The sequence below is a fragment of the Pirellulales bacterium genome, from assembly GCA_035546535.1.
Lineage (GTDB): Bacteria > Planctomycetota > Planctomycetia > Pirellulales > JACPPG01 > JACPPG01.
The window spans coordinates 1-57,671 of sequence record DASZWQ010000155.1 but is presented as its reverse complement, the minus strand read 5'-3'; the positions used below and the strand labels follow the sequence as shown (position 1 = coordinate 57,671).

43 protein-coding genes (1 of these 43 running past the window's edge) are annotated in these 57,671 nt (G+C 62.9%); 22 read left to right on the top strand and 21 right to left on the bottom strand.

From position 1 onward, the window contains the following. On the bottom strand, positions 1-1,584 hold the 5' portion of the coding sequence (locus tag VHD36_18830) for a BBP7 family outer membrane beta-barrel protein (GenBank protein HVU89390.1). The gene continues 240 nt to the left of window position 1, outside the view; only the first 1,584 of its 1,824 coding nucleotides appear in the window; its start codon is at positions 1,582-1,584; its stop codon lies beyond the left edge, outside the window. Between the two features lie 500 nt (positions 1,585-2,084). Here VHD36_18830 and VHD36_18825 point away from each other — a divergent pair, with 500 nt between their 5' ends. The 5 genes from VHD36_18825 to VHD36_18805 all read left to right on the top strand — a co-directional run bounded on the left by VHD36_18825 (position 2,085) and on the right by VHD36_18805 (position 10,887). Continuing rightward, complete coding sequence (locus VHD36_18825) at positions 2,085-4,874, top strand: PSD1 and planctomycete cytochrome C domain-containing protein (protein HVU89389.1); 2,790 nt, start codon at positions 2,085-2,087, stop codon at positions 4,872-4,874. A 16-nt stretch (positions 4,875-4,890) separates the two neighbouring features. Then, on the top strand, positions 4,891-6,381 hold the full coding sequence (locus VHD36_18820; GenBank protein ID HVU89388.1) for a DUF1501 domain-containing protein: 1,491 nt from the start codon (positions 4,891-4,893) through the stop codon (positions 6,379-6,381). A gap of 239 nt (positions 6,382-6,620) precedes the next feature. Continuing rightward, positions 6,621-7,703 carry a PEP-CTERM sorting domain-containing protein gene (locus VHD36_18815; protein HVU89387.1) on the top strand — a complete coding sequence of 361 codons (1,083 nt, stop codon included), beginning with the start codon at positions 6,621-6,623 and terminating at the stop codon, positions 7,701-7,703. A gap of 355 nt (positions 7,704-8,058) precedes the next feature. Then, entirely contained in the window at positions 8,059-9,372 is a 1,314-nt protein-coding gene (locus tag VHD36_18810; protein ID HVU89386.1) for a glycosyltransferase, read from the top strand. A gap of 15 nt (positions 9,373-9,387) precedes the next feature. Further along, positions 9,388-10,887 carry a radical SAM protein gene (locus VHD36_18805; protein ID HVU89385.1) on the top strand — a complete coding sequence of 500 codons (1,500 nt, stop codon included), beginning with the start codon at positions 9,388-9,390 and terminating at the stop codon, positions 10,885-10,887. Between the two features lie 132 nt (positions 10,888-11,019). On the opposite strand, the gene VHD36_18800 is transcribed toward VHD36_18805, so the two are convergent. The 3 genes from VHD36_18800 to VHD36_18790 all read right to left on the bottom strand — a co-directional run bounded on the left by VHD36_18800 (position 11,020) and on the right by VHD36_18790 (position 12,969). Next, on the bottom strand, positions 11,020-11,745 hold the full coding sequence (locus tag VHD36_18800) for a biopolymer transporter ExbD (GenBank protein HVU89384.1): 726 nt from the start codon (positions 11,743-11,745) through the stop codon (positions 11,020-11,022). 87 nt (positions 11,746-11,832) lie between these two features. Continuing rightward, positions 11,833-12,315 carry a biopolymer transporter ExbD gene (locus VHD36_18795; GenBank protein ID HVU89383.1) on the bottom strand — a complete coding sequence of 161 codons (483 nt, stop codon included), beginning with the start codon at positions 12,313-12,315 and terminating at the stop codon, positions 11,833-11,835. Between the two features lie 24 nt (positions 12,316-12,339). Next, positions 12,340-12,969: a MotA/TolQ/ExbB proton channel family protein gene (locus VHD36_18790; protein HVU89382.1), complete on the bottom strand. Its 630-nt coding sequence runs from the start codon at positions 12,967-12,969 to the stop codon at positions 12,340-12,342. A gap of 184 nt (positions 12,970-13,153) precedes the next feature. Here VHD36_18790 and pelA point away from each other — a divergent pair, with 184 nt between their 5' ends. The 5 genes from pelA (at position 13,154) to VHD36_18765 (ending at position 20,608) form a co-directional block, all read left to right on the top strand. Next, positions 13,154-14,269, top strand: a complete 1,116-nt coding sequence (gene pelA, locus VHD36_18785) for a pectate lyase (protein HVU89381.1) — start codon at positions 13,154-13,156, stop codon at positions 14,267-14,269. Between the two features lie 217 nt (positions 14,270-14,486). Continuing rightward, positions 14,487-16,250, top strand: a complete 1,764-nt coding sequence (locus tag VHD36_18780) for a redoxin domain-containing protein (GenBank protein HVU89380.1) — start codon at positions 14,487-14,489, stop codon at positions 16,248-16,250. A 6-nt stretch (positions 16,251-16,256) separates the two neighbouring features. Then, positions 16,257-16,658, top strand: coding sequence for a hypothetical protein (locus VHD36_18775; protein ID HVU89379.1), 402 nt, complete (start codon positions 16,257-16,259; stop codon positions 16,656-16,658). A 117-nt stretch (positions 16,659-16,775) separates the two neighbouring features. After that, entirely contained in the window at positions 16,776-18,605 is a 1,830-nt protein-coding gene (locus tag VHD36_18770; GenBank protein HVU89378.1) for a sulfatase-like hydrolase/transferase, read from the top strand. 116 nt (positions 18,606-18,721) lie between these two features. Next, complete coding sequence (locus tag VHD36_18765; protein HVU89377.1) at positions 18,722-20,608, top strand: LamG-like jellyroll fold domain-containing protein; 1,887 nt, start codon at positions 18,722-18,724, stop codon at positions 20,606-20,608. Between the two features lie 159 nt (positions 20,609-20,767). Here the strand turns inward: VHD36_18765 and VHD36_18760 are convergent, their stop codons facing one another. The 5 genes from VHD36_18760 to ilvN form a co-directional block, all read right to left on the bottom strand. Beyond that, on the bottom strand, positions 20,768-21,046 hold the full coding sequence (locus tag VHD36_18760) for a DUF5076 domain-containing protein (GenBank protein ID HVU89376.1): 279 nt from the start codon (positions 21,044-21,046) through the stop codon (positions 20,768-20,770). Positions 21,047-21,125: 79 nt separating this feature from the next. Continuing rightward, positions 21,126-22,034, bottom strand: coding sequence for a radical SAM protein (locus VHD36_18755; protein ID HVU89375.1), 909 nt, complete (start codon positions 22,032-22,034; stop codon positions 21,126-21,128). A gap of 126 nt (positions 22,035-22,160) precedes the next feature. Beyond that, positions 22,161-22,472 carry a hypothetical protein gene (locus VHD36_18750; protein ID HVU89374.1) on the bottom strand — a complete coding sequence of 104 codons (312 nt, stop codon included), beginning with the start codon at positions 22,470-22,472 and terminating at the stop codon, positions 22,161-22,163. Between the two features lie 180 nt (positions 22,473-22,652). Further along, complete coding sequence (gene ilvC, locus VHD36_18745) at positions 22,653-23,657, bottom strand: ketol-acid reductoisomerase (GenBank protein HVU89373.1); 1,005 nt, start codon at positions 23,655-23,657, stop codon at positions 22,653-22,655. Between the two features lie 230 nt (positions 23,658-23,887). Further along, complete coding sequence (gene ilvN / locus VHD36_18740; protein HVU89372.1) at positions 23,888-24,436, bottom strand: acetolactate synthase small subunit; 549 nt, start codon at positions 24,434-24,436, stop codon at positions 23,888-23,890. Positions 24,437-24,661: 225 nt separating this feature from the next. On the opposite strand from ilvN, the gene uvrA reads away from it, so the two are divergent. The 3 genes from uvrA (at position 24,662) to VHD36_18725 (ending at position 30,230) form a co-directional block, all read left to right on the top strand. Further along, positions 24,662-27,595, top strand: a complete 2,934-nt coding sequence (gene uvrA, locus VHD36_18735) for an excinuclease ABC subunit UvrA (protein HVU89371.1) — start codon at positions 24,662-24,664, stop codon at positions 27,593-27,595. Between the two features lie 64 nt (positions 27,596-27,659). After that, positions 27,660-29,789 carry a tetratricopeptide repeat protein gene (locus tag VHD36_18730; GenBank protein ID HVU89370.1) on the top strand — a complete coding sequence of 710 codons (2,130 nt, stop codon included), beginning with the start codon at positions 27,660-27,662 and terminating at the stop codon, positions 29,787-29,789. 84 nt (positions 29,790-29,873) lie between these two features. Then, positions 29,874-30,230, top strand: coding sequence for a (2Fe-2S) ferredoxin domain-containing protein (locus VHD36_18725; GenBank protein ID HVU89369.1), 357 nt, complete (start codon positions 29,874-29,876; stop codon positions 30,228-30,230). A 47-nt stretch (positions 30,231-30,277) separates the two neighbouring features. On the opposite strand, the gene VHD36_18720 is transcribed toward VHD36_18725, so the two are convergent. The 3 genes from VHD36_18720 to dgoD form a co-directional block, all read right to left on the bottom strand. Further along, complete coding sequence (locus VHD36_18720) at positions 30,278-32,938, bottom strand: hypothetical protein (protein ID HVU89368.1); 2,661 nt, start codon at positions 32,936-32,938, stop codon at positions 30,278-30,280. A 127-nt stretch (positions 32,939-33,065) separates the two neighbouring features. Next, entirely contained in the window at positions 33,066-33,629 is a 564-nt protein-coding gene (locus VHD36_18715; GenBank protein ID HVU89367.1) for a hypothetical protein, read from the bottom strand. 42 nt (positions 33,630-33,671) lie between these two features. After that, positions 33,672-34,850 carry a galactonate dehydratase gene (gene dgoD / locus VHD36_18710; GenBank protein HVU89366.1) on the bottom strand — a complete coding sequence of 393 codons (1,179 nt, stop codon included), beginning with the start codon at positions 34,848-34,850 and terminating at the stop codon, positions 33,672-33,674. 322 nt (positions 34,851-35,172) lie between these two features. On the opposite strand from dgoD, the gene VHD36_18705 reads away from it, so the two are divergent. The 4 genes from VHD36_18705 to VHD36_18690 are packed head-to-tail and all read left to right on the top strand — an operon-like array spanning position 35,173 to position 39,092. Then, positions 35,173-36,510, top strand: coding sequence for an MFS transporter (locus VHD36_18705; protein ID HVU89365.1), 1,338 nt, complete (start codon positions 35,173-35,175; stop codon positions 36,508-36,510). Between the two features lie 58 nt (positions 36,511-36,568). Beyond that, positions 36,569-36,943 (top strand): hypothetical protein, encoded by a 375-nt coding sequence (locus VHD36_18700; GenBank protein HVU89364.1) that lies wholly within the window; start codon positions 36,569-36,571, stop codon positions 36,941-36,943. A gap of 29 nt (positions 36,944-36,972) precedes the next feature. Then, positions 36,973-38,412, top strand: coding sequence for a LutB/LldF family L-lactate oxidation iron-sulfur protein (locus VHD36_18695; protein ID HVU89363.1), 1,440 nt, complete (start codon positions 36,973-36,975; stop codon positions 38,410-38,412). Continuing rightward, on the top strand, positions 38,409-39,092 hold the full coding sequence (locus tag VHD36_18690) for a lactate utilization protein C (protein ID HVU89362.1): 684 nt from the start codon (positions 38,409-38,411) through the stop codon (positions 39,090-39,092). Before VHD36_18695 ends, VHD36_18690 begins: the two co-directional genes overlap by 4 nt. Positions 39,093-39,378: 286 nt before the next feature. On the opposite strand, the gene VHD36_18685 is transcribed toward VHD36_18690, so the two are convergent. Further along, the gene (locus VHD36_18685; GenBank protein HVU89361.1) at positions 39,379-40,368 is read right to left on the bottom strand and encodes a Gfo/Idh/MocA family oxidoreductase; all 990 of its coding nucleotides are present in this window, start codon (positions 40,366-40,368) and stop codon (positions 39,379-39,381) included. A 335-nt stretch (positions 40,369-40,703) separates the two neighbouring features. On the opposite strand from VHD36_18685, the gene VHD36_18680 reads away from it, so the two are divergent. From VHD36_18680 to VHD36_18665, 4 genes are all read left to right on the top strand, one after another. Then, a complete protein-coding gene (locus VHD36_18680; GenBank protein ID HVU89360.1) occupies positions 40,704-42,305 on the top strand; it encodes a DUF1549 domain-containing protein in 1,602 nt (533 codons plus the stop codon). A 70-nt stretch (positions 42,306-42,375) separates the two neighbouring features. Beyond that, positions 42,376-43,671, top strand: coding sequence for a DUF1501 domain-containing protein (locus tag VHD36_18675; protein ID HVU89359.1), 1,296 nt, complete (start codon positions 42,376-42,378; stop codon positions 43,669-43,671). Positions 43,672-43,884: 213 nt separating this feature from the next. Further along, positions 43,885-44,904 (top strand): MBL fold metallo-hydrolase, encoded by a 1,020-nt coding sequence (locus VHD36_18670; protein ID HVU89358.1) that lies wholly within the window; start codon positions 43,885-43,887, stop codon positions 44,902-44,904. Between the two features lie 87 nt (positions 44,905-44,991). Then, complete coding sequence (locus VHD36_18665) at positions 44,992-46,056, top strand: DNA polymerase III subunit delta' (protein HVU89357.1); 1,065 nt, start codon at positions 44,992-44,994, stop codon at positions 46,054-46,056. Between the two features lie 7 nt (positions 46,057-46,063). Here the strand turns inward: VHD36_18665 and VHD36_18660 are convergent, their stop codons facing one another. Further along, on the bottom strand, positions 46,064-46,489 hold the full coding sequence (locus VHD36_18660; protein HVU89356.1) for a secondary thiamine-phosphate synthase enzyme YjbQ: 426 nt from the start codon (positions 46,487-46,489) through the stop codon (positions 46,064-46,066). A 510-nt stretch (positions 46,490-46,999) separates the two neighbouring features. Here VHD36_18660 and VHD36_18655 point away from each other — a divergent pair. Further along, positions 47,000-47,215 carry a hypothetical protein gene (locus VHD36_18655; GenBank protein HVU89355.1) on the top strand — a complete coding sequence of 72 codons (216 nt, stop codon included), beginning with the start codon at positions 47,000-47,002 and terminating at the stop codon, positions 47,213-47,215. A gap of 79 nt (positions 47,216-47,294) precedes the next feature. Here VHD36_18655 and VHD36_18650 read toward each other — a convergent pair whose 3' ends face one another. The 7 genes from VHD36_18650 to VHD36_18620 all read right to left on the bottom strand — a co-directional run. Next, positions 47,295-49,064, bottom strand: coding sequence for a c-type cytochrome domain-containing protein (locus tag VHD36_18650; protein HVU89354.1), 1,770 nt, complete (start codon positions 49,062-49,064; stop codon positions 47,295-47,297). 166 nt (positions 49,065-49,230) lie between these two features. Next, positions 49,231-51,672 (bottom strand): DUF1549 domain-containing protein, encoded by a 2,442-nt coding sequence (locus VHD36_18645; protein ID HVU89353.1) that lies wholly within the window; start codon positions 51,670-51,672, stop codon positions 49,231-49,233. A gap of 112 nt (positions 51,673-51,784) precedes the next feature. Then, complete coding sequence (locus VHD36_18640) at positions 51,785-54,322, bottom strand: PPC domain-containing protein (GenBank protein ID HVU89352.1); 2,538 nt, start codon at positions 54,320-54,322, stop codon at positions 51,785-51,787. A 105-nt stretch (positions 54,323-54,427) separates the two neighbouring features. Beyond that, the gene (locus VHD36_18635) at positions 54,428-55,726 is read right to left on the bottom strand and encodes a DUF1501 domain-containing protein (GenBank protein ID HVU89351.1); all 1,299 of its coding nucleotides are present in this window, start codon (positions 55,724-55,726) and stop codon (positions 54,428-54,430) included. 670 nt (positions 55,727-56,396) lie between these two features. Further along, positions 56,397-56,600: a carbon storage regulator gene (locus VHD36_18630; protein ID HVU89350.1), complete on the bottom strand. Its 204-nt coding sequence runs from the start codon at positions 56,598-56,600 to the stop codon at positions 56,397-56,399. A gap of 194 nt (positions 56,601-56,794) precedes the next feature. Next, positions 56,795-57,091 carry a hypothetical protein gene (locus VHD36_18625; protein ID HVU89349.1) on the bottom strand — a complete coding sequence of 99 codons (297 nt, stop codon included), beginning with the start codon at positions 57,089-57,091 and terminating at the stop codon, positions 56,795-56,797. 451 nt (positions 57,092-57,542) lie between these two features. Further along, the coding region (locus VHD36_18620; GenBank protein HVU89348.1) for a DUF1501 domain-containing protein at positions 57,543-57,671 on the bottom strand (129 nt) is incomplete at its 5' end.

The following is a 57,671-nucleotide window of genomic DNA, read 5'->3' as shown; positions in this document are numbered from 1 at the left end:
CACGTTGCGATCATAGCGGCCAATGTTGCTCCGCTGCGTGAGCACGTTACCCACGAAGTTTGTCGACCCTACTCCGGGAACCGCGGTGGTCGAGTAACCGTTGATGAACACGGTCTCGTGCATATTCCCGAGGCCAAGTTTGCCGATCGTGGTCAGCGACCAGATGCCGCGGCGGCGCTCGGTTTGAAAGCCGATCATGCCACCTTGGAACTTGTTGGTCGCCCGGAAAATGTCGCTGCCGGTGAACGTCGTGCCGAGCGGAACCTGAGGGTTGTTCGGATCGATCGAGACCGAACTGTCGCCGATGCTCACCGAATCGCTGAGCTGTAGATAGCGCCATCCGTAGATCAGGTCGATGCGGCCGCGCGGCGCCAGCCACAAGTTGCTTCGCAGGTAGGCGTCGCCGCCGACGAAACTGTCGGTCGTCCGCGCCTGCACGCCGCCCGACAACAAGCCGCTTTGCGCGATCACGGCCGAATCGGGGGCGTGTGTCAGGGTATTGAAGAACGGTTGAGCGAGGATCGTCGACCCGTCGGAAACGGCGCTAAAATTCGTGGCCATGTTCTGCAATTGCAGAAACGTGGCTCCGACGCCAAAGGTCTGTCGGGCGTTGAACCAGGTGCCGATATTCAGCCGGCCGCCAGAACGAATGCCGTTGTCGACGCGATCGTCGCCGAAGAGGATCTTCAGATTCGGAGAATCCAGCGCACCCCCGGTCGGACTCGACGTGACCAAGGCCGGCAGCGAAGCGCCGCGGCTCCACCACATCAGGTAATCCATGTTGACCCACGAGCCGGGCGGGATGCGCAAGTGCAACGGAGGCGGGCAATAGCTGTCCCACAAGTTGCCGCAGCCCGATTCCACGCACGACATGCAGCCATCGACGAAATCGTCTTCGCCGAACGGCATGCCGAAGCCGTCGAACGATCCTTGGTCGTAACCCGACTCCGGTTCCGGTTCGGGAGCAGGAACAAATTCAGGCGGCTGCTCCGCAGCGCCGCGCGGCGCAGCGGAACGCGCCGGAGGACGGGCCGCAGGCGCGCGCTGGCTGGGCGGCTCGCCGTAGTAGGGCCTCTCCTGCCGAGGCGCTTCTCGTCGTGGCGCTTCTCGAAGGGGCGCTGTGTCGCGCGGTGCTACGCCCGGTGTCTCTTCCGCAGGCGGCATTTCAAAGACGTCCGCCGGGGGTTCGCTCGGCGCAGCTGCCCCGGGAGCCGATTCCATCGGTGGTTCGGCAGACGGCTCCGTGGGTTGGACTTCCGTCGGCGCCGGCTCCGCGAATGGATCGGCAAGGGGCTCCTGGCTGTCCTGGGGAGCTTGTGGCCGTTCCTGACGCGCCACTTGAAATGGCAGCGACTCGCTGTCGGCGTAAGCCATCATGTCCGTTCGCTTGCCCGGCTTCTGCTGCCAAGTCGCGACTGGCTGCTTCGCCGAGAACGGAGCGCTCTTGGCACGCTGGGATGACGCCACAAGCGCGCTATGAACATACGGACGGCGAACCTGCGCCTCGTCGGGCGATGGTTCAGCGGCCACGCACAGACTAGCGACCAAGGTCGCTGCCAGGCTTGCGAGATACCGTCCGTTCATTCGGCCCTTGTTCCCGTCCCAGCGGGTCATTGCAACAACGATGTTGTCCGTATCGCATTGCGCGGCTTAGCCACTGTCAGGCAGCGAAAGCGCGCGAAACCTTGCCGGTTGTATCTGCTGTATCGGTTGCGTTGGCTGTAGGGCCTTAGTCCGCTTAGCGAAAACAACGGGGTCAATTACTGCCAGCACCCCGCTTGGCGGCCTCCACCCGGAGGGCGGTGTCGGCAAGACGTCTCGCTACAGGGTGTGGCGACGAGACGGCCTAAGTGGTTGCCACGTCGAACTCTGCGGCCCATCGACTTAGGGCCTGTTGAGACGTGATTTTCGTGACTTCCCGGCCTGGTTCTGTTAAAAACGAGAGCTAGCGGCACGTGTCTGTTATCGCGACGGACATCGACGCTCCGCATAACCCGCCGATGCACCCACCACGACCTGCTCGAAACCCACTGCGTTCTGCTGGCGCTGCTGGCAGACGTTCCCAAACGCGATCTGGGATCTCGATGTCCTGGCCTCACCTGTTCATCTTCATCGCTGGATGGCTCATTTGCTGCTGCACGCGTGCGCAGGCCGCGGATGTCGCGGCGCCGCTTGACTACACCCGGCAGATCAAACCGCTTCTGCTGCGGCATTGCACGATGTGCCATGGCGCGCTGAAGCAAGAAGCCGGCCTGCGACTCGACACGGGTGATTTAATTCGACAAGGCACGGATGACGGACCGGTCGTTGTGCCCGGAAAAAGCGCCGACAGCCTGCTCATCGTGGCGGTCACTCGGGCTGAGAACCGCATGCCCGCCGAATCCGAACCGCTCACCGAGGACGAGATTACCCTGCTGCGCCGCTGGATCGACAGCGGCGCGGACGCTCCGGCGGGCGAGCCGATTCCGCCCGACCCGCGCAAACATTGGGCCTTTCAACGTCCAGAGCGCCCGGCCGTGCCCAACGCCGGCGCCGCAGCCACGATGACCAATCCGATTGACGCGTTTCTGGCCAAAGCGCGCGACGAGCGTGGGCTGAGCGCAAGCCGGCCGGCCGATAAAGCGGTCCTCCTGCGGCGCGTCTATTTAGATTTGATCGGGCTACCGCCGACGCGCACCGAGTTGCACGCCTTTCTGGCCGACGAGTCGCCCGAGGCGTTCGAGCGCGTCGTCGAGGGCTTGCTCGCGCGTCCGCAGCATGGCGAGCGCTGGGCCCGGCACTGGATGGACGTGTGGCGCTACGCCGATTGGGCCGGCTATGGAAAAGAGGTACGCGATAGCCAACAGCATATCTGGCGGTGGCGCGATTGGATCGTCGAGTCGCTCAATGCCGACCGCGGTTACGACCGGATGATCGTCGACATGCTGGCCGGCGATGAATTGTCGCCCGAGGATCCCGGAACCCTGCGGGCGACCGGATACCTGGCCCGCAACTGGTATCGCTTCAATCGCAATGTGTGGCTCGATAATACCGTCGAGCACATGGGCAAGGCGTTCCTGGGAATGACGTTCAACTGCGCCCGCTGCCACGACCACATGTATGATCCGATCGCGCAGCGCGACTATTATCGATTGCGCGCCTTCTTCGAGCCGTACGATGTTCGTATCGATCGTTTGGCGGCACAGCCTAACGTGGAACTCGACGGCATCGCCAGGGTCTACGACGCGCATCATGACCGCCAGACGTTCCTGTTCGTGCGTGGACAGGAGAGCGAACCGCAAAAGGACGATCCGCTCGGGCCGGGCGTGCCAGTCGCGCTGGGGAACGCGGAATTCAAGATCGAGCCGGTGCACCTGCCGGCAAGCGCTTTCAACCCGGGCTTGCGAGGATTCCTGCGCGACGAGCTGCGCACGGCAGCGCGGGCGGCCGTTGAGAAAGCAAAGAGTGCGGCCGCGGAGGCCGCCACCAAGCTGGCAGCGGCCCAAGCGCATTGGGAAAAGTGTACGGCACCGATCGATGCCAACGGGGCCGTCGCCGTCACGAACTTTGCGGCTGCGGTCGAAACGCAGCGTGAAGCCGAAAAGGCTCTCGCCGCGGCCAAGGTCGCGGCCGGGCTGGCCGATAAACATTTGGCGACGACGACCGCGGAGCTGGCCAGCCTCGAGGCGCGCATCGTCGCTGATAACGCACGCTATGCACGGCCGACAACGGCCGATGCGCCCGCGCGCGCCGCCGAGGCGGTTACGGCAGTGAATTGCGCCACGATCTGCGCTGCCGAGGAGGCGATGCTCGTTGCCGAAGCGGCGGTGGATGCGCTGCCGCCAGCCGAGACGGCCGACGAGAAGCAAAAACAGGACCGCAAGAAGGCTGAAGAAGCACTGGCTGCCGCCAACCAGAAGCTCAAGACCGTGCGCGCCGAGGCGGAGAAACGCTCCGACTATCCACCGCTCGACAAGTTGTACCCCGCCACGAGCACGGGCCGCCGTCTGGCGCTAGCGCGATGGATCGCGGATCGCAACAACCCTCTCACAGCCCGCGTGGCCGTGAACCACTTGTGGATGCGGCATTTTGGCGAACCCTTGGTGGCCACGGTATTTAATTTCGGCGTCAGCGGCGCGTCCCCGGTAAACGCCGAATTGCTGGACTGGTTGGCCGTCGAACTCATGGATCGCGGCTGGAGCATGAAGTCGCTGCACCGGTTGATCGTCACTTCGCAGGCCTATTGCATGGTGTCGACGGCCATGCGGGATGACTCGCGACGCACGATCGATCCCGACAATCGGTTTCTATGGCGCGCCAATCCGCGGCGCATGGAGGCCGAAACCGTGCGCGACAGCGTGCTGTGCGTGGCCGGTCAGCTCGATATGACGATCGGCGGTGCCGACCTCGCATATGCCCAAGGGCTGACCGTGCCGCGGCGCAGCTTGTACTTCCAGCACGCCAACGAAAAACAGATGACGTTCTTGAAGCTTTTCGACCTGGCCAGCGTCAACGAATGTTATCGTCGCAGCGAGAGTATCGTGCCGCAGCAGGCTTTGGCTCTCGCCAACAGTCCTTTGGCGCTTGAGCAATCGCGGCGGCTGGCGGCATCCATATGGCAGGAATCAAACACGCGGCCCGACGGGGCGGACGAGCGATTCGTGGGCGCGGCGTTCGAGCAGGTGCTGTCGCGGTCACCGAGTGCGGAAGAGTGTTCGCTGTCACTTGAGTTTCTCGCGCGCCAGGCAGCGCGGCTGGCGGATAAAACCCAATTAACGGCGTTTGCCGGCGGTGAGACCGCGGCTGTCAAGCCGGCAGATGATCCGGCCATGCGGGCCCGCGAAGATTTCGTACACGTACTTTTGAATCACAACGATTTCGTCACGATTCGCTGAACGAGCGATTGAAGCCATGAAACCCCACAAGAGAAACGGTTGCTCAGGCCTGCACCGGCGTACGTTCCTGGCTGATGTCGGAATGGGCTTCACCGGTCTGGCGCTGGGAGCAATGCTGGCACGCGATCCGCTCGCGCGGGCGGCCGACGCCGTGACGGCCGGCTGGGCGCCCCCCGATGGCCGGCCCCACTTCGCGCCGCGGGTGAAAAACGTGATCTGGCTCTTCATGATCGGCGGCACCAGCCACATGGAGAGCTTCGATCCAAAGCCGGCGCTCAACAAATATGCCGGCAAAACGATTGCCGAAACGCCGTTTCCCGATCCCGATGCGTCCCCGTTTTCGAAGAAGAACCTGCGCGAGATCGTGCCGGGATTGCACCATTCCCACCCGCAGATCTTTCCGCTCCAGGTCGGTTATCAGAAGCGCGGGCAAAGCGGCATCGACATTAGCGATTGGTGGCCGCACCTGGGCGATTGCGTCGACGATATGGCGATCGTCCGCTCGATGTGGACCACCGACAACAATCACGGCGCCCAATTGCAGTTCCATACAGGCCGGCATTCGCTCGAGGGGTTCTTTCCCACGATCGGTTCCTGGGTGCATTACGGACTGGGCTCGTTGAACGACGACCTGCCGCAATTCGTGGTGATGGGTACGCCCATCGCCGATTGCTGTGGCGGCGTGGGCGGTCATGGTGCGAGCTACCTGGGCCCTGAGCACAACGCGGTACATCTGGCCGTGGATCCGAAGAATCCGCTGCCCTTCGCGGCGCCGGGGCCTGATGTCTATCGTGAAGAACAGGACGGGGAATTTGAGTTACTCGCGCGTTTGAATCGTTTATCAGCTGTTGAATATCCGGACGATGCCGCACTGCGGGCGCGGATCAAATCGTACGAACTTGCCTTCCGCATGCAGATGGCGGTGCCGGACGTGTTGCGCCTCGAGGACGAGACCCAGGCCACCGAGCGGCTCTACGGACTTGATCAAAAGGAGACCGCCACGTTTGGTCAGCAATGCCTCGCGGCGCGGCGATTGGTCGAACGCGGCGTTCGCTTCGTGCAGATTTTCCATGGCAGTAATGGCGGAGCTGGAGCCTGGGACGCGCACGGCAAGCTCAAGGAGGGGCACACGCAGCTGTGCAAGCAGGTCGATCAACCAATCGCCGGTTTGCTCAAGGACCTGAAGCAGCGCGGCATGCTGGACGAAACGCTGGTCGTGTGGGGAACCGAGTTCGGCCGCACTCCCGGCGCCCAGAATGCCGACGGCCGGGACCATCATCCGTTCGGTTTTTCGGTGTGGCTGGCCGGCGGAGGAATCAAACGGGGCGTGGTACACGGGGCGACCGACGAGTTGGGTTATCACGCGGTCGAAAATCGGCACTACGTGACCGATCTGCACGCCACGGTGCTCGATCAGCTCGGCCTGGATCCTCGCCGGCTCGAGGTCCCTGGCCGCAAGCGGTTGGAGATCGACTTTGGCTCGCCAATACGGCAGATTATCGCGTAAGTGGCTTGTCAGACGCGTGTTACGGCGATCTTTTCGTCCTCAGCTCCTTGGGCCCGGCGCTACGGGCCACGAAACGCCTGACAAAAAGTCGGACTTTCTTTTGGCTTTTTACTGTGCATTGACGGATGCAGTGATTATTCTGATTACCAGCTCGATGGGGGGAGACTCAGTCCCGCCTTACGTTGTAGCGCGTTAGGGATTCAACCGGTTACTAGAACCTTAGATATAGGGGAACGCTCATGATTCGGAAGACCATCGTCGCCACAATGGCGGCGACCCTCGTTTTCTCTCTCATCGCTGCGACTGCGCAGCGCGCGGCCGCATTGCCCGTCACGTTAACAGACACCAACATCGCTGGCGGCACACAGAGCAGGATCGATATCTCGGCCTCCGCATCTCTTGGCGGCACCGCCTTGAGCAGTGCTCCGCAGGTAACTCAGGGCAACGGAAGCGCGACCACCAGTTACGCCCAGACGTCGAGCAACACGCCGAGCACCATGGGTGTGAACGTGGGCCCCTACAGTATCGGTTTTTCGAACAATAGCTTCTCGCAAGCGGCAAATGCCACCGGGCTTCTGGGCCTTACCGCACAAATCGCGCCAGGCGTTGGCGGCACGACCGGCACGGCTCCCGCCGACTACGGCTTGGTCTTCACGTCGCCCCAGAATGTGGTCATTCCGCCGATTGACATCAGCTCGCTGAACCTGGGTATTTCGACGTTGAATCTTGGCACCCTGACGGGCATCAATCTGAACGTTGCCCTACGGAATGTCGTGCTGAATTTGTCGAGCCCGATCCTGCCCACGACGGGTGGCGGAAGCTATCCTCAGCACTTTGATTCGAGCCAGGTTGGCATCTCGGTAACGGGCACCTCGGACATGTCGCTGACCGCGACCTTGCAGCAGGACAATATCGTCGACTGGCTGGCCACTGGCGTGGCGCTCACCACCCTGGTGCAGTATCTGGGCACGCAAGGCATCACGCTTACCGAAACGGGTAATATAGGATCGCTAAGCTACCAGCTCGGCTTTGGTTTCAGCACGGCGCTGCCGACGATCAGCTCGCCCGACAACAATGCCGGCGATGGATTGATCGAGCACGTCGGATCGAACCTGCGCGTCACGCTGCCGGTGAATTTCGACATTACGCCGAGTACCCTGCCTGCTCCATTGAATACGCTGCTCACGGCCAATTTCACGATGACCGGCAACCTTGTCGGGACGGCCTCCTTCGCGGTGCCGGAGCCGTCGTCGATCGCGCTGGCCGCGGTGGGCCTGTGTGGTCTGGTGGGCGTTGCCCGCCGTCGGCGTCGTAAGATGTAGTCCGTTAGCGCATCGGTGTTATCCCCAAAAGAGACGTCAGCGTTCGTCGCTGGCGTCTCTTTTTGTTCTCACCCTTCGCAATTCTTTCAAGCCACCAGGGCGTGGCGTCCGAATAGGCTCTGGAAAGAGCTGCCGATTGTAGCGAGCTTGCGGAGCGGCGCTGCTGGCATTGCTGGCAGGTCCACCGCGGCCGGTATGCGCCGCGTCCAAGGCACACTCGTCGGGCTCGATTGACCCGTTTGCCGCCAGGCGAGTATCCTGCCGCACCCGGGATTCGTCGCAGGAGGCAACGGCGGCGGCACGCGTGCCGACTTCGGCATTGCACACCCGATACCAAGGAAGGTTCTCTGGCTCGATGAGCTGGTTATTTGCTGTTTGGCTGGTCCTGGCCGCTTGCGCGCTTTTGCAGGCGCTTTTGCTCGCGCTCCAGACGTACGAGCATCGCCGCTTCGCGCGCAGCCGGTTGCGCACTGCCCGCACCACGCCGAGGAACCTGCGCGTCCGCCTGCTGGCGCCCTGCAAAGGGGTCGAACTGGGGCTGGCCGAAAACCTCCGTCCGCTCTTGGAGCAGGACTATCCGAACTACGAGGTCGTGTTCCTCGTGGAAAGCGCCGACGACCCGGCCTGCGACACCATTCGCCGCCTGATGGCCGAAAGTCGCCGCGTGCCGGTCCGCCTGCTGGTGGCTGGCCGAGCGACTACGACCGGACAGAAGGTCCACAACCTGCTGGCTGGCACCGCCGAATTGCCGGCCGAAGTCGAGATTCTGGCGTTTGTCGATTCCGACGCTCGCCCGCACCCGGCCTGGCTTCGCCTGCTCGTGCAGCGGCTCGACGATGGCAAGGCCGCGGCCGCGACCGGCTATCGCTGGTTCGTGCCCACCCGGCCCTCGTTGGCCGGCTACATCCAATATGCGATCAACGCCTGCGCCGCGGTGATGTACCGCGCCGATTCGCGCGGGCTGGTGTGGGGCGGCTCATGGGCCATTCGTCGCGATCGCTTCGAAGAGTGCGGCCTGCGCGCGGCCTGGCAGGGGACGCTCAGCGACGACCTGGTGGCCTCGCGCGTGCTGCGCGCGGCGCGGATGCGCGTCGAGTTCGAGCCGTCCTGCATGCTTCCATCGCCTTTGGAACTGAGCATGTCGCAGATGTTCGAGTTCTTGCGCCGGCAGTACGTGATTGGCAAGAGCTACGCGCTGCGCACCTGGTGCATCGGCTTTGCGGCCATCGTGGCCACCGCCGTGGCGTTTTGGGGAAGCCTGGTCCTAGCGCTCCACGGCGCCGCGACGCATGCCGACTGGACCTGGATGCCCGCCCTGTTTTGCCTTGTGTGGTACGGGCTCAATGTGGCCCGCGGGTATATGCGGCGGGCCACGGCGCAGACCTATTTCGGTGATCGATTTGCCGCCTTGCGCGGCGCGACGTTGTACGACGCCTGGTGCGTGCCGCTGACGGCATTGGTGAACGCGGCGATGATGCTCGCATCCGCGGCGGGCACACACATCACGTGGCGCGGCAACACCTACAAAATCTACCAGGGAGGGCGCATTCGGCTGCTGGAAAAGCCGCCGAAGCTCGAACTCCCTCACGGCGTGCGCATCGACCAGGCGCAGCAAGTCCTGGACGTGTTCCATGCGCAGCCGCGCCAGCAACTCAAGAAATTCCTGTAAGCCGGAGAACTGGCCATGCACGTTGTCTTGTGGGACACTCGCCAACTCGACGTCGCGAAGGATTTCGCCGGCGGCTTCGGCGTCGGTCAGTATCATGGCTTCGGCGGCTTCCGCGGCCGCGTCATTCGCTGGGCCTACAAACGCGATCGCCGGCCCGTGGCGCTCAATTTCGCCTATCTGGCGGCCATCTTTCAGAAGCTCGGGCACACGGTCGAGTATTCCGAGGACGTCGTCCCCTCGGGCGCCGAACTCTACGTGTTCAATCCTTCGCTGATTACGCTGCACCTCGAAATCGCCGCGATTCGCGAAGTGCTGGACAAGAATCCGCGGGCCAAAGTCCTGATCATCGGGCTGGTCGCGTATGCCTTGCCCGAGGCTTTCGACGGGCTGGACGTGACGATCGTCCGGGGCGAGCCCGAGCGGCTGTTGTGGAAGCTGGACGACGTGCTCAACGCCGCCACGCGCGTGGTCGACGTCGGCAGCGTCCGCGACCTGGATCACCTGCCGTTTCCCGACTGGACGCCCTTCGAGCCGTCGAAGTTCAAGATCGCCTACGACTTCACACGCTTCCCGACCGGCCTGATCCAGCAGAGCCGCGGCTGCACGTTCACGTGCAATTACTGCCCTTACATCATCGTCGAGAACGCCACGCGCTTTCGCACGCCAGAGAGCGTGTTCGAGGAACTGCGCGCCGGGATGCAGCAATACGGCTTCCGCTCGTTCAAATTCCGCGATCCGCTGTTCGGCCTGGACCGCAAACGCGTGATTCGCCTGGCCGAATTGATTGGCAAGCTGCCGCGCAAGATCGAGTTCTCGATCGAAAGCCGCATCGATCTGTTGCGGCCCGAGACGCTGCGCATCCTGCGCGAGGTAGGGCTGACGGCAATTACCGTCGGCATCGAAACACCAGACGAAGGAACACTGCGTCAGTACAAGCGGGCCCCGATCAAGGACGACAAACAGCGCGATTTTGTCGCGCTCTGCCGTGGTCTGGGTATCCGCACCGTAGCCGGCTTCATGATCGGCTTCCCCGAGGATACGGTCGATTCGATCCGCCACGTCCTGGCCTATGCCAAGGCCGTGAACCCGACCTACGCCAACTTCAACATCGTGACGCCCTATCCCGGCACCGAGTTCTTCAACGACGTGAAGAACCAGATCGCGGACTTCGATTTCACGAAGTACAACGTCTATACGCCGGTGATGAAGTACAAGAATCTTACGGCCGAGCAAGTACAATTCTGGCACGCCAAGTGTTTCATGCGGTACTTCTTCCGCTGGGAATGGCTCACGAGCAACGCTCACATGCTGTGGCCGAAACTGCAATACCTGGGCGTGGGTCGCAAATACGCTCGCGAGATCGAAAAGCTCGCGCCTCCGGCGCCCGCTGCGGCAGCCGCTGCGCCGGCCAAGATGTCGTTGCCGATCCTGGATGGCACTCGCGAGCTGCGCACCGACCAGGCCCATCGCCACGCCACAGCCGAAAAACCGGCCGGAACGAAGAAGGCGTCATAAGAACAAGTAGTCAGTAGTCGGATTCAGTAGTCGGTAGCCAGTAGTCCGTGCAGATCGGAGGCTCCGCCTCCAGTTACTGATTACCGACTACTGATTACTGACTACCGACTGCCGACTACTGATTACTGGCTACTATTCTTCGTCCTTTACGGCCAGGCGGACGTCGTCGATGCCCACTGAGTGCGCCGTATCCATGACCTTCACGGCGGCGCCGTGCGTGGCCTCGCTGTGGCCGACCACCAAGAGCTTGCTTCGGCCGCCGCTGCCGCCGGCGAGCTGACGCAACTTGGCGGCCAGATCGGCCTGCGTCATGGCGACCGATTCCTCCACCCACACGGTGTCGTCGGCGTCAATGCGCACGACGACAAAATCGGCGTCGTTCTCGAACTCTTCGACGGTACGCCGCGCCGTGGCCTTGCCCGTCGCGCCCGTGGGTGGCGCGGGAGTGGGCATTTCGATCGAGGCCTGTTGCGAATTGAACGACGTCACCATGAAGAAGATCAGCAAGAAAAAGACGATGTCGACCATCGCGGTCATGTCGATCATCTCGCGGAACTCGAGCTTGCCCGAGCCCGGCCGCACCAAGGGAGGCCGCGGCCCCGGGCGGCGCCTGGCGGTTGCAGCTCCCTGAGAGAGCAAGCCTGACCGGCTCAACGACTTGCTTCCGGCCAGGCCCGACTTGCTGCCAGAAAGCCCGGTCGAAGCGCTTCCCGACAAGCTGGGGACCGGTGGCGGAGGCGGGGCAGGCACCGGCACGACCAGGTCGACGCCACAGCGCGGACAGCTTCCCTTGCGCCCTGCAAAGGCGTCGTCGATCTTCAACCGGCGGCCGCAGTTGTTGCAGTGAAAGGAAATCATGCAAACAGTAGTCGGTAATCAGTAACCAGTAGTCAGTGTCAAGCAACGAATTCTTTTCGCTGGCTACTGACTACTGGCTACCGACTACTAATCCTTCTCCATCACGGCGAAGTTGAGCTTCATCTCTTCGCTGGCCGCGCCCACGGCCGAGCCGACGCGGGCGGTGGTGGCCAACGGCACGAAGGATTCCGCCTTGATCACGACGTTGGTTTTTCCTTCTTTGCGTGCCTGCTGTACGGCCGTGGCCACGCGTTCTTCGAGCTGTGTGTCCGGCACCAGGTCGCCTGTGCCCGCTTCGCCGATGTACACCTGCGGCCGGTTGCCCCGTTCCTTGGCGACGATGCTGATGAGGAGCGAATTATCCATGTCAGCCGCCGTGACGTGCGTGGCGAACGGCAGGTCCAGTTCGGCCATCGCCGTCACCAACGAGGTCACGAGAAAGAAGATATTCAGCATGAACACCAGGTCGATCATCGCCGTCATGTCGACGTGAATATCCAACTCCTCGTCATGCTTTTGCACGAGCGAGCCGGCGCCGAACGATGATGCGAAGGGGTTGCTGCCGGACATGATGGATGAATCAGCCCTGGGGGCTTATACGGGCGGCCGGAAACGGGCCAGCAGGCGCATCAGCGAGTGGCTCAAGGTTTCTTGCAAATCGCGAATGCGGATGTTCAAGCTGTTGGCGATATATCCCAGCGGGATGGCCGTGCCCAGCCCCATGGCGGTGCAGATCAAGGCCACGGCGATTTCGTCGGCGATTTCCGACGGTTGCACCTTCACGCCCGTGCCGATGCGTCCGAAGGCCGCCATCATTCCCAGCACCGTACCGAACAGTCCCAACAGCGGGCCGTTGCGGACGACCGTCAGGATCCAGTTGACGCGGTTCTCCATCGGCCCCAGCACGTCGCGTTGCAGCCGTTCGCCGACCACCTGCCGCAGGTCGTCCTGGTCGAGTTCGCGGTTCATAAGCACGATCCGCGTCAGTTGCGGCAGGGCGCGGGGATCGAGCTCGCAGCGCTCGATCGCCGAATCGAAGTCGGCGGCGTTGAGCGTTTCGTTCAGCTCGTTGAGGAATTGCTGCTGCTCGTCCTCGTTGCGAAATCGCAGCTCGCGCAATCGCCGCCACACGAGGATCGCGCAAAACAGCCCGAACAGCAGGTTGATGGCCAGAAATCCGTAGGTGGCATCCCCCAGGAATTTGGCCAGCGAATTGACGTTCATGATAGGCTCGGTGTCTCTGTTCGCGGACAGGGCGGTGGCGTCGAGCCGTGCCCCGTGGGACCATGGTCGAGGGCCATAGGTTGCCCCCGCCCTGCCCAGGCAAAGCCCAAGCATTCATCATGCGCCCCCTGGGCCCGTTGAGCAAGAACGAACGTGTTTTTCGCGAGGCATCAAAGAGCCGCCGATGAACAGTATGTGGACGGAATGGCCCCTTGTTTCTCGTGTAATGCCCGTGGCCGCCGCGCATGTTCTACTTGTGCTGGCCTGGCCCGCACCCATCAGCGCGGCCGACCGTGCCCGGGATTTTCTCGATCGACCGGACGCGTGGTTCCAATCGGCTGAGGGGCGCTTGGCCATCGGCAATGTTCTTTCGTTTCAGACCGCCGTGGGCGACTGGCCGAAGAACACCGATTGTGTCTCGGCGCCCTATGGGGGCGAGCGATCTCAGCTGCGCGGCACCTTCGACAACGCGGCCACGACCGACGAAATGCGCCTTCTGGCCCGGGCCATCGATGCCACGCACGACCGGTCGGCGCAAACGGGCTTCGAGCGCGGCTTGGATCATATTCTCGCCGCGCAGTACCAATGCGGCGGCTGGCCGCAGCGCTCTCCTCCGGGGAGTGGCTACGACCGCTACATCACGTTCAACGACGATACGATGGTCCGGCTGATGAACCTGCTGCGCGACGTGGCGCGCGACGAGCGTTATCAGTTTGTCGACGCGGACCGCCGCCGCCGTGCGGGCGCCGCGTTCGATCGAGGCATCGAGTGCATCCTGCGCTGCCAGGTGAGGATCGGCGGCCGGCTAACCGTCTGGTGTGCCCAGCACGACGAGGTCGATCTGCGGCCGCGGCCGGCGCGCACTTTCGAGCTCGCGAGTCTGAGCGGCTCGGAATCGGTGCGGATCGTGCGGCTACTGATGAGTCTCGCAAGGCCGTCGCCTGAGGTGACGCAGGCGATCGACGCGGCGGTTCTCTGGCTCGATCAGGCAAAGCTCACCGGCATCCGCCAGGAGTACGAGGACGATTCCAACGCGCCCGGCGGGCGCAACAAGATCGTCGTCGCGGATGCGTCGGCGCCGCCGCTGTGGGCTCGGTTTTATGACTTAACGACCGAGAAGCCGATCTTCGTCGATCGCGACGGCGTGCCGCGCGCTCGGCTCTCGGACATCGGCTACGAACGCCGCAACGGCTACGCCTGGCTGGGAACCTGGGCCCAGGAGCTGTTGGCAACGGATTACCCGGCGTGGTGTCGCCAGCATGGGCATCAATCTGTGCTGATGGCCGCCGGAAATCGCTAGCCGCCGCTGGTGACTTGCAGAATAAATCTTGCTCCACCTGATCGGCCCAGGTATTTTCAGGGGACTCGATAGCGCGCTATCGAGCTGTTTGTGCATCTGCTCCATTCACTTTTTCTGTTTGAGCCTCACACCTGTCATTCAAGGCTTATCAATGCCCATCAATCGGCCAAATCAACGTACCACCTTCGCGATTCTTTGGTCGCTAGCGCTCATGCTTATGCCCGCCGTGGCTCAAGCCGCTAAACAAGGTACGGTCGGCCAAAAGGTCGACGATTTCACGCTCCGCGATTTTCACGGCCAAAGCCGATCGCTGGCCGATTATCGCGACAGCAAAGTCGTGGTGCTGGCTTTCCTGGGCACCGAATGTCCGCTCGTGAAACTCTACACGCCGCGCCTTGTGGAACTGGCGCGCGAATACGAGGCGCGCGGCGTGCAGTTTCTGGGCATCGACGCGAACGTGCAAGACACGCCGACCGAGATCGGGCGCTACGTCCTGGCATTCGATATTCCGTTTCCACTATTGAAGGACGCCGGCAACGTCGTGGCGGATAAGATATCGGCCGAGCGAACGCCGCAGGTGTTCGTACTCGACGAGGCGCGCGTGGTGCGCTACGCCGGACGGATCGACGACCAGTTTGGCGTCGGTTACCACAAACAAAAGCCCGAGCATCGCCCGTTAGCCTCGGCCCTCGACGAGCTGCTGGCCGGCAAGGAAGTGAGCCAGCCGTTCACCGACGCGCCCGGCTGCTTGATTGGTCGCACGCGCAAGGTCGAGCCGCGCGGCGACATCACCTACAGCAATCAGGTGGCGCGGATTCTGAACAAGCATTGCGTCGAATGCCACCGCGAAGGGCAGCTCGCGCCATTTCCGCTGACCAGCTACGACGAAACGATCGGCTGGGCCGACATGATTCGCGAAGTGGTGGACCAGGGGCGCATGCCGCCGTGGTTCGCTGATCCGCAATTTGGTCATTTCAGCAATGATTCGAGCATGACGGCGGACGACAAGGCGATGCTAAAAAAATGGGTCGACAACGGCTGTCCCGAAGGAGACCGCGGGCAGCTCCCCCCGGCTCCGACGTTCGCCAGCAAGTGGCAGATCGGCGAGCCCGACGCGGTTTATGAAATGCAAGAGGAATACACCGTGCCGGCCGAGGGAGTGATCGATTACCAGTATTTCCAGATCGATCCCGGCTTCACCGAGGATAAGTGGCTCTCGATGGCCGAAGCGCGGCCGGGTAATACGGCTGTGGTGCATCACATCGTGCTCTTCTCGCTGCCGCCCGGCACCAAGATTCGCAGCCCGGAAGAAGCCCAGGCGCAAGGCCAGATGATCGCCGTTTACGCGCCGGGGATGCCGCCCTGGCGCTATCCCGAGGGGACCGGCATCAAGATCGCGGCCGGGTCGACCTTTTACATCCAGATGCACTACACCACCAACGGCATTCAACAGAAAGATCGCAGCATGGTCGGGCTGAAATTCGCCGATCCAGCCTCGGTCAAGAAAAAAGTGATGTACGGCATGGCGGTCAACGCCGGCTTCGAGATCCCGCCGCACGCCGACAATCACGAAGTGGTGTCGAAGGTGAAATTCAGCAAAGACATGCTGCTGTTGAATCTTTTCCCGCACATGCACTATCGCGGCAAGTCGTTCCGCATCGAGTCGGTTACACCCGATGGCGAGCGCGAAGTGCTCCTGGACGTGCCGCACTACGACTTCAACTGGCAGTTGCGCTACGACCTGGCTGAGCCCAAGTTCATGCCCAAGGGTTCGCAACTGATCTGCACCGGGCACTTCGACAATTCCGAGAACAACCCGTCGAATCCCGATCCGACGAAGGCCGTACGCTTCGGGCTGCAAACGTTCGAAGAGATGCTGGTCGGGTATTACACGATCGTCCGCGCCGACGAAGACCTGACCAAGGGCGAGCCCGAGCCGAAACGGAAGAAATCGAAGCGGGCCGAGGCGGCGACGAATTAATCTCCGATGAAAATGCCACAGTGGAAAGCACCCGAGGACATCGATGAAGCGCTCGCGGAAAGCGATGGCATTTGGGAAGACGAACGCTGGTCGCCGATACTGCTGACCGCGATGTCTGGCACCGAACTCGACGGCCGCGAGATTCCAATCGCGTGGCAGATCGACTTTCAGCCCGACGACGAAGCTTGCGAAGATGCGAACGCTCAATTGGAAGAGTCGGGCGTCGAGCCCGACGGTTACGGTTGGGGCGAACTCATTCGCAAAACGATCGAATCGAGTGATGCGGCACTAGCGTCTCGACTGCACCTCGGCGATTGCGAGTCCGATTCATGCGTCGTGTGGGTCGAATCGGAGAAGGACTGCCGAACGCTGATAGAAGCGACGTGGAAACTGATGTTCGAAGCTTAAGCATGTAGACTGACGCGGTTTCCCTACGCATTCCGTATTTGCAAATAGTTAATGCTGTCGCCACGCGTCATTGCTTTTCTCTCTATGCATCGGCTCTTGCGCCTGGCAAGCGCATTGATGGCAAGTGCCGTGCTTTGCGCGGCCTGCGGCGCCTCGCAAGCGGACGTTCCGCCCGCGCGGCCGAATATTCTCTGGCTCACCAGCGAGGATCACGGTCCCCACCTGGGCTGCTACGGCGACAAGTTCGCCAGCACGCCGAACATCGACGCGCTGGCCGCCCGCGGCATGATCTATCGCCACGCCTGGTCGAACGCGCCGGTCTGTGCTCCGGCCCGCACGACGCTGATCTCGGGCATGTACGCCACGTCGACCGGCGCCGAGCATATGCGTAGCCTGGTCGCCTACCCGGCCGGCAAGCAGATGTTTCCGCAGTTGCTCCGCACGGCGGGCTACTACTGCACGAACAACAGCAAAGAGGATTACAACCTGGCCAAGCCGGGGAAAGTGTGGGATGTCTCGTCGAACAAAGCGCACTGGCGCGGCCGCAAGTCAGAGCAGCCGTTCTTCGCCGTGTTCAACTCGACGAAGAGCCACGAGAGCCAGATCCGCACCAGACCGCACGAGCTCACACACGATCCAGCCGGTGTGCGCGTGCCGCGCTACCACCCCGACACGCCCGAGGTGCGCCACGATTGGGCCCAGTATTACGACGGCGTGAGTGCTGCTGACGCCGACGCGGGGCAGCGTCTGCGCGAGCTCGAACAAGACGGCCTGACCGACACGACGATCATCTTTTATTTCGCCGACCATGGCTCCGGCATGCCGCGGTCCAAGCGCTCGGCATGCAACTCCGGTTTGCAGATGCCGCTGGTCGTGTACATACCCGAGGCGTTTCGCCGACTGCGTCCACCCGACTACCAGCCCGGCGGCGCGAGCGAGCGCTTGGTGAGCTTCGTCGATTTTGCGCCCACAGTGCTCAGCCTGGCGGGCATCGAGCCGCCCGCGTGGATGCAAGGGCATGCCTTTCTAGGGGCCCATGCCGCGCCGCCCCAGCCGTTCGTATTCGGTTTTCGCGGCCGCATGGACGAACGCTATGACATGGTGCGCAGTGCCACCGACGGCCGCTTCGTGTACGTGCGCAACTACATGCCGCACAAGCTGCCCGGGCAGCACGTGAGTTACATGTTCCAGACCCCCACGACGCAAATCTGGCAACGACTGCACGAAGAAGGGAAGCTGACCCCCGCTCAGGAAACGTTTTGGAAGCCAAAACCCGCGGAAGAGCTGTACGACCTGACGAAGGATCCCGACGAGATCGATAATCTGGCCGGGCTGCCCGAGCATCAGGAAACATTGCTGAAACTGCGCGATGCCCAACGCGAGTTGGCACGAAAGATTCGCGACGTGGGCTTTCTGCCCGAGGGGGAGATCCACGCACGCGCCTCCGGCACGACGCCTTACGACATGGGGCACGACGATGCGAAATACCCACTCGAGCGCATCATGCAGGCGGCAGAATTGGCATCGCGCAGTGACGCGGACGCGCTCAGGGGGCTGATGGAATACATGCAGGACGCCGATAGCGCCGTGCGCTATTGGGGTGCCATCGGCTTTTTGGTACGGGGGCGGCCGGCAATTGCGCCGGGGCAGAAGGCGCTCGTCGCGGCGCTCGTCGATGCTTCGCCTTACGTGCGCATCGTCGCGGCCGAGGCCCTGGCACGCTACGGCGAACCGGCGGATCGTGATCGTGCATTAGCCCTGTTGGCCTCGTTAGCGAATTGCGAGGAGAACAAGCTGTTCGCGGCGATGGCGGCGTTGAATGCCCTGGGGGCCGTGGGTGAGCTGCCGGCCATGCTTGTCGAGTCCTTGAAGAAGTTGCCCACCAGGTGTCAGACCCCTGACCCGCGTTACGCGGAATACATGGGACGCCTGGTCGGGGATTTGTAGCGGACGGGCGACTCTGGTTATCATCGGGGACACGTACGGGCCAGGTGAAGGTCGCGCCCGAACATGTTTCCGCCCCTGCTCGCCCACCTTTGCCTCGCCCTCAAAGGATCACCGCTATGATTCGGCACGCTGCCGCGTTCTTTTCCGTGCTTCTACTCATGGTCGCTGTCTCGCGCACGGCTGTGGCTCATCCCGACCATGTCGAGAAGGATATCCTGTTTCACTTTGCGGCCGGGACGCACGAGATTCAAAACGGCGCCTGGCAGGATCTGACGCACCAGGCGACGGCGCAGGTAATCGGCTCGCCGCTGTTCCGCAACTTTGGCCCAACCGAGGCGCTCGCGTTTCATGGCGATGAACATCTCAGCCTGGCCGGCAACCTGGCCGATGCAAAGAAGCTGCTGCCTGAGCGCGCTATGACGGTCACGGCATGGGTCCGCTTGGACGATTTGCCGGAGCGCGGCGCCCTGGTTGGTTTTCAAAGCAAGTCGCGTAACAATCGCGACGGATGGGCGCTCGGCTTTAACCGCGAATCGTTCGTCTTTTCGCTCGCCGCCGGCAAAACGCCCGGCGCAAACCCCGGCGCCACGCATCTCGTCGCGCGGACGCCGTTGGCCAAGGAGCGCTGGTACTACGTGGCCGCTACCTACGACGGAGAGCGGATGCGGCTCTTCGTCAATGGCGAATTGGAAGCCGAATCGAGCGCGCAGTCGGGCGATATTCGCTACCCGGAAAACGGTAGCTTCCTGATCGGTGCAGCGGCGGGCCGGCCCGGCGAGCTTTTCGAAGGGGGGCTGTACGAGCTGAAGTGCTACGCCCGCGCCCTGTCGGCCGATGAAATTCAAGCGGTCGCCAAGAAGAACGAAAACCTCATCGCCTGGGCCCCCACGCCCGAGACGGATTTGATGTTCCTCGTGAAGCCATATCTGCAATTCGCCACGGCGGATTCAATCACCGTGATGTGCGAAACGTCGCGCCCGGCCAGGATGCGGGTTGATTACGCCGAGCTGCGCCCCCTGGAGCAACACGCCGAAACGCCGGCCGCGCAGCTGATCAGCGAGGTGACGCTCACGGGGCTCAAGCCCGGCACCCGGTATTTTTATCGCGTGACCTGCACTGACGAAAAAGGGCAGGAGCTGCGCGGCCAACAATACTCGTTTCAAACCGATACCGGCGATGCGGTGCCGTGGGCGTTTGCCGTGATCGGCGACACGCAGCGCAATCCCGAGGTGACGCGTAAGTGCGCCGAGGGGGCCTTCTCGAAGCGGCCGAACTTTCTCATGCACTGCGGCGACGTCGTGGACGACGGTTTTGCCAAGAACCAATGGTTGAAAGACCTGTTCGAGCCCTGCTCGAACCTGCTCGCGCAGGTGCCGATGTTTCCCGTGATCGGCAATCACGAGAAGGACTCGCACTGGTACTACGATTACTTCTCGCTGCCGAAGCCGGAGTATTATTACACGTTCCGCTACGGCAATGCGCAGTTTTTCATGATCGATAGCAATAAGCCGCTCGGTCCGAAATCGCCGCAGTACGAGTGGTTGGAAAAGGAACTAGCGGCCTCGAAGGCGACGTGGAAATTCACCTGCCATCACCATCCGTGTTTCAGCTCGGACGAGAACGACTACGGCGACCACAACAAGGGAGCCGAAGGGACGAAGTTCGGCTACGGCGATCGCAACGCCCGGCAGTTGGTGCCGCTGTACGAGAAGTACGGCGTCGACATTGCCTTCAACGGCCACATCCACTTGTACGAGCGCACCTGGCCGATCTTCGAGATGGCGATCAACCAGCAGAAGGGAGTGCGCTATCTTACCAGCGGCGGCGGCGGCGGATCGCTCGAACAGGCCGCGCCGCAGCGTACCTGGTTCAGCTTGCACTTCCAGAAGGCGTATCACTACTGCTACGCCGCGATCAGCGACCGAACGATCGTCTTCAAGGCCTATGACATCGACGGACTCTTGTTCGATACGTTCGAGCTGACGAAGGCGGCGGACCGCTGAGTTACGGGGATGCGTCGGCGGTGGTTTATCTGGCACCGGCCGCAAAGAACATGCTTATTCGGCGTCGCCAAATAGGGAATGTGGTCCCACCAAGCCCCTAAGGTTGGAGATTACAGGACATCCAAAGCAACGACGACGCAGCGGTTGATTGAGCGCCCGTCATTCGTTGATGATGTTTCCCGTCGGTTCGTCGGTAGGTTTGGACCATTCCGCGTCGAGGAGTGCCTTGATCCGCGCGGCAGTCTTCTCTGGATCGAGTCCTTTCGTCTGACGATATGCCTCCGCCGCGTGGCGCGCCAGATCGGCCAGTACGATTCCCCAGACGGCGGGATCTTCCCAGGCGTCCGCGGCAAGCGAAACATGTTGTTGGCCGCCAGCAGCCCAGACGCGGATGAGTTCCCTCGAATTCGCATCGTTGATCGCTGCCGGCGGAATCAATAGTTCGTTGGCCTTCGATCGAAATGGCTTTTTAAACAGACCCATAAGCGAAACCCCGCCCAGTATTGTTTTGCCTCGGCTAGCTATAATGCACGCTCGTCGGAGAGCCGTAGAAGCCTTCCGCCGACAGGCCGGTTCGATTGCGCACGAGCTCCACGATCGCGTCGACCTCGGCGTTCGTTAATGGTGTGACATTCGATTCCGCCGGCCGTCGGGCGACGGTATAAATCTGCACTAGAGACAATTGGCCGCCGGCCGCCGTAATCTCGTTCAGCCGATCGCAAAACGCGTTCAGCTCCACGTCGCCGGGCGGCACATTGTCAATCCGCATGAACAGCGACTGGATTACCAGCGGCCTGACTCGGGCCGCCGCCGCGATGTTATCCAGAATACGGCGGAAGGGGATCGTCGTCCGCTCGACCAGGTGATAATACGCGTCGGTGCCGGCCTCGAGCTTGGCCCAAATCTCGCCCTGGTTCTGGTCGAGGATCGCCAGCCCGCGCTCGACGGCCGGACGATGAAACATGCTGGCGTTGGTGATCAGCACCATCTTCACCTGGTCGAGCCCGTGCCGGCGCTTCACCGCGGCGCAGGCCGAGACGATCTCGTCGAAATCGCGGTAGGTCGTGGGCTCGCCATCGCCGCTGAAGGCGATGTCATTCAATCGGCGCAAAGCGGCGGGCGTATCGCGGAAGCGCGGATGCGTGAACAACTCGCCCGACGTGACGAGCCGCAGCATGTGATCCAACTCGGCCAGCAACTGCTCGGTGCCGACGAAGCGCGTTTCGCTGGTGCTGACCCGATCGACCTGGCAGTAGATGCAGTCGAAGTTGCAGACTTTGTCCGGGTTCAGATTCACGCCGATCGAAACCCCGCCCGAGCGCCGACTGACGACCGGATAGACGAACCGGTTCGTTTCGAACGAGCGCGGATGCTCGCCAAATAAGGGAGTCGTGGGGCGCGAAGTCTGATCGACGTGCGGGTCCATGAAGTAATCGTCGGCGGACGGCGACCGGCGGTCAACTCAGTCGGACCGCGGGGCGGAGGAGCAACGAGCCGGACGCGACGCCCTTGCTGGTCGGCACCCGTGCGTTTCGAAGGCCGTAAGGGGCGATTAGCCCAGCCGACGCAGCTGCGAATACTCGTCCATCGTGATGGTGGTCAGCGAGCCGTCGGCCAGTTTCAGCACGACCAGGTCGCTAAAGGCCTTATCGTCCGGGTTGCGGCGAAAGTGCAGGCCGTGCCGGCGCCGCTCGAAACGGACCACCGTGCCCACGGTTTTCGTCTTCCACGTCTTTTGTCCCACTTTGACCTGGTGCGATACCTCGATGCGATCGCCGGGCTTGAGCTCGTTGATCACCTCGCGGGTGGTGATGTCGGTCGTGGCCGTGGTGGGGACTTGAGTCGGGACCGGGACTTGGGGCATAGCCGTTCGCTCTGAGGGCACCGGGGAGCTAAAAGCCGCAGCCCCATTGTCACCGCCGCCGCCAGTTTGGCAAGGTCGAGTCTTTTGTCGGTAGCCGGCCTCCGAGAGGCCGGGATTTCGCTCGAAGCAAAGCCCCGAGTCGCAGACCCCGGCTACAAATAACGACCTTTCGACGTCAGACTAAACTTCCTTCGACTTGATCCAGCTCATCAGGCGGCGCAGTTGGCGGCCGACGACTTCGATCGGGTGGCTGCGCTCGCGGCGACGCGTGGCCTTGAACGCCGGGGCGTTGGCCTTGTTTTCCAGGATCCACTCGCGGGCGAACTGGCCCGATTGGATCTCGTGCAGAATCTTCTTCATCTCGGCCCGGGTCGCGTCGGTCACGATCCGTGGTCCGCGGGTGTAATCGCCATACTCGGCGGTGTTCGAGATGCTGTAGCGCATGTAGTTCAAGCCGCCCTGGTAGAACAGGTCGACGATCAGCTTCAACTCGTGCATACATTCGAAGTAGGCCATCTCGGGCTGGTAGCCGGCTTCGACAAGGGTTTCAAAGCCTGCCTTGACCAGGGCGCTGACGCCGCCGCAGAGGACGACCTGCTCGCCGAAGAGATCTGTCTCGGTTTCCTCGGCAAACGTGGTTTCGATCACGCCGCCGCGCGTGCCGCCGATGCCCTTGGCATAGGCGAGACCGAGCTTGCGTGTCTCGTCGCTGGCCCCCTCGCTCAAGGCGATGAGGCAGGGGACGCCGCCGCCGGCCTCGAATTCGCTGCGCACCAGGTGGCCGGGCCCCTTCGGCGCGACCAGCAGGGTATCGACGCCCTTGGGAGCCTCGACCTGGCCGAAATGAACGTTGAAGCCGTGCGAGCACATCAGGATGTTGCCCGGCTTCAGGTGCGGCTTGATGCTCTGCTTGTAGACGTCCCCCTGCACCTCGTCGGGCAGCAGGATGTTGATCATGTCACCCTTTTCGGTCGCTTCTTCGGCCGAGACGGGCTTGAAACCATCCTTCACCGCCAGGTCGTAATTCGCGCTACCCGGCCGCTGGCCGACGATCACGTTGCAACCGCTGTCGCGCAGGTTCAGGGCGTGTGCGTGGCCTTGCGAGCCGTAGCCCAGGATGGCGATCGTCTTTCCTTTCAGCAGTGCCAGGTCGGCGTCTTTGTCGTAATAGATCTTGGCGGGCATGGCGTGTTCCTCGGTTTGTGTATCCAGCTAGTTATGTTCTTGGGGATTTGTTGAGTTAGACGTCCCTGCGGAGTCCATTCCCCTCCCTGTCAGGGAGGGGCCAGGGGAGGGTAACGGGTTGCGATCGAGTGAACTCGGTTCTTGATGACGGCTTTACCCCTCACCCTTCCCTCTCCCCTGAGGGGAGAGGGGTTTTTACGTGCGCTGGTTCCTTTGGGATTCTTCCCAGGTTACGCGAAGTCCGACGGCGTGGCTTCGAACGTCCGGCCCGTGGGGGACCGGCGATCGACCGTGCTCTCCTTTGATCCGCGGACCATGGCGATCCGTCCGGTCCGCACCAGTTCGCAGATGCCGAAGGGGCGCATCAAGTCGATGAACGCTTCGACCTTGCGCTCTTGCCCCGAGATTTCCACGATCACGGCTTCGGCGGCCACGTCGACCACGCGTCCGCGGAAGATTTCGGCCAACTGGTGGACTTCATTGCGGCGGGCGCCATCGGCGGCCTTGACCTTGATGAGCATCAGGTCGCGCTCGACAAAATTCTGCGAGCTGATGTCATCGACGCGGACGACCGTAACGATCTTCGAGAGCTGCTTGCGGACCTGCTCCAGCACGCTGTCGTCGCCCATGATGACAAAGGTCATCCGCGACAGGTGCGGATCCTCGGTTTCGCCGACGGCCAGGCTGTCGATGTTGTAGCCGCGCGAGGCGAGCATGCCCGAGATATGCGCCAACACGCCCGGCACGTTTTGCACCAGGGCCGATATGACGTGCCGCATCTCAATCCCCCGAAAAGTAGCTGATAATAGCCCCGCTTCATGACGCCGACAAGTCCCGCCCTGCACATGGTTCGCCCCCGGCAAACTGCGCAAGTCCTGCGGCGGCGATGGCTTTACGTTACCAATGTACCACGCGTACCGGCCTGGCCGCCGGTTGTCACTTTCCGATGGCTCTGTTAGCCTCGAAAGTTTGGGGTCTACGCAGCGTAGCTGCCTGGGAGCCGCATGAGTCACGCCGCCTCGAAAGCCGGCAATGGCCGTTCGACCCGCGAGGATTTCATCCGTCTGCGCGGCGTTCGCGTCCACAATCTCCGCAACCTCGACCTCGATATTCCCCGCGACCGGCTGGTTGTCATTACCGGACCCAGCGGGTCGGGAAAAAGTTCGCTGGCCTTCGACACGATCTTTGCCGAAGGGCAGCGGCAATATATCGAAAGCCTGTCGGTTTACGCCCGCCAGTTTCTGCACCAGCTCGAACGGCCGGATGTCGACTCGATCGACGGGCTGCAGCCGACGATTTCCATCGATCAGCAGGCCGGCGCGCAAAACCCACGAAGCACGGTCGCCACGGTCACCGAAATCTACGATTACCTGCGCTTGCTCTTCGCCCGGACCGGATTGCCGCATTGCTTTCGCTGCGGGGCCGAGATTCGCCAGCAATCGCCAACCCAGATCGTCGACGCCCTTGCGGCCCTGGCCGAGGGCACGAAAGTGCTGCTGCTCGCCCCGCTCGTGCGCGGGCGGAAGGGACAGCATCAAGAGGTGTTCGACGCTATTCGCAAGGCGGGCTTCGTGCGGGCTCGGGTCGACGGCGTCGTCTATGAGCTCGACGCCGTGCCGACGCTCACCAAGGGGAGGCAGCACACCATCGAAGCCGTGGTCGATCGGCTGATCATTCGCGCGGGAGTCCACACCCGGGCGACCGAGAGCGTGCAACTGGCGCTGCGGCATGGGCCCGGCCTGGTCGTGGCGGCCACGCTCGCGCCAGGATCCGATTCGAAGACCGGCACCTGGCAGGATTTGCTCTTCAGCACGCAACACGCCTGCCCGACCTGCGGCCTGAGCTACGAAGAGCTGGAGCCGCGCACCTTCAGCTTCAACAGTCCCTATGGCGCGTGTCGCACCTGCGACGGGCTCGGCTCGCGCGTGGCGTTTGATCCCGACCTGGTGGTGCCGGATCGTACATTGTCGCTGGCCGGCGGCGCGGTCGTGCCGTGGCGCGGCGCGCCGGCCGCGGTGTCGGCAAAACACCGGCGCGAGATGGCGCCCTTTGCGGCGACCCACGAATTCCGCTGGAACACGCCGCTCGAGGCGCTCAAACCGCAAGTATTCGACGCCTTGCTGTGCGGCGAAGGGAGCGAGTTTCCGGGCATCCTGGGCATGCTCGAACGCGAGTTCGCCGGCGCCACGACGCCCGCCGCCCTGCAGCGCTGGGAGAAATTCCGCGGCGTGGTCACCTGCCCGGCCTGTCACGGGTCGCGGTTACGACCCGAAGCGCGCAGCGTGACGATCGACGGCCGCGCCATTCACGAAGTGACGGCGCTGACGGTCGAACGGGCGAAGGAATACTTCGCCGCTCTCGTCTTTACCGACGTGCAGGCCGAGATCGCGGCGCCGATTACCACGCAGATTCGCACTCGGCTGGATTTTCTGGCCAATGTCGGGCTGGCTTACCTGACGCTCGACCGCACCGCTGATTCGCTTAGCGGTGGCGAATTGCAGCGTATCCGCCTGGCCAGCAGCATCGGCTCGGGCCTGGTCGGAGTGTGCTACGTGCTGGACGAACCGTCGATCGGCTTGCACCCGCGCGACAACGAGCGTTTGATCCGCGCCCTCCGCGACCTGGAACAGCAGGGGAACAGCGTCCTGGTCGTCGAGCATGACGAAGCGATCATGCGCGCCGCCGATTATTTGATTGACCTCGGGCCGGGGGCGGGCGTGGCCGGCGGTCAACTCGTGGCCCAGGGGACGCCGGCTCAGGTGGCCAAGTCTCCCGCATCGATCACGGGGCAGTTTTTGTCGGGCGCCGCTACGATCGGCGTCACCGTGCGACGACCTGCCAACCTGCGGCGGGCGATCACGCTCGAAGGTGTGACGACCAATAACCTCAAAGACGTCAGTGTTTCGTTCCCTTTGTCGGTGTTGGTGTGCGTCACGGGCGTGAGTGGATCGGGCAAGAGCTCGCTCGTGAACGAGACACTGGTACGCGGCATCACCCGCCGCCTGACAGGCACCGGCCCCAAGCCGGGACCGTATCGCAGCCTGACGGGCGTGAGCGCGATCGACAAGCTGGTCGAGATCGATCAATCGCCGATCGGCCGCACGCCGCGCAGCAACCCGGCCACGTACACGGGCATCTTCGACGAAATACGCAAGGTCTTTGCCGGCACGCGCGACGCCCAGTTGCGCGGCTACAAAGCCAGCCGCTTCAGCTTCAACGTCAAAGGGGGGCGTTGCGAAACGTGCCAGGGACAGGGGCAGCAGAAGATCGAGATGAACTTTCTGCCCGACCTGTATGTGCCGTGCCCTGAGTGCCACGGCGCGCGGCTGAATCGGCAGACGCTCGAAGTGCACTATCGCGGCCGCTCGATCGCCGACACGTTGGCGATGAGCATCGACGAGGCGCTGGCATTTTTCGAGAACTTCCCCACGATTCACCGCGTGCTGGCTTGCCTGCACGATGTAGGATTGGGGTATCTGCCGCTGGGGCAATCGTCGACGACGCTTTCCGGCGGCGAAGCGCAACGCATCAAACTGGCCACCGAACTATCGCGCAGTGACACCGGCAAGACCTTGTACGTCCTCGACGAGCCGACCACGGGACTGCACTTCGACGATATCCGCCGCCTGCTTTCGGTGCTGGGCCGGCTGGTCGACCTTGGTAACACGGTCGTGGTGATCGAGCACCAGATGGACGTGATCAAATGCGCCGATTGGATCATCGACCTCGGGCCCGAAGGGGGCGAGGCCGGCGGATACGTGCTGGCCACCGGAACGCCGGAAGAGATCGCCGACATCCTGGATAATCAAACGGGGCGATTCTTGGGCGAAGCGCTTGCCGGCGCCAGCGCGGGATCGACTCATGCAGTAACCAACGGTAGCCGCGCGTCGACAGCCAAGATCGCGGAAGCGCGTGACACGGATGAAAACCGATCCTAAACGCAAGCGATCCTCGGCCGATGCGGTCCCTCGCGCGCGGGAGCCGGCGAAGAAAAAAAACATCGTGGCCCGTTACCCTTGGCGCATACTGCTTCGCACGCCGCTGGCGGGCCTGGTCTTGGTGGCGATGGTGCTGGCGACGTTCGCACCCACCCTGCGCAACCAGTACATCTGGGATGACGATTCCTACGTCACGAAGAATCTGAATCTGCGGACGCCGGAGGGCCTGTATGCGACGTGGTTCGAGCCGTTCTCGCTGCCGCAGTATTATCCGCTCGTGCATACGACGTTCTGGCTCGAATATCAGGCGTGGAAGCTCAATCCGTTGGGCTACCACGTCGACAACATGCTGCTGCACGCGGTGGGCGTGCTGCTCGCCTGGCGGGTGTTGCTACGGCTGGGCGTTCCCTGGGCCTGGCTAGCGGCGGCCTTGTTTGCCGTTCATCCGGTGGTCGTCGAATCGGTGGCCTGGATCACGGAGCGAAAAAACGTCCTCTCCGAAGTGCTCGTGCTCGCCTCGATGCTATGTTATCTGCGATTTGCGCCCGTCGATGAGGCGACGACCAGCACGCCATCCGGTCGCTGGCGCTGGCTGTATTACGGGCTGGCGCTTGTGCTCTTCGCAGGCGCGCTATTGAGCAAGACGGTCGTGGCCTCGATGCCGGCCGCGCTGCTGGTGATCTACTGGTGGCGCCGCGGGCGCATTGGTTGGCGCGAGATATTGCCTCTCGTGCCGTTTCTCATGGCGGGAGCCGGCCTGGGCATGGTGACGGCCTGGCTCGAGCGCATTCACGTCGGCGCCGAGGGAGACGATTGGTCCTTCACGCGCGCCGAACGGCTGCTGATCGCGGGGAGGGCCGTTTGGTTCTATGCGACGAAGTTGGCCTGGCCGCACCCGATCATATTCTTTTATCGGCGTTGGGATATCGACGGCCATGTGTGGTGGCAATATCTGTTTCCGGCGGCGGCCATGGCCCTGGTCGTGGTGTTATGGCTGGCGCGGAAGCGCACCGGCCGGGGACCGCTGGCGGCGGCACTTATTTTTGGCGGCGTGCTCGTGCCGGCCATCGGCTTTTTCAACGTCTATCCGTTCCGCTTCTCCTTCGTCGCGGACCACTTTCAATATCACGCGACGCTGGCGCTGTTCGCGCTGGCCGCGGCAGGCTGCGCGCTTCTGGACGCGCGATTGACGTCGCTGGCCGGCACACGCGCTCAGACCACCGGCCGGGCCGCGGTTTCTCCCCATGCGCTGCAATTGGCCTGGCGATCGATCCTGGGAGTGGTTTTGCTCGTGCTGTCCACGATTTCTTTTCGGCAGTGCTTCACGTACTACGACCTTGAGACCTTGTACAACGACGTCATCAAAAAGAACCCGACGGCGTGGGTGGCATATTCGAACCTCGGGGCGCATTTCCTCCGCGCCCACCGCGGCGACGAAGCCACGGATTTGTTGCGCCGTGGCCTTGAGGTCGCCCCGAAGAGCGCGTATACGCATTCCAACTACGGCTGCGTGATCCTCGACAAGGGTAAACGCGACGGATTCGAGCCGGGGCAGCTCGAAGAGGCCATCGCGCATTTCGAGGAGGCAATCCAACTGGAACCGAGATTGCTGTCGGCACGCGTCTCGCTGGCCGAAGCCCTGGCCGAGCAGCACCGCATCGACGAGGCCGAAAAGAATCTCTCGATCGTGCTCGACCGACAGCCGAATAATGTGTACGCGCTCGCCGGAATGGGATCGCTCCTGGTCACGGAGAAGCGCTGGGAAGACGCTCGTAAGTGTTTTCAGCGCGCCGTTGACTACAGCCCTCGTTCCGCTAGTGCCCAACACGGGCTTGGCCTGGCACTGGTGAACTTGGGAAGAAACCAGGAAGCCCTCTCCCACTTGCACATCGCGGCGCAACTCAACCCCGATTCGCACGAGATACATTATGTGTGGGGCAACGCACTATTCAATCTAGGCGACTATCGCACTGCGATCGACCAGTACGACAAAGCGCTGGAAATCAAGGAGGACTACCTCGACGCGCTGAGCAATCGAGGCGTGGCATTCGGGCAGTTGGGAGATGCCGACCGCGCGATCCAAAGCTTTCAGCGACTGGTCGAGTTGGACCCCGATTTCAACGGGGCGAAAGAGAATTTGAAAAATGCCATTGAGCTGAAAAAACAGCAGAGTGCCGCGGTGAAGCCCAACTGATCCTGCGAACCGATGGGGGGCAGTCGGCGTGCCTCCCGAGAAGCAGGCAAGGACCCCTGGCCCGATATAAGGAACGCTATCCCGATGCCTCCGTTTGCCTGTCACGTGTTTGTGTGCTGCAACACCCGCGAGCCCGGCCACCCGCGCGGCTGCTGCGATCCGGATGCCAGCGAGGCGCTGCGCAACCTTTTTGCGGCCGAACTGAAAGGGCGAAAGCTGGAAGCGCCGGTGCGAGCGAATCGGGCCGGCTGCCTCGACCAGTGCGAGTATGGGCCGACCGTCGTGATCTACCCGCAACAGATTTGGTACGGCCGCGTGCGCGCCGAGGATGTGCCGCGCATCGTCGACGAAACGATCATTGGTGGCCGCGTGCTCGATGATCTACGCATCCCTGACGAGTGCCTGAATACCAAGGGCAAGGTTCCCTGGCCGCACGCGTAACCGATTCGGAAAGGGTTGTGCGTTTTTTTCAACGACTCGTGCCCATCTCATCGCACCTGCTCGAAGATGTCCTCGATCGTCAGCGACGGTTCTTCGTCGCCGGGGGCGAAGAAGAGTGGTTCTTCGAGCGGTGAGAGCGCCCCCAGGTTGCCGTCGGATATCTGGGACCAGGCGGCGTCGATCGCGTCTTTCTGGCGCTGATTCATTTTCCACGACAGGGGCGTGAAATAATCGTCCCATTCGTCGCTCGTGGGCTTGAAGATCATTCTGGCAGCGTGGCTGACGCCCGCATGGCCAGGCAGTGTGAAGGCGAACTTGACGGCCGCGATCTGCAAGGGGGGCTGATCCCGACGGCGGCGCTGTTCGCGCAGCGGATGGGCTTGCTCGGCGGCCGTCGGAGCTTCCGGTACGCTACCGAGTGGCGTCACCTCGCCCGTCTTTTGCCGCCGCACCAGGTTGTGCGTGACGGCGAAAGGCTCCAACACGCGGCGCATCGTGGGCGGCTCGCCGTCCGCTGCCTGGGCGTTTCCAGGGGCAGCCGCATTCGCGTCGGCATTGGCCCGCGCGGCCTCGCGCCGGCCGGCGCGGTCGGCCCAGCGGCGCACTTCGGCGATGAGCATGGCCTGCATCTGCGCGGCTTCCCATTCGCCGCGCTCGGACTGCGAGGATTCGCGTACTTGCGTGAGCAGTTCCAAGGGGCCCGTCAGCGCCCGCCGCCAGGCCGAGCTGGAAACCTGGTCTTCGAGCGCTTCGTCCTGCCCGTCGTAGGTGGTGCGCGGCTGTGGCTGCGCGCCGGCGAACGGCAGAATCCGCACGATCAGAATCCGGTCGAACGGCGGCGACTCGTTCGACGTCTCGTCGGTTTGATAATGCGACAATAACTGCGTCAACGTCTGGATCACGGTCAAGATGCCTTCGTTCTCGGCGTAGCCCCCGTCGGCGAAGGGGACGCGGGGATACGGTTCGTCGTCGAAGACGGGCCGGCAAATCGGCGAGACGTAGGAGAACGTGGCCGAAAGCCGGGCGGCTGCCACCACGCTCAAGTCCCAGTTGGGATAGGCCTGGACCAACTCCTCGGGATCGCACACCCGACCGCTGTCGCGTTCGATCAGCCGGATGGGCGACCAAAGAAACCGCGCGCCGGTGCTGCCGTTGGTGCTGTTGAAAATAGGAATCGGTGCGGCCGACTTTTCGATATCGTGCAGCATGCGCCGCACCGTGTAGGTTGACGAGTCATGATGCGCGAGGCGCGCCGACCACAGATCCTCGAGCACCGTGCCGCGATCGCGCAACAGGCCCGGCCACACGCGCCGCACCGGCAATATCGTGGGCACCAGGTCGTAGAACGCCACGCCCCAGGCCGTGGCTTCGAGGCTCGAAGCGCGTGCATTGTCGTTGATCGCCGCGATCGCGGCGTTGGTTTCCTCGGGAGACTTCGCACCGGTGAGTTCCGCGTACCGATCCAGGTAGTACATCAAACCCACGCTGCCACCGGAGACTCCGCTCGTGAGCCGGACACTGCGTGTGAAAGCAACGCCAAAGCGGCGGTGCAATTCGGTCAGCACCTTGGCGGTCCAGGCCGTGGCTTGAATACCGCCGCCCGCCGCGGCCACCACGACCAGCGTGCGCTTGCCGTCTTTGCCGCGCGGCAGGGCCAGCAGATTCGTCGCATCATCGCCGGGCTGCCATTGGCGGACGACTTCGTAAAACGTCGGCGGGTCGGGTGAGGTGGCCCCACGACGCTGCATTTTGAAGTAATGATCGTTCCGCGACGCCAGGCTCAAGAGCACGCCGGCGGTCAACAGTACGATCGGCACCGGCAGCCGGTATAGATCCAACCAGAATGAGGCCGCGGTCAACAGCACTCCGGCGATGATCAGGATCATGATCACGTAGAACAGCACCGGCACCGAGACGTCGGTTGGCTTCACCACGAAGTAGACGGCCGCGTAGCCCAACAGCGCCAGAAAGAGTGTCAAGAACAACTGTGCGTGGCCGGGACGCATGCGATAGATCGGCGGATCGTCGGGCGACACGCCTTCGCCGGTGACCCGCTCGCTGTAGCCGGCCGCCGACTGCAGCAGGTACGCGGCCAGGGCATCGATCGATGCGACCAAACGCGTGCCCGCCAGCCGGCGGAACAAGGCGTCGCTGGGCAGTAGCTCGGCGGCGGTCAACTGGTGGCCGATCGCGAAGCGTGCCGTCCCGCTGGCCACGATCAGCAGGGCGATCGCGGCGCCGATGCCGGCCAGCATCGGCAGCCCGGCATGCTCGACCATTTGCGCCGCCGTTGGCGCGCTGCCCGTGTTGCCATACGGCGTCGCCCAGGCACAGACCAACGGCACCGTCAGGCCGATCGCGAGCCAGATCACGATCCACAACACGCTCCAGGCGAACGTGAACGAAGGGCCGTCGAAATCCCAGTTCGGACAATCGCGAAAGCGATCCTTGGCGTTCAAAAGCGTGACCCGTGCCTCGACCATCGATAGCGCCACGGCCACAAGCGCGAGCCACGTCAAGTGGAACATCTGGTGCCGGCCATCGACCAGGAACATGTTCCCGAGGATCGTATTGGTGCGAAACTGCCATCCGAGCAAGGCCAGCAGCAAAAGCGCCGCCGGCACCAGCATGGCATAGCGCACAAAGAACGCGAGGTGTATGGCACCCGGCAGCAAAGCGACATGGCGGTCGTTGTCGCTATCAGGCATGAGGCACCTCCGTGTGCGTGTGTCGAACGATCAATCGTACGAAGCTGCGTCTACCAATCTTCCAGCGATAATTCCGTGAGAAGTGGTACCGTTGCCTTCGCTACGTTTCGACGGCCCAGGCCGTCGATCACGATAGCACGACGCCATCCACAAGCTTGGTCGAGTCCAGTTGCCCTACCTTGAGTAACTTACAGGTGACGTCTCTGAGAGGGCTCCGAATTACAAACAATTGATCCCCATGCACCTCGTATTCTGTCAAGTCGTCGTAGGCATCGTGGAACCGGAACTTACGATCAACAGTGTTATCGTTCTCATAGACGAGCACGAGAAACCGATTGCCGATTTCTGGCCAGTGCAGCCTACGAAGTTTCGAAAGGCAGGTTTCAAACTCGCGCGTATTTTTCGGCCCGGCGCAGCCCTTCCATCGGACGAACTCTCCGGTCAAGTCGAAGTGCCGTCTATGAACGTAGAACTTGAACTCCACAGCGGCGAAGTCGTTGTCGACGTTGATAAGTAGGTCGATCCGTTCCCATTCCGTTTGGAGTCGAGCTCTCGCGCATCGTTGTTGTATCTCCGCCATTACGAAGGACCGAAATGTTGACTCGTCGACATTTACAAGCTCAACAAGTTGGGCTTGCTTCTGAAGCGAAACCATCGCCGATTCAAGTGACTCAATCAAGAGGTCGCGCATCGACTTCCTCCAGGCTGTACGAGCAACTTACGACTATACAGTTTACCAATCCCCCACGCTGCCGTCGGCGTAGAACGTGCGTTGCGGTAGCTCTTGCTCGAACGGATGCTTGCGGATCGCGGCTTCGTTGATTTCGATGCCCAAACCGGGCTTGGTGCTGGAGCGGACGATGCGGCCGGCACGCTCGACCGTGAAGCCCTCGGTGACAATCTCTTGCCGCCAGGGAACGTCGAGGTGGACCGATTCGCAGATGATGTAGCTGGGCGTGGCGAAACCGAATTCCAGCGACGCCGCCGTGCTGACCGGCCCTTGCGGATTGTGCGGGGCAAGTGCCACCCGGTACGCCTCGGCCAGCGCCGCGATCCGCCGTGCCTCGGACAGTCCGCCGGTATGCGTGATGTCGGGCTGAGCCACGCTGAACGCGCGGCGCTCGAAGAACTCGCGAAACGCGTGAATGCCGATCAGTCGTTCGCCCGTCGCGATCGGCGTGCGCACGGCGTGCTGAATGTCGGCCATCGCGGCCGGCGCCTCGGGCCAGCACGGTTCTTCCAGCCAGTAAAGTTCGTACGGCTCGAGCGCTTTCGCAAACAGCAACCCCATGCGCGGCGACGGGCGCGCGTGGCAGTCGACCATCAGATCGATGCCGTCGCCGACCGCGTCACGCATCGCGCGAACGCACGCCTCGGCATAGCGGATCGGGCGTAGCCCTTCGAGCGGCCCGGTCTCGGGCACGGCCATGGTTTTCATGGCCGTAAAGCCTTCGTCCACGGCGCGGGCCGCCAACTCGGCGAAGCGCGGCGCGTCGCCCGGCGCGGATTCGTACATATCTTCCATCCGCCCGCCGCCCAGGTGGCAATACGTGCGAATGTAATCGCGCACGGGACCGCCCCAAAGTTTGTGGCAGGGGACGCCGTGCAGCTTGCCCACGATGTCCCACAGCGCGATGTCGATGCCGCTGATGGCCGTGCCGCGCACGACGCCGTTGCCGTGCCAGAAGTGCTGGCGAAACATCATTTGCCAGAGATGCTCGACGCGCGTCGGATCTTCGCCGATCAAGAGCGGCGCCAGATCCTCGATGGCGCCGACCACGGCGCGGGTGTGCCACTCGAGCGTGGCCTCGCCCCACCCCCACAGTCCCGGCTGATCGGTCAGGACCTTGACGAAGATCCAGTTCCGCATGCGGGCGTTGCAAACGTGCGTTTCGATGGCGGTGATTTTCATGCGTTCTTCGTCGAAGCGTTTTGGTTCGAATTGCTCGGAGACTCTCCAACATTAGCCCGAAGCGCTAGCGAGGGTTCTTCTGCGCGACGAAGCTATCTTTCGCTGGCGTTTCGGGCTGGTAAGGTCATCAGGCGTGCCTCGATTCGGCGGCGGCATTATAGCAGGCACAACGTGCACTTCCGGACGTGTACGCCGGAGCGACTACGGAAGCGTCTTTGTTGACAGTCGCGCGCAACCGCAGTCAATTGGCGGCTTGTTGCGATTGACACCACCAGCGATTGTGGCGGCGCAGCTCGAATTACGAAACCCGTCCAAGTATCCGATGCATGACAGTTCGGTGAGCAACGAGTCGAGCGCATCGCGCCGAATCCGGCTGCCGGTTCGCTACCTGGTGCTCGGCTGGTTCTGCCTGGCGGCGGCCCTCGCGTACGGGCCGCGCCCCCTGCTGGGCCTGTGCGCCACGGCCGTGCAAGACGAGTTGTCGCTGTCGGACGAAGCCTTTGGCTGGGCGCTGGGGGCGTTCTTCCTTAGCTATTCGTTGTTTCAGATTCCCGCCGGCTGGTTGGCTGGTCGCTGGGGAAGCCGCGCGGCCTTGGCCGTGAGCATGGCGGGATGCTCGATCGCCGCCACCTTCACCGGCGCAGCGTCGGGCCTGCCCTCGCTCATGTTCTGGCGCCTGGGGACCGGCACGTTCCAGGCGGGGATTTTTCCCGCCTGCACGTCGTCGTTCGCTCACTGGTTTCCGCGCACCGAGCGCGCCGTGGCCAGCGGCCTCTTGACCGGATTCATGTCGGCCGGCGGTGCGGCGGCCGTGGCGCTGGGCGGGTGGCTGCTGAAGCACGAATACGTCGGCTGGCGCGGCGCGTTCGTACTCGTCGGATTTCCAGGCATTCTGTGGGCCGTCGGCTTTTATTGGTGGTTTCGCAATCGACCGGCCGAGCACACAAGCGTAAGTCCCGCCGAACTTGCCAAGATTGGCGCGGGCGCTTCAGAGAAAGAGGTGAACGCGCCGACTGAGTCGGAACTTGAACCCACTCCCTGGCTGGTGCTGCTCACGAGCGTGCCGCTGTGGCTAATCTCGGCGCAGCAGTTCTTTCGTGCGGCGGGCTATGCGCTCTTTCTCAGTTGGTTCCCAAAATACGTGCAAGAGGAATACGGATCGTCCGTGGAAGAAGCCGGCATTTTGACGAGCATTGCGCTCGTCGCCGTGACCGTGGGCTCGCCGATTGGTGGCATCTGGTCCGACTGGCTACTCGCCCGCACTGGCAGCCGCCGCGTCAGTCGTAAATGGCTGTCGGTCGTGACGATGCTTACTTGTGCCGCCTTTTTCTTGGCCGCAGGCTTTGCGACCAGTGCCCGTACGGCCCTTGTGCTGTTCACTGGCGCCGCGTTCTTCGGCTCGATCGCGGGCCCCGCGGCCTATGCCATCACGATCGATATGGGGGGCCGACACGTGCCCACCGTGTTCGGCATTATGAACATGGGGGGCAACGTCGGGGCAACGGTTTTTCCGATCGTGGTCGGCAAGTTGATCGCAATCACCGGAAGTTGGACTTGGATCCCCGCCTTCGTCGCCGGCATTTACATTGCCGGGGGAATGTTGTGGCTCGGGCTCGATACGCACGGAACGATTTTCGATCGCGACGCAGCGGCCGAGTGAATCTTGAGACCGTGACGATCTCGGTTGCCAAAGTCTCGGCCGCGGTGACAATACGCTCATGCCGAAGCGCAAGAAGCCTCAATCCGAACCTCCTGTAGCGCGCGATCCGAACCCGACGGTCGAATTCGTCACCGTGGCCTGGATGCTGTCGGTCATGACGGCGCTCGTCTGCGAATTGGGTTTCGTGGCGGCGCGGGCTTTTCTGCTTTTGGTCAACGGCGAGGTGCCGGCGATCCGGGCGCTGGCGGCGATGCTGTTTTTTGCGGCGCTTGTGGTGGGGTTGGTATCGCTGGGGCTAATGGTGATCGTGATGCGGATGCGACGCGATCCACCGCCGCGCGGCATCGTGGCTTTCGCGGCCGTCGTGGGTGTGCTGCCAGTGGCGGCGCTTTTGGTGCGCATGTTGGCGGGCGGCGTTTTCGCGGCGCCGTAGGGCAGATCAGGATCAAGATTCGAGACACCATGACATCGACCACCGATTACACACGCCACCCGCATCACGAATTCCTGGCCGCCAGCGCCGAAGCGCTCGTCGACAAGAACCTGCAATCGTCGCTGTCGCTGTTGGGTTCGTCGCTGGGGCATCGCAACGCGGCGGCGTTCGCCGCCTATCCTGCCTCGGCACAGATGCGTGAAAAGGCACGCGCCATCAAGGACGCCACCCTGGCCGAGTTGGACAAGCATCTGGAGACGCTGGAAGCGAGCGTGCAAGCCCGCGGCGGAAAAGTTCATTTCGCCGCCGATGGCGCCGCTGCCTGCCAGATCGTTGTCGACATCTTGCAAAAATCGGGAGTGCGGCGGGCCGTCAAAAGCAAGTCGATGACCAGCGAAGAGATTAATCTCAATCCGGCGCTCGAAGCGGCCGGCATCGAGCCGATCGAGACCGATTTCGGCGAGTACATCATTCAAGTCGCGGGACAGCGCCCTTCGCACATCGTGGCCCCGGCGATTCACTTGCGCGCCACGCACGTGGCCGAGATTCTCAGCCCCGTTGCCGGCGAAACTCTCCCGCCAGACGCAACAAAGCTGGCCGCCTTCGCCCGTAAACGCTTGCGCGACGCTTTTGCCACGGCCGACGCCGGCATTACCGGCGCGAACTTCGTCGTGGCCGAGACCGGCACGATCGTGCTCTTGGAGAACGAGGGCAATATCCGCCTTTCGACCGGCATGCCCCGCGTCCACGTGGCGGTGGTGGGCATTGAGAAAATCATTCCGCGGATGGAAGACTTGCCCGTCTTCTTGAAAATCCTCGCTCGCGGCGCGACCGGGCAGAAGATGTCGGTCTACACGTCCTTGATTACCGGGGCACGTCGTGACGGTGAGCTGGACGGGCCCGAGGAGTTCCACCTGGTACTCCTGGATAACGGGCGCACGCGAATCTTGAGCGGCCCCTTGCGCGAGAGCCTGTTTTGCATTCGCTGCGGTGCCTGCCTGAATGCCTGCCCGATCTTTCGCAACATCGGCGGCCATGCCTATGGCGGTATCTATTCCGGGCCCATCGGCGCCGTGTTGACGCCGCTCTACGACGGGCTGGTGGCGAATCATCATCTGCCTCATGCCTCGAGCTTGTGCGGCGCCTGCCAGGCGGCCTGCCCGGTGAAGATCGCCATACCCGAGATGCTCATCCAGCTGCGCGAGCAATTGCATCACGAGCCGGGCGAACTGGGACGCATCGAGTCGTGGGCCTATGGCCTGTGGGCGCGGATGATGCGCAGCCCGACCATGTACCGACTCGGCACCTGGTTGGCGACGCGCACCGCGGGGCGCCTCTGGTCGCAGCGGTGGATGCGAAAACTTCCCGGCGGCTTGCAGGGTTGGACCGACAGCCGCGATTTCCCGGCGCCGGCGCGCGAGCGCTTTCGCGATTGGTGGGAGAGCGAGGGAAAGGAAGGTCCGACGTGAAGCGCGAGGAATTCCTGGCCCGCGTGCGCAGCGCCGCCGAAGCGGGGCGCGCCTATCGCGTGCACGCCGACGCAACGATTCCCAATTCGGCGGGCTACGTCGGCGCCGGCGATGATCTGCCCGGGCAACTGGCAGTCGAAATCACGGCCGTGGGTGGGCAAGCCACGGTCGTCGATGATCTGCCGGCCGCGCGCGAGGTTCTATCAACGCTCATCGAGCAGTATCGGCCGAAAACAGCGTTGTGCTGGCAGCATCCGGTTTTAGAAAGGCTCGCGGTGGACAGCTTTCTTGCTGAGCGCGGCATCGCCAGGCTCACGCACGATGGCTTGGCGGCTCTTCCCCCGAACGAGCAACGCCAGCGTATTCTCGCCGCCGATATCGGCATCACGAGCGTCACGTTCGCCATCGCCGAAACGGGCAGCCTGGTCATGATGTCCGAACCGGGCCGCGAGCGCCTGGCCAGCCTGCTACCGCCGGTTCACGTCGCGATTGTCGAGCGATCGCAGATTCTGCCCGACCTCTTCGATCTGTTTACCGAAGTGCAGCGAGCCGGGTACGAGAACCTGCCCAGCAATTTGGCGTTCATCACCGGCCCCAGCAAAACGGGAGACGTCGAATTCACGCTCACCACCGGCGTCCACGGGCCCGGAAAGTGGCACGTGATCGTGGTGCGGGCGTGAGTGCAGACCCGTGTGCCATGCTTTTTCGCGTCAGCGAATAAGCATGCTCCGCAGGGCATTCACGCAGCGCAATCGGAGGAATCCATCCTCAGATTTCGCAGATTGACGCAGATTACGATTGCCGCGCGCGGACAACGGCCGAACGCCGTGTGCGTCTTCGTATCATCGGCGGAATCTGTGAAATCCCTGGATGCATTCGTATTCTCCACGTCGCCGCGCAACGGTCACGGCATGCTTATTCGCCTGCGGCGAAAAAGCATGGCACGCCAGGATTCGTAAATTGCGACTACTCGAAGACCTCCGCCTTCGGCAGCGTGATCCAGCGCCCTTCGCGGGCTGATTCCAGCACGGCCGCCGTCCAGTCGTAAAGCGGCAGCGCCGCCTCGGCCGGTGAGATCGTCGGCCGCCGGCTCGCAATCGCGTCGAGAAAGGCGCTATCGGGCGAGCCCTCGGGCAACAGATCGGGCACCGGCTCGACGTGGTTGTTCTTGGCGCGAAACAACTGCTCGCCGCGGATCAGCAGGTCGGCTTCCCGGCAATGAAAGTGAATGTCTTCGCGCCAGTGGTTGGCGTCGCCGACGAAGTGCGCCGCCAGGCTGGCCCCGCCCGTAAGTCGGGCCATCACCTGGGTGACGATTTCCACCCGGCTGCCGCGCTTGTCGCTCGTGGCGTAGAGCGCCTCGGCTTGTTGCCCCGTCAGGTAGTGCACGATGTCAACCTGGTGGCTGCCGGCATCACCAAAATAGCCGGCCCCAACGTTCGGATCGTCGCGCCAGGTGCCGATGATGCCCTGGTGCCAGCGCTCGCAGACAAAGATGTGCACCTGCCTTAGCGGCCCATAGTAAGAAGCATTCTCCGTCAACTCACGGCGCGCCGTGAGATAGATCGATTTGTAGCGCCGCTGGTACGAAACCGACAGGACGCGCCCCTGATGACGATGCCGCTCGACCAGGTCGAGGATCTGCTCTCGGCCGCTGCACAGCGGCTTCTCGCACAGAACGTCCAGTCCGTGGTCAAAGGCGGTGTACACCTGCTGATAATGCAGCGGGGTGGGGGAGCAGATCACGACAGCGTCGAGCCGGTGCCGGCCGATACAATCCGCGGGGTCGGATTCTATAGCGGCTCCGGGGGCGTATTCGGCGACAAACGCCCGGGCCGCGGCAGCGTCCGGGTCGCAACAGGCCACGATCGCGGCTCGCGGGTCGTTCCGCAAGCGCTGGGCGTGCAACCGGCCGACAAATCCGCAACCGATTAATCCGAGGCGAATCTGACTCATAGCGCTCCCGTGCGAAAACGGCCCGCCCGGACCGTCCCCAAGCTTCCTGAAGTGACTGGCCGGCACCAGTATCGAAATCTGGCCCGTCGCGACAAGCGGGGGCCTGAACCGCCATGTGGACCAGGAGCCATGACATTATGCCGGGGTCGACGTTCCTGACCAGAACGGCGAAACCTGCAACCCATCCGTGGTGTTCAATGTGTGCCGAGTGTTAGGATGCCCACTCTGCCAACCTGCCCGCCGGGAGTGCTAGCTCAATGTTTCCCGCCGTTTCCACGCGGTTCCGTGTTCCCCTCGCGATGGGGGTGGCTGCAGCCGCCGGGCTTTCGATTTCCATGATCGGAATGATCCGTGCCGAGCAGGATCCGGCGTCAGCCTCGGCCCTGGTTCTCGCGCAGACGATCGACACCCAGCTTCGGGCCGAATTGCCGACCAACGCCGATAGCATGCCGGTGGCCGGTCGGACGGATGACGAGGCGTTCCTGCGCCGCGCTTCGCAAGATCTGGTCGGAGCGCTGCCGACACCGGCCGAGATCACGGCCTTTGCCCTCGATCCGGCCGCGGACAAGCGCGACCGGGCGGTCGAACGACTGCTGGCCGATCCGCGTTATGGCGAGAACTGGGCGCGCTACTTTCGCGACATGATCCTGTTCCGCCGGACCGACGATCGGTCGCTGATCACGCGACAGAGTGTGACGAAGTTTCTGACCGAGCAGTTGAATCAAGGGGCCGGCTGGGACTCGATCGCCAAGGCCTTCATCACCGCCAGTGGTGACGTGCGCGAAAACGGCAACACGGCGCTGATCATGGCGCAGATGGGCCAGGCAGTCGATATTGCCGCCGAGACGGCGCGGATCTTCCTGGGCATTCAAATTCAGTGCGCCCAGTGCCACGACCATAAAACCGACCGTTGGACGCGCGAGCAATTCCATGAACTGGCGGCCTTCTTCCCACGCGTGACCGTACGTCCCGTGCGCGACGGAGAGAAGCGGGTCAGCTTCGCGATCGCGTCGCGCGACGCAGGCCGGCCGTCGAAGAAACCGAACGGCAAGAACGGCAGCCCCGAGCACTTCATGCCCGACCTGCAAGACCCCAGCGCCGCGGGCACGCAAATGACGCCGGTGTTTTTCGTTAGCGGCCAGAAACTGGAACTGGGCACCAAGGATGCCGATCGTCGCCAACAGCTTGCCGAGTGGATCACGGCGCCGTCGAATCCCTGGTTCGCGAAGGCGCTTGTCAACCGCATGTGGGCCGAGTTGGTGGGCCACGGCTTTTACGAACCGATTGACGATCTAGGCCCCGACCGGACGCCGACCGCCCCGAAGACGATCGAGCTTCTGTCCCAGGAATTCGCCAATCACCGCTACGACGTGAAATGGCTGCTGCGCACGATCATGGCCACCGAGGCGTATCAGCGTGCCAGCCGTTCGCCGAACGAAGAGGGCCCGACCACCTTTGCCGCCAACTGCCCACAACCGCTCCGTGCGGACCAGGTTTTCAGTGCATTGGCCGCGGCGCTGGCGATCGACGAATCGCAATTCGCGCCGCCGGCGGGGCAGCAGGGGCTGGGCGCGCAGCGATTCGCACGGGGGCCACGGGCTGAGTTCGAGCGCACGTTCGGCTACGATCCGAGCGCCCCGCGCGACGAGGTCGCGGCTTCGATTCCGCAGGCTTTGTTGATGATGAACTCTCCGTTCTTGAACCGGGCCATTAGCGCCAAGAACTCCAACACGGTTCTCAACAAGCTACTGGCCGAGAACGCCGACGACGAAACGATCGCCACCGAACTGTACTTGCGCTGCCTGGCACGCGAGCCGGAGCAAGTCGAGCTGGCGACCTGCCTGTCGTACGTCACCGCCAGCCCGGATCGCGCCGAAGCCTTCGAAGACATTCTCTGGGCGCTGGTGAATTCGACCGAATTCACGCGCCGCAAGTGAAACCAAAGTTGTGACCCCGGCTGACCCCGGCTGAGGCCGGCCGACAGCACAAGCCGTAGGACCATCACGTATGAGCTCCTTGCAATTGCACACGGGCCTCCAGGTGAACCGCGATCGAGTCGTGCGGCGCCGCGATTTCCTCAAAGGAATTTCGCTGGCCGGTGCCGCCGGGGCGTCGGGGACCCTCGGCTGGAAAAACCTGGTGGCGGCCAAGGCCGACGAGCTGCGTTCGCGCGGCATGGCTTGCATCCTGCTGTTCATGAAAGGCGGACCCAGCCAATTCGAGACGTTTTCACCCAAGCCCGGTCACGAAAACGGCGGCGAGACCAAAGCGATCGACACGAGCGTCGCTGGCATCCAGATCGCGCACGGCCTGCCGCACATGGCCCGCGTGATGCAGGACGTCGCCGTGCTTCGCGCGGTGACGGCCAAGGAAGGAAATCACGCCCGGGCCGAGTTCCTGATGCACACCGGTTACGCGCCGACGCCGACGGTCAAACATCCCACGCTGGGCTCGATCGTGGCGCATCAGCTCGGGGACGTGAATTTCGATCTGCCGTCGTTTGTACGCATCGCCGGACGCACGACCGATGGAGGCGGGCTGTTGGGGGTCGAATACGACCCGTTTTCGATGGCCAACGCCGAGGCGCCGGCCAACGCCAAACTGACCACCGGTCAGCCGCGGTTCGAGCGGCGCATGAACCTGCTCTCGCAATTGGAGAGCAGCTACGCCCGCGGCGGCGCCGAGCGCGAGGTGGCCAATCATCAGAAGCTGTACGGCAAGGCGGCAAAAATGGTCACCAGCGCCCGCATGGAAGCCTTTCAGCTCGACCGCGAGCCGGAAGCGGTCCGCGCGCGCTACGGCAAAGGAGATTTCGCGTCGGGCTGCTTGCTCGCCCGGCGGCTGATCGAGTCGGGCGTGACGTTCGTCGAAGTCGGCAGCAACGGCTGGGACACGCACGACAACGTCTTCGAACGCACCACGAACCTGTGCGGCCAGGTCGATCAGCCGATGGCGGCTTTGATCACGGACCTGAAAGAGCGCGGCATGCTCGACAAGACGTTAGTTATTTGGATGGGCGAATTCGGCCGCACACCCAAGATCAACCCACGCGGCGGCCGCGATCACTTTCCACGCGCTTCGAACGTTGCATTGGCCGGGGGTGGTGTCCGCGGCGGGCAAGTGATCGGTCACACTGACGCGGGAGGCGATACTGTGACCGATCACCCCGTCAGCGTGCAGGACCTCTTCCAATCGTTCTGCAAGAGCCTGGGCATCAACCCGGCGATCGAGAACATGAGCGCCATCGGCCGGCCGATCAAGATCGTCGACGGCGGGCAGCCGGTGAGCGAGCTTTTCGGCTGAATCGATTCTGCTTATCTCGCGTGAGCTGTCTCACGCAGCACGCTTTGACGCTTGACGGTGCTACACTTGTGCTTGCTGGAAGCTGTGGCGCCGGTTGCCCAGCCCAGGCCGCGGTGGTACAAAAGCACGCAATACCTGCAGGCTGCGGGGGCGTGGCAAACGCTCCCGCCAGCGTCCTGCGGCCTTCTGTGTCTGCTTGCGTTCCCTACGTGCATGACTGAGCTTCCGGCCATCGAGCGGTTCGTCGCCAGCACGGGCCAGCGCATCTATCGCATCCCCTGCGAAGCGTTTCCCAATTTCATCGCCTACGTCTACTTGGTGTTCGACGCCGGGCCGCTGACCTTGATCGACACCGGCAGCGGGTACGGTAACTGCAACGCCCAGGTGATGGCCGGCCTCGAGGCTGTCCGCACGGAGTTCGGCGAGCCCTTCCAGGTGGGCGACATTCGCCGCATCTTGATCACGCACGGTCATATCGATCACTTCGGCGGCGTGGCGCACTTGCTCGAACTGACCGGCGCCGCGTTGGGTATCCACGTCCTCGATCGTTGGGTGCTCACGGCCTACGAAGAGCGAGTGATCGTCGCCACCCGGGCCCTGAAGACCTACCTGCAGCGGGCCGGCGTCGACGCCGAGCTCGAAACCATGCTCATGGAAATGTACGGCTTTTCCAAAAAGCATGTGCGCAGCGTGCGCGTGGATATCACGCTGGCCGACGGCCAGGAGTTCGACGGCATGCAATTCATCCACACCCCCGGCCACTGCCCGGGCCAGGTGTGCATCGCCATGGGTAACGTCTTGATCAGCGCCGATCACATCCTCAGCCACATCACGCCCCACCAGGCCCCCGAGAGCATCACGGCCTACACCGGGCTGGGCCATTATCTCGAGGCGCTGGAAAAAGTGCGCCGGCTTCCGGGCTTCGAGCTGGCCCTGGGGGGGCACGAGGTCCCGATCAACGACGTCTATACGCGGATCGACGAAATCCGCACGAGCCACGAGCGCAAGCTCGATCGCGTCATCAACACGATTAACGAATCGCCCGACCCGGTGACCATCAGCAGTATCACGCAAGCGATGTATCCGCGAGCGATCGGCTTCAACACGCTGTTGGCGCTCGAAGAAGTGGGCGCCCATGTCGAATACCTGTACCAGCATGGTCAGCTGCGCGTTACGAACCTGGACGAGGTGCAAACGCACATCAGCCCGGCCTTGCGATACCGCGTGGCGTGATTTCTCTTTCCGACAACCGATCGTTGAAGTCTCCGTGCCTCCGTGTCTCCCGTGGTGAATCTTCCTGCCTGACCCGAGAGAACAAGCATGGCCTGGCAAGGACTCGAAGGGCATGACGACGTCGTCGAGCGGTTTCGCGCGAGTCTCGCCCGCGGCCGTTTGGCTCACACGTTTCTGTTCGTAGGGCCGGCGGGCATCGGTAAACGCAGCTTCGCGCTGCGCTTGGCCGCGGCGCTTCTGTGCCAGCGGCGTCCGGCCGCCGCGCTCGATCCTTGCGGCCAATGCCCAAGCTGCCTGCAAATTGCCGCCGGCACGCATCCCGATCTGCTCATGGTCAGCAAGCCGGCCGACAAGAGCTTCATCCCGCTCGAGCTTTTCATTGGCCCTAAGGAAAAGCGGATGCAGCAGGGACTGTGCCATGACATTTCGCTGAAGCCGTTCATGGGCGGACGGCGCGTGGCAATTATCGATGACGCCGATTATTTGAATGAGGAAGGGGCCAACAGCCTGCTGAAGACGCTCGAAGAGCCGCCGGCGCAGTCGGTGCTGATCCTGATCGGCACAAGCGCCGATCGGCAATTGCCCACGATTCGCTCCCGCGCGCAGACGGTGCGCTTCCGGCCGCTGCCGGCCGAAGTCGTCGCCCAGCAACTCGTGGCCCGCGGCCTGGTCGAGGATCGCGCGACGGCCGAGCGCCTGGCCGGCTATAGCGGCGGCAGTATCACGCACGCCGCGGAGCTTGCCGATCCCGCCCTGTGGAAGTTTCGCGACGTCCTGTTTGCACAGCTCGGCGAACGATCGTTCGACAGCGTGACGTTTGCCAAGACGCTGGCGGCGTTTGTCGACGAAGCGGGAAAAGAAGCCCCCTTACGCCGCGCCCGCATGCGCCTGGTCATCGGCTTCGCCATCGAGTTCCACCGCGAACTGGTGCGGGCCCTTGCTGGCGTGCCGGCTGCCGAGGCCTCGCCCCACGAGGAAGTGACGCGGGCCGCGGCCTCGGGACGCTTCGACCGGGTGGACCTCGCGGCACTCGCGGAACGCTCGATCGAGGCTCTCGGGCATGTCGACCGCAACGCCCATCAGGCGGCGCTTTTGGAATGCTGGCTCGACGATCTGGTGCAGTTGAGCCAGCCACCCCGCGTGCCGGTTTGAGCGGCCTTCATTCCTTCTCGCCCCACAGCGTAAGTACCAGGCTGCGTGGCGTGGCGTGATCGCGATGCTCGCACAGGTAGATTCCCTGCCAGGTGCCCAGGCACAGCCGGCCGTCCGCAAGCGGCACGCTCACGGAACTGCCCAAGAGGGCTGCCTTGACGTGCGCCGGCATATCGTCCGGTCCCTCGGCCGTATGCACGTAAGGAAAATCTTCGGGCGCGAGCGTATCGAACACGCGTTCCATGTCGGCCGGCACGTCAGGATCGGCGTTCTCGTTGATCGTGAGCGATGCCGAGGTGTGCTGGATGAAAACGTGCAACAGGCCCACGCGAAACTCGGCCAGCTCCGGCAGCGCGCTGATGATGGCGCGGGTGATCAAGTGAAAGCCGCGCCGCTGCGCCGGCAAGCGAATCGTGCGTTGCAACCAGGACATGGTTCGGAACCTTCTCAGTGGTTGGCATGTTGCGCGTAAAAGTTGCGCGATGACACAAACGTAATCGCGCGCCGCGCAATGCTGAGTATTGAACGGATCAATTCATGCAGCGTGCCGGTGAGTTTCGCGATATTTCCGCGGAATGATTTGCGCCCTAAATGCTGCGGTTTTCTCGGCGTTTTCGCGACATTCTTGATATTTTCCGACAGCGCGCTTGACTCGCGCGCACGCGCTACGAATAATGGGCTGCTTAAGGAGTATCGCACGCCTGCACCCGGTACGTGGGAGTTTGCTGGAGCTCTAACAGCGGCCGCTGGCATGAAAGGCCAGGTCCGGTGGCTGTCAAATGGTTCGGGTGCCCCCCAGCCTTGATTTGCCCGATTCGTGGCTCCGCCCACGGCGGACGACGCGACACGATCGGCGCCCTCATGAGTGTTAAGCACGTAGTTTTTGTCTGGCAATATTCACTTTGTTCCTTGACGTTGTTTGTCGGAAGGTAGGTTGAGAGCGATGCGGAATGTATTCGAAGCGATCGTTGAGTTTGGTCACGACGAGGATTTTTCCCCGGTAGAAACGAACGAATTCGTACCGACCGAGGCGCCGGCCGGTTCGTCCGAGAAACTCGACGTGCTGGCACGTCGGATTGCGATGGGCTTGCCCCTGTGGCACCCCGAAGATCGGCCCGATTATTCTGGTTTGACCGGCGCGGTTCGTCCCCGCGAGTAAGAGTCGAGTAAAAGCACAGCGTAGCGTTCTGGGAAGGAACAGGCTCAGAATCGCTGATCGAGAAACGGCCCAGCCGGCGCTAATTCGAAGCGCTTGCTTGGGCCGTCTGCGTTTTATCGTAGGCCGCTTTTTCTTCGGCAGCCCTGGCCGCGGCGCTCGCGGCCGCCGCCGCGGCGTCCCCGGCCGCTTTAGCGGCGGCCGCCTTATCGGCCAGTGTCTTATCGGCGGCCGCCTTGTCGGTCGCAACCTTCTCGATTTCGGCCTGCAGCGCCTTCAGTCGCTCGGCCAGCGCCGCCGCCGCGGCCGTCTTTTCGTCGGCCGCCTTTTGGGCGGCGGCAAGTTCCGCCGTGGCGGCCTCGGCCGCGACTTTGGCGGCAGCGGCACGCGCGGCCTCGGCCTCGGCCAGCATCGCCAAGGTAGGCGGGTTGCTGGCGAGCTTAGTCACGAGCGCCCCGTCGGACGCGTTCCACACGCGGATCTCGCCCGTCCAATCGCCGGCAACGACGCGTCCGCCGTCGTGAGCGAAGACGGATCGCAAGGCGATGTCGCCAAAGGCCTCGAGCGCCCGCTGCTGGGCGCCGTTCTGGTCCCAGATCTTGGTTGTCTTGTCACGGCCGCAGGAAACGAGCCGCCCATCCATGGCGAAGTGTACCGACAGGCTGCCACCGCCGTGCGCGGCCCAGTTCTTGACCACCTGCCCCTGCTCCATTTCCCACAGCTTGAGCGTGCCGTCTTCGCTGGTGCTGGCCAGGATATTGCCGTCGATGCGCCAACTAACCGCACCGATGCACGCCGTGTGCCCTTTCAGATTTTGGTACTCGCGCGCCGTCTCCGCCTCCCAAACGAACATCCCCCCGTTGCGATCGGCCGTGGCCAGGAGCACGCCGTCGGGGCTGTACTCGATTGCCGTGATCCACTCGGTGTGCTTGCGAATCTCGTGGACCAGCGCGCCGTCGGCGACATTGTAGATCTTCACCACGCGGCGCGGTCCGCCCAGGGCGACTTGCGTATGGTCGTCATTGATGTCGGCGGCCAAGACGGTATCGAGCTCGTCGCCGATTTCAGTGATGCGCTGGCCACTCTTCACATCGAACAGCACGACGCGTCCGGATTGCCCGTCGCGCCCGCCGCCGGCCAGGAGTACCGTGCCCGAGCGGCTGAAGCGCAATACCTGCGGCGTTCCTTCGGGGAAGGCCAATACGCCCAAGAGTTGGGCGTTGTCGGTGTTGTAAAGCACGATCTGCTTCTGCCCGGCCACGGCCACCAAGGGGGCCCAGGGGCTGGCCGCCAGCGCCGTGACGGCCGCGGGACGCACGGTGTAAACCGACGGTTGCCGCGTTAATCCTTCCGGCATGGGGGGCGGTCCCTCGGGCTTGCCGGCACCGGCCGACGCCTTCATTTCGATTTTCGGCTTCGCCTTGATTTTGGCGGTCGAGCCGGCCTTCTCCAGCGCGCCGAGTGTGATCCACTGCTTGAGCGTCGCCAGCGTCGCTTCGGGCAGTTTGTCCTGCTTGGGGGGCATCTCGGGCGTCTCTTCGTGCGAGACGAGCTTCCACAGTCGCGAGCTATCGGCATCGCCCGGTTCGATTACCGCGCCGCTCGCGCCGCCGCGCATCATGGCGGCGTAATTGTCCAGCCGTAGATCGCTCTTGGCCGTGTCGGGACCGTGGCACGTAAAGCAATGCTGACGAAAGATCGCCTGCACGTGCTCTTCGTAGGTGACCTTGGCCTGGGCCTTGTCGTCGGGCTTTGCCTCTTCGGCCGTCGCGACCACACAAGTCTGCAAAGCCGCGGCGATCGAGAGCGTCAACGCCGGCAACAAGCGGATATTGGCAGATATAAGGGACATGACTGCACGTTTGCTCGTCGTTTAATGAGGGTTGCTGATCGTGGTTGCGCGATTGGTAACTCGGCTTCAGGGGGCCCGGCTCAGGCTCGCGTGAGCAGGCGGCCCGCATGGCTACGCGAGCACGGCCAAGGGCACACGAGCCCCGTTCCGATGTTTGGCAGTCGCTCTAGTGGTTGAACAAAAACTCCCGGGAGTTCAACACGGCCCAGAAGACGTCTTCCAATCCCTTCTGTGGAGCCGGCTCGGCGGCAACGACCGCCAGCAGCTTTTGCGATTCCTCAGGCGTCGGTTTGCGCGACAGCGAGCGAATGTAGATCGTTTCGATGATCTGCTCGGGCGTGCGGCCCGCCTCGAGCATCCGCTTGATGGCGCCGCCGTCGCGGACCTTGGTCTCGATCGTATCGCCGTTGAGCAGGTGCAGCGATTGCGAGAGCGTGGGATCGGTCTTCACTTCACACACGCCGACCGTGGCGCGATTCGAACGGCCGAAGGTCGTGAGGAAATAGGTCGATCCGTTGCCGTCGGCAATCTGGACGGCCTTGGCTCCCAGCGGCAGCCCCGCGAACTTGTCCTTGGTCTCGGTGACTTCGCTGATGCTGTCGAGCAAATTCTCAGAGCGAATGCGGCGGATGCGCGCGTGGGCGAAGTTCAGCTCGTCCGCTTCGTTACTGGCGTTCCGTTGACTGGTGTGCTGATACGTCTGCGAATTGCAAATGTCGCGCACCAACTGCTTGAAGTCGTAGTTGTATTGCGTGAAGCGGTCCCCCAGGGCCTGGAACAACTCGGGGTTGCTGGCCGGGTTGCTGACGCGAATGTCGTCGACCGGCTCCACGATGCCGACGCCGAAGAAATGCGCCCACACGCGGTTGGCGACGCTCGTGGCGAAGTACGGATTCTCCGGCGAGGCCAGCCACCTGGCCAGTACCACGCGGCGATCCTGCCCGGCCGTGTCGGGGCTCGGGCCTCCCAGGAACTTCGGCGGCATCACCCGCCCGCCGACGGGATGCGTGACCTCGCCGCTGCCGGTATTGAAAATGATCGTCTCGCGATAATCTTCCCCCGTCTTGCGGCCGATCTGCGAGAAGAACGCGGCGAAGCTGTAGTAGTCGTTCATCGTCCAGCGATCGAACGGATGGTTGTGGCATTGGGCGCACTGAGTGCGAATGCCCATGAACACCTGGGCCACGTTCTCGGCCGTCTTCAGCGTGTCGCGCTCGATCTGGTAGTAGTTTGTCGCCGCGTTGGTAAAAGTGCCGCCGTTGGCGCCGAGCAGCTCCTGCACCATCAAGTTCAAGGGCATGTTGCTCGAAATCCGCTCGGTCAGCCAGTTCGAGTACAGGAACATCGATTTATAGCTGACGTCGACGGTGCTCTTGACCATCAACAGCTCGGCCCACTTCATGCCCCAGATTTCGGAGAACTCTTTTCGCTCGAGCAGTCGATCGACGAGCTTGGCGCGCTTCTGAGGGTCGGTATCGGCGACGAACTCGATGTATTCGGCCTCGGTCGGTAGCAAACCCGTGATGTCGACCGTGACCCGGCGCAGGAAGATTTCGTCGCTGCACAGATCGCTGGGCAGAATGCGCAGCTTTTGCAGCTTGGCGTTGACCAGCTCATCGATGTAGTTGGCCGGTTGCGTCGTGGGGGGCGTGTATTGCAAGTCCTTCGGCAATACCAGGACCTGGCTGCCGACGGTGTGCGTCTCGAAGCGGGCCATGACGAAGGCCTCGCCACGATGGGCGGCCGTCACCAGGCCGTCGGCATTGATCGGGGCCGAGTTGTCGTTGTTCGTCAGGAACACCGCCAGGCTCGTCACGTCGCGGTCAGTGCCGTCGGCGTATTTAGCCCGGGCAATGAACTGCTGCGTGGCCCCCTCGCCCTCCAGCACCACCTGGCGCGGGAAGACCTCGACGGCCGTCACGGCGGGCACGGCGCCGGCATCGAGCGGCGCGCCGGCATCCAGCCAGCGAACCAGCGTCTGGCAATAGGGACTCTCCAGGTCGAAGCGCTTGCCGCCCGTATGCGGGACGGCGCCGACCGCCTTCTCGATCAGCAAACTTTCCTTCGGCAGCGCCAGGTTGATCCGGCGATAGCTATATTCGCGCGTCAGGCGGAAGTGATCGCCGTCCGGGTCGAACCCGAACAATGACAGGCGAAATCCGTCCTTGCCGCGGGCGGCTCCGTGGCAACTGCCGGTGTTGCAGCCGGCACGCATGAAGACCGGCATCACGTCGAGCTTGAAGCTGATCGGCCGGTCCGCGGCAGCCTGCTTCACGGTGACCGGAATCTGCACCGACTTGTCCGCGCACAAAACTTCCAGCGTGGTATCGCCGTCGGCGGCAGGGAAGACGACCGGACCATCGAACCGCACGAGCGCCGGGTTCGCCGGCTTGAACTGCGCTTGCGGCGTCACGTCCAGCGTCACGCCATCGGTCCGAGTGGCCATCACCACCAGCCGCTGGCTGTCGCGCGAGGTCGACAGCTCGACGTCCGGCGGAAAGACCTCGATCTTGGCCACCGGGGCGTCAGCCCAGGCCAAGCCCGAATGCAAAACGAGAACAGCACTCACCAAGACGCGGTTCATGCTGCGGTAAATAATGTCACTCACGGCGAGTCTCCTGCACTAGCATCCTGCAAACGTCTGTGGCGTTCCCATTTCTCGTGACGAGTCCTCGTTGGCGAGGGCGATCCAGTGATCGCACGTAGGTTGTTACTGCGCGTCAGCCCGCGGGCTTCGCCTCCGCCGCAGCCGCCTCGGCTGGTTTCGCTTCCGCGGGAGGAGCCGGCTCGGCAGCGGCGGCCGCTGCTTGTTGCTTGGCGGCTTCCTTCGCCTTTTGCCGGTCGAGGCGCAACTGTTCCAATCGCGTCAAACGCTTCTCTGGTGGTTTGTCGGCCGCGGGCATGGGCATCGGCGCCGCGGCGGCAGCGGCCGGCTCGTTCGCCTTGGGCGGTAGCGGTTCGTCGACGCGCAGTTCGCCGCCGCCGATCATGTGCGTGATCGGTTCTCCCTGCGCGACGATCGTGATCCGCGAGAGCAGCGTCTTGTGCTTGCCGGCCGGCGAGTTGGCCGTCGTCTTCACATGGAACAACAGTTCCTTGGCGTCTTTGTTGATCTCGCCCGGCACCGAAGTCACTTCGTTCGGCAGCCCAAGCAGCTCGACCTTGGCGTTACCGTCGAAATCCTTGTTCTTGGTGACCGCGATCACGACGTCGGTTTCTTTCCCCTTTTCCACCGCGGCGGCGGTGTAGGCAAAGCCGACAAATGGTTCGGCAATTTCCAGGTCGGCCAGTTGCGATGAGACCGTGACTGGCCCGTTACCGACCGTGGCCGAGCCGAGGACCGCAATTTTCCAAACGCGCACTTCCGCGCCGCTATTGGCCGTCAGCGGCAGAATCACCTCGTCCTTGCCTTCGGGAATCGCCACCGAGCTGGGGGAACCGATGCCGGGCGGGTTGTAGAGCATCGAAACCGTGATCGGCGCGGTGAAGCCCTCCTTGCGAGTCGCCTTGACCTTCAGCTCCATCGAGCCGTCGCGCACGATCGGCACCTTGGGCTGAATGATCTCGATCGAATAGGGCACGGCCTGCGTCAGCGACACGGCCATCCGGTCGGCCGTATGCGTCCAGACATTGATGTTGTTCTGGCCGCGGACCATCGAGGTCGTCTGTTCCAAGTGCCCTTCGATGTTTTGATTCGGGTCTTCGTGCCGGCCCACCACGTCGGCCAGGCGGCCGGCGAGCGGGGCATCGGCCGCCGCGGTGTACAGCACCGGCACGATCGTTTGATTCGCCGGCATCTTGTCGGTTTGAATGGTTACGCCCGGCGGCAGATCCTTGATATCGACGATCAGGTTGCCGCCGAAGTCGGCCCGCGACGCGCTCACCAACGCCGCCGTGCGGTTCCCCTGCGGAACGTCGATCGTGATGTCGACGAACTGCGACCGCTCGGGCAGGCCCATCACGAGCCGTGGTTTCACGGGCGTGATTTCCACGCGGTAGGCGTAATCAACGCCTCCTTTCTTTAGATGATCCTGCACGTAGATGACGTATTCGTCGTCCTCGGGCACGGCCAGGCGGACGTAGCTGTCCGGACCGCCGCTGTCGTCGTTGCCGGCCACGCCAGCCCCGCCGATGCGATTGATATTCAGTACCGGGTCGAGCGGCGAACGAATCCCGCGGGCCAGGACGCGGACGTCGAACTGCTGCCCTTTCTTGGCCGTGAACTTGAAGCAGTCGACATCGCCCGGCTGCGAGATAACGCCCGCCAGTGCGATCGGCGCTTCGAAGGCCGTGGCCGTGGCCGGATCATTGTTCGGCTCGGCCTCGATCTTGTTCGCTAAGTCGCCCAGGCGGAAAACGTTGGGCGAAGGGGCGATCCCTTGGTCGTCCTGCGCGAAAAAACCGAACTTTGGCGTCGGGGACGCGGGCAGAACGATCTGCTGCGTGCGCTCGCCGGCGACGTCACCCAGGACGCGAACGTCGACGGTCTCGCCATATCTTCCGCCGGCCGGAATCGTCGCGCGTGGGCGCGGGAATCGCCCTACGTGCAGCCGGTACATGCACGAACCGTTGCCGCCGTAGGCGGTCTCGCGAACTTGCACGATGTAGCTGCCATCTTCCGGAGCGATCACGGCCGCCACGCCATCTTGCCAGACCAGGGCCGCGTCGTCCGAGTTGGCCAGCTCGAAGCGCTGCTTATCGAGAATGGCCACGTAAGGATCAAAGAACGTATAGCCCAGCCGGATCCCTTCGATTTCGGCCGTGATGCGTTCGCCCTTCTTGGCGTCGATCACGAAGAAGTCGACGTCTTCGTTGTCGACAACGCCATTGACGGTCACGCCCAGGTCAATCTTTTGGGGCTGGGCGAAGTCGCTGTTCGGCTCGGCCTCTTTGATTTCCGGAAGAGCCCCGACGTAGAACGTTCGCAACTCGCTGGTGCCGCTGGCCGTGCGCAGACGCATGGCATGTTGACCAAGTCGGCAGTCGGCCGCGATCGCCAGCTTGACCTTCACGGCGTTATCTGCGGCTTCCATCCCCTTCACCTCGAAGCCCGGCGAATAGAAGAGGATCTCCTGGGCATCCGCCAGGCGGGCGCCGTTGAAGGTGACCTCCGTCTCGACGCCGCGCTGCGCGCCGACCGGGGTGATCGAACCGACGCTGGGGCTGGCGGCGTCGGCCGCCGACGTCGCTAACGACACGGCAACGGTCAGAACCAATACGCAGCGCGCGACGCGCGAAATCAACATGCCATTACGCATGGATGGTGAACCTCATTGCGAGTGTTTGGCAAGCTGCCTGTTGTCGCGGGCGCCCTCCGGACGCTCCCTGGTCCGCGACGAAAGCCGGACGCCGCCGCCAACGGATTAAGCGAGCAATTCCTTCCGCACCTGGCCGCCGTCGACGATTTCGATCGGGCGGTTCCCCGGCGCCATCAGCTCCTTGTCGGCGACGATTCCCAGTTGGTGATAGATCGTGGTTGCCAAATCGGGCGGCTCGATCGGGTCGTCCTCGGGCTCACTGGCCACGGCATTCGACGAGCCGTAGATCGTCCCCCGCTTGATGCCGCCACCGGCCAGGACCACGCTGAAGACCTTGGGCCAGTGGTCGCGGCCGGCGTTACCGTTGATCTTCGGCGTGCGGCCGAATTCGGTCGACACCATGACCAGCGTCTCGTCGAGCTTGCCCATCCGATCCAGGTCGCGGATCAAGGTGGCGAAGCCCTGATCGAAAGCCGGCAGCGCACCGCGCATACCGGCGGCAATTTGCGTGTGCATGTCCCAGCCCGAGTACGTCAACGCCACGAAGCGTACGCCGGCCGTGACCAGGCGGCGGGCCATCAGCATGCGCTGACCGGCCTCGTTACGGCCGTACTCGTCGCGGATGGCATCGGGCTCGGCGTCGATATTGAAGGCCTCGCGCGCGTCCTTCGAGCTGATCAGGCTATAGGCCCGTTCGTAGAACGTGTCCATGGCCGTGATCGCGTCCGACTTTTCCTTGGCATGGAAGTATTCGTTCACCGTGGCCAACGCCGATTTGCGACGGTCGAAGCGCACGTCGTCGACGCCGCCGGCCATGTTCAGGTCGCGCACCTGGAAGCCCTTCGCTTCCGGGGCCGAACCCAGGCTGAACGGAGCGTAGGAAGAGCTCAGATAGCCCGTGCCGGCATATTCGTTCAACTGGTTGGGAATGCAGACATACGGCGGCAGGTTGTTGCGCGGGCCGTATTCGTGGCTCACGACGCTTCCCATGCTCGGGAACACCAAGGCCGGCGACGGCTTGTAGCCGGTGAACATGTTGTGCGTGCCGCGCTCGTGGGCCGCTTCGCCGTGGGTCATCGAGCGGATCACGGTGATCTTGTCGGCCATCTCGGCCGTTTTGGGCAGCGTCTCCGAAAAATGCTGCCCGGGAATCTTCGTTGCCACGGATCCAAGTTCGCCGCGATATTCGATCGGAGCGTACGGCTTCGGATCGAACGATTCCTGATGGGCCATTCCGCCCGGCAGGAAGATGTGAATCACGCTCTGGGCTTTCGCGGAAATGTGCTCGTAGTTCTTCTGTTCGGCCTGGGCCTGGCGGATACGCAGCAGGCCGGGCAACGAGAGCCCCAAGCCAGCGGCCCCGACCGAAAGAAATCCGCGACGACCGGTGCGAAGTCGAAACATCGAGTCACCTCCTGATGAAATCCGTGATCCCGCGACTGCCAGGTGAGATCGCTTCCGATCGACCTCCGCTCAGGCACCGCGGCGGCGAGTTACTCGCACTTTGGGTTGTACAGGTGTGTGTTGTGTTGCCAGCAGCCGCGGTCGCAGGTGTGCAAAAGGCGAGCCGGGCCAACGTGGCGGCGGGCTTTGGGGAACGGCCGTCTGCTAGCAGGCCGGGGCCCGTCGACAGTCAATTCCCCGGAAAAAGAGTAACCGAGTGGCCGTCGAATTGTCAACGATTTTCACTCAAATGTGAAAATATGAGCAATTGATGATGCATTCATGGAGGGCCGATGTGCCACAGGATGCGGCAACCGCCGCGCAGACAATGGCGGTGCGTGCCGGACCCCGGTTTTCTGCTACTTCGCATGGTCGGCGAGCAAAAGAGTCGGATCACGCGCGTGGTCGCGCAAGCCACAGGCATGAGCCCGTGCCAAGCGCGCAAAAAAAGCCCGTGCCCCGCGCGCAAAAAAAGCCCGTGCCCCGCGCGCAAAAAAAATCGCCTGGACCGGGAGGACTCCGGCCCAGGCATCTTTGGCGTTCAATCGGCCTTCGCGCCGTTTAAGCGCGGCCGAAATGCGTGTTTTTCAGGGGGAATCGGCGTGTAACGGACGGGCCTCTCGTTGTCGCTTCAACAGTTCGCGCCACCGATGGCTTCACTGGGGCTCGCCGATTCCGCGGCAGGAGCTGTTTCGAGCTCCTCTCGAAGGACCAGCATATCGGCGGGGGCTTCGATGCCTAATCGGACCTTATCTCGGCTCACTCGGACGACTGTGACAACGATCGAGTCACCGAGTTTGATTCTTTCGTTTTCCCTTCGCGACAGGACGAGCATGAGACAACCTCCATGTCGATGATGATGGTGTACATATGTATAAAATTACGCCGTGCATGTCAATGCCCGGCGGTCGCGAATTCTTGCCCTCCTCGACTTCGCAAGGAGGACGAAAATCTTGGGGTTCTATGGCACGCTGCCCGCGGGCATCCGGCCTTCTGGGCTGCGTGAGAACCAACGCACACTAAGTGGTACTATGCTGCCGAAAGCTCGAGCTGATGGGCCTCCTCGATTTCGGCCGTCAAGAAACGCTCGCCTGTCGAATCGTAGAACAAAACCGTGTTGCGCTCGCTAACCCAGATGGCTGAATACTTTGTGGCCCGCGGCCCGTGCAGGCAGTAATAGCGGCCGCAGGGCATTCCGGAACGCGTCAGCACCATCTCGGTCATCACATAGGCGTCTGCCTCGAGTTGCTCGTGATCGCAAATTGTCTGGCTAACAAATTTTCGCAAATTGTCTAACGTGTCGATCCGCTGTGCGGTACACGCCATGATTGGATATGGGCTCCTAGCTCGGCGTCATTTTGGATTGAATGCCACGATGACGCAGCCTGGCGGAACTGGTGAACTTGGTAACAGATATTGCTATCGGCAAAATGGGGCGTCCACTTTTTGGGAGTTATGCGCGAATTGCCCAAAATGTGATCGCTTTACGGATTGAGTGCTTCGCGCGCGCTTTCGCGGAGCCTGCGAGTTGCGCGCGGAGTTACCGCTTGCGAGCCGGCGCTTCCATTAGAGCTGCTAATCGAAACGAACCGCGAGCCGGACGACGCGAAGCGTCGGAGGGGAATTAGCAGCCTGTTGAAAAAAGCCCTCGTGGCTTTTTACAACCTCGCCAAGTGCGAAGCAAAGCTTCGCACGGCTCGCAAAATAACGACTTACGTCGACATTTTGCCATCGCATCCCTGCGATGTCGCAGCCCGTTGAGTTCTTCAACAGGCTGCTAAGCCAGGATTTCGCGGATCACGTGGCCGTGTACGTCGGTCAGGCGGAAATCGCGGCCGCCGAAGCGGTAGGTAAGCCGCTCGTGATCCAGGCCCAAGAGATGCAGGATCGTGGCGTGCATGTCGTG

Coding starts and splice junctions, on each gene's coding strand:
- VHD36_18825 (HVU89389.1), top strand. CDS start 2,085: ATGTCCTGGCCTCACCTGTTCATCTTCATCGCTGGATGGCTCATTTGC.
- VHD36_18820 (HVU89388.1), top strand. CDS start 4,891: ATGAAACCCCACAAGAGAAACGGTTGCTCAGGCCTGCACCGGCGTACG.
- VHD36_18815 (HVU89387.1), top strand. CDS start 6,621: ATGATTCGGAAGACCATCGTCGCCACAATGGCGGCGACCCTCGTTTTC.
- VHD36_18810 (HVU89386.1), top strand. CDS start 8,059: ATGAGCTGGTTATTTGCTGTTTGGCTGGTCCTGGCCGCTTGCGCGCTT.
- VHD36_18805 (HVU89385.1), top strand. CDS start 9,388: ATGCACGTTGTCTTGTGGGACACTCGCCAACTCGACGTCGCGAAGGAT.
- VHD36_18800 (HVU89384.1), bottom strand. CDS start 11,745: ATGATTTCCTTTCACTGCAACAACTGCGGCCGCCGGTTGAAGATCGAC.
- VHD36_18795 (HVU89383.1), bottom strand. CDS start 12,315: ATGTCCGGCAGCAACCCCTTCGCATCATCGTTCGGCGCCGGCTCGCTC.
- VHD36_18790 (HVU89382.1), bottom strand. CDS start 12,969: ATGAACGTCAATTCGCTGGCCAAATTCCTGGGGGATGCCACCTACGGA.
- pelA (HVU89381.1), top strand. CDS start 13,154: ATGAACAGTATGTGGACGGAATGGCCCCTTGTTTCTCGTGTAATGCCC.
- VHD36_18780 (HVU89380.1), top strand. CDS start 14,487: ATGCCCGCCGTGGCTCAAGCCGCTAAACAAGGTACGGTCGGCCAAAAG.
- VHD36_18775 (HVU89379.1), top strand. CDS start 16,257: ATGAAAATGCCACAGTGGAAAGCACCCGAGGACATCGATGAAGCGCTC.
- VHD36_18770 (HVU89378.1), top strand. CDS start 16,776: ATGGCAAGTGCCGTGCTTTGCGCGGCCTGCGGCGCCTCGCAAGCGGAC.
- VHD36_18765 (HVU89377.1), top strand. CDS start 18,722: ATGATTCGGCACGCTGCCGCGTTCTTTTCCGTGCTTCTACTCATGGTC.
- VHD36_18755 (HVU89375.1), bottom strand. CDS start 22,034: ATGGACCCGCACGTCGATCAGACTTCGCGCCCCACGACTCCCTTATTT.
- VHD36_18750 (HVU89374.1), bottom strand. CDS start 22,472: ATGCCCCAAGTCCCGGTCCCGACTCAAGTCCCCACCACGGCCACGACC.
- ilvC (HVU89373.1), bottom strand. CDS start 23,657: ATGCCCGCCAAGATCTATTACGACAAAGACGCCGACCTGGCACTGCTG.
- ilvN (HVU89372.1), bottom strand. CDS start 24,436: ATGCGGCACGTCATATCGGCCCTGGTGCAAAACGTGCCGGGCGTGTTG.
- uvrA (HVU89371.1), top strand. CDS start 24,662: ATGAGTCACGCCGCCTCGAAAGCCGGCAATGGCCGTTCGACCCGCGAG.
- VHD36_18725 (HVU89369.1), top strand. CDS start 29,874: ATGCCTCCGTTTGCCTGTCACGTGTTTGTGTGCTGCAACACCCGCGAG.
- VHD36_18720 (HVU89368.1), bottom strand. CDS start 32,938: ATGCCTGATAGCGACAACGACCGCCATGTCGCTTTGCTGCCGGGTGCC.
- VHD36_18715 (HVU89367.1), bottom strand. CDS start 33,629: ATGCGCGACCTCTTGATTGAGTCACTTGAATCGGCGATGGTTTCGCTT.
- dgoD (HVU89366.1), bottom strand. CDS start 34,850: ATGAAAATCACCGCCATCGAAACGCACGTTTGCAACGCCCGCATGCGG.
- VHD36_18705 (HVU89365.1), top strand. CDS start 35,173: ATGCATGACAGTTCGGTGAGCAACGAGTCGAGCGCATCGCGCCGAATC.
- VHD36_18700 (HVU89364.1), top strand. CDS start 36,569: ATGCCGAAGCGCAAGAAGCCTCAATCCGAACCTCCTGTAGCGCGCGAT.
- VHD36_18695 (HVU89363.1), top strand. CDS start 36,973: ATGACATCGACCACCGATTACACACGCCACCCGCATCACGAATTCCTG.
- VHD36_18685 (HVU89361.1), bottom strand. CDS start 40,368: ATGAGTCAGATTCGCCTCGGATTAATCGGTTGCGGATTTGTCGGCCGG.
- VHD36_18680 (HVU89360.1), top strand. CDS start 40,704: ATGATCGGAATGATCCGTGCCGAGCAGGATCCGGCGTCAGCCTCGGCC.
- VHD36_18675 (HVU89359.1), top strand. CDS start 42,376: ATGAGCTCCTTGCAATTGCACACGGGCCTCCAGGTGAACCGCGATCGA.
- VHD36_18670 (HVU89358.1), top strand. CDS start 43,885: ATGACTGAGCTTCCGGCCATCGAGCGGTTCGTCGCCAGCACGGGCCAG.
- VHD36_18665 (HVU89357.1), top strand. CDS start 44,992: ATGGCCTGGCAAGGACTCGAAGGGCATGACGACGTCGTCGAGCGGTTT.
- VHD36_18660 (HVU89356.1), bottom strand. CDS start 46,489: ATGTCCTGGTTGCAACGCACGATTCGCTTGCCGGCGCAGCGGCGCGGC.
- VHD36_18655 (HVU89355.1), top strand. CDS start 47,000: ATGCGGAATGTATTCGAAGCGATCGTTGAGTTTGGTCACGACGAGGAT.
- VHD36_18650 (HVU89354.1), bottom strand. CDS start 49,064: ATGTCCCTTATATCTGCCAATATCCGCTTGTTGCCGGCGTTGACGCTC.
- VHD36_18640 (HVU89352.1), bottom strand. CDS start 54,322: ATGCGTAATGGCATGTTGATTTCGCGCGTCGCGCGCTGCGTATTGGTT.
- VHD36_18635 (HVU89351.1), bottom strand. CDS start 55,726: ATGTTTCGACTTCGCACCGGTCGTCGCGGATTTCTTTCGGTCGGGGCC.
- VHD36_18630 (HVU89350.1), bottom strand. CDS start 56,600: ATGCTCGTCCTGTCGCGAAGGGAAAACGAAAGAATCAAACTCGGTGAC.
- VHD36_18625 (HVU89349.1), bottom strand. CDS start 57,091: ATGGCGTGTACCGCACAGCGGATCGACACGTTAGACAATTTGCGAAAA.